Genomic DNA, 57,671 nt, shown 5'->3' with positions numbered 1-57,671 from the left:
AAATGACTAATGCAATACATTTACCCGAGGTAGAGGCCCAACTACCTGTTACCCTTATTGATCGAAATGGGCAAACATTTAGTGAGGAATATGTCGAATGGCGGCAGCCACTAAGTTTACAAGAAATTCCACAAATTGCCCAGGAAATATTCATTACCAGTGAGGATGCTGATTTTTATACGCATATTGGCTTTGATTTAAGTGCTATTATTCGTGCAGTTGTAGCCAATTCAAATAGCAACACAACCTCTCAAGGTGGTAGTACAATTACGCAGCAGCTTGTTCGGATGCGTTATTTATCCGAAGAAAAAACATATGAACGGAAATTAACAGAGCTTTTTTATGCCTATGAATTAGAAAAAGAATTTGATAAAGAAGCCATTTTAACGATGTATCTAAATGAGTCCTATTTCAGCAATCAAGTTTATGGCATTGGCGGAGCAGCCACCTATTATTTTCAAAAGCCACTCCAAGAATTATCCATCGCTGAAATAGCTTTCATTGCTGCCATCCCAAATAACCCTTCCCTTTATAATCCTTTAAAGAATTATGATCAAACTAAAGCAAGGCAGGAGCGTTTGTTAGATACCCTTGCAGCAAATGGGGCTATTACAGAGGGAGAGGCAAAAAACTATAAGGCTGATGCCATTACATTAAATGTGAAAGATAAAATTCAAAGTTATCCAATGTATAGCACTTATGTTCTTCAAGAGCTAAAATGGCTTATTGCAGAAAAAGAAGGTTATGCGGATCGACTAAGCTCTACAGATAATGAGGAAGAAAAGAAAAAAATTAAAGCACAATTAGACATTCGACTCAATACATTATTTCAAAATGGACTCATCATTCACACAGCACTTGATCCTACTAAACAGCAACATGATGAGGAAAAAATGTCAGCTATTTTAGGTACTAGCCCATGGCAAGCTGCAGGTGCAGCCATCGAAAACCAATCAAGAGAAATAGTCAGTCTGTATGCAGGAAAGAACTATGAAAAATTTGATTTCCATCGTGCATTCCAAGGAACACGTCAGCCTGGTTCAGCTTTTAAGCCTCTGGCAGTCTATGCACCATTCTTCGAAACAACATCTCATACACCTGATTCGATTGTCAATGGTGGGCGTTATTGTGTGGGCTCGTTTTGCCCACAAAACTATGGGGGCTATACGTATGGTGATGTGTCAATTCGTACTGCTTTTCGACATAGCTATAATACATCTGCACTTCGTCTCTTTCAAACCGTTGGCGTCGAGACAGCCTTTCATTACCTTAATCGCTTTCACTTCCGCTCGATTGTAGAGAAAGATTATAATTATGCTGCATCATTAGGAGGACTAACCTATGGTGTAACAGCATTAGAACTAGCAGATGCTTATACTAGCTTTATTGATGGCTCTTATGTACTTGCACATAGTATTCGAAAAGTCACAGCATTAGATGGAACAGAGCTTTATAGTTGGGATACACAGCGTGATCAAATTTGGTCTCCTAAAACAGTAAAATACATGCGTGAACTCCTTGCAGATGTTGTAGCAAACGGTACGGGTCAAGGTGTCTATAGTAATAGCAGCTACGTTGGTGCAAAAACAGGGACAACGAATGACTATCGTGACTACTGGCTTGCTGGACTCAATAATGAATATACTGCTGCTGTATGGCTAGGGTATGATAAACCTCAATCGATGCAGCAATTAGAAGAGTACAAAATTCATCACCAATTATTTAACGTGTTGCTTGAGTAGTGAAACATGCAAAAGGTAGTAGTCGCTAAGACTACTACCTTTTTAAAGTGTAAAAAAACAAAACCATCAATTAAATTTTTATTAAAGATGTAAATGGTTTTCCGTTACAGGCTATTTGCTTTCCTGTGGACGAGCGCCGAGCCGCTTCCTCCGCTCCGTACAGGGGCTCGCCTGTCTCACTATCCATGGGATTTAACGTCACAGAGGAGACCCTGGAGCGAATGAAATGAGTGAAGCGGCTCATCAACGCCCCCTGGAAAGGACGCTGGCGGAACGGAAATCAACCCCTCGCCTTTCAAACTCTCTTTTTCTGCTATTAACATCACCATTTTAATAGTATGTATTAATTTGCAAACGGCAAACTTGCCAAAATGCCATTATATAGCTTTAATACGACATAAATAACTAATGTTAAAAGAATCGTCCACATAAAAAGCTCAAAGATTAATAGACCGATTGTGCCGCCCATTGATATAAAATGACTCATTTTATAAATCAGATAAATAAAGTAGGTAAATATCGTTATGACGAAAATACCTATTAAAACATAAATAAATTGGATGGCAAATGCAGAACACATAGCACCTACAAATAAGATAATATAGCCACCTCGAGCCTGACTAACTGTGGCTCCTTCGTTGTCCTTTGAAAAGAACAGCATTCCTACTTCATGAATGGTTTCGCCTACTAGTTTAAGGGCAGAAAATAACATAAAAAAAACAATGGCAAAGACGATGAGAAGAAATACACGTAACTCAAAATCTGATAAAAACTCTCGCATTCCTGAATACACACCGATAGCTTGAAAAATCTGTAAAGATTTACCAACAGCATACATCCCAAATGTCAAACTAAACAATAAAATTGTAATTAATGGTAGATAACCATAGATATATGGGTTCTTCATAAAAAATTTTTTTCCTCTATTTTTATTGATAACTTCCTATTTATAATATAACGAAAATTCTCCAACGACCGCAAGCTAAATCCCAATAGTACATATGCATTCCCAATTAAAGTACGTTATAATTGATTTACTTACCTGCATAAAGGAGGGTTTTTTTGTTACAAGTACTTTATATTTTTATTCCAATGCTTGTTGCAATATTAGTGCCATTATTATATAAACGCATGAATAATATTCACACAGGTTGGTTTGTTCTGGCTGTACCTGTTACGCTTGCTGTTATTTATACAACATATATTGCTCAAGTTGCTAAAGGTGAAGTATTTACTGCAGAGCTACCTTGGATTCCATCGCTTGATATTTCCATCATCTCATATTTAGATGGACTTAGCTTATTATTCTCATTACTCATTACTGGAATTGGCTCGTTAGTTGTGCTTTACTCCATTTTTTACTTAGATAAACATAAAGAAAAATTACATAACTTTTATGTTTACTTACTGTTATTTATGTCAGCCATGCTGGGAGTAGTACAGTCAGATCATTTAATTACTCTCTATTTCTTCTGGGAGCTAACATCCATATCATCATTTTTACTCATCGGCTATTGGTATAATCGGGATGCCTCACGCTTCGGTGCATTAAAGTCTATGATGATTACAGTTGGCGGCGGTTTAATGATGTTAGGTGGCTTCGTTCTTCTTTATTTAATGGGAGGAACCTACTCGATTCGAGAATTGATAGTCATGGCACCAAATTTAGTAGACCAACCTTTATTCACTTGGTCACTTGTCCTATTACTCTTGGGAGCATTTACAAAATCCGCGCAATTCCCATTCTACATTTGGTTACCAGAGGCCATGGAGGCGCCAACACCAGTAAGTGCATACCTTCACTCAGCTACAATGGTCAAAGCAGGTATCTATTTAGTTGCACGATTTACGCCGATATTTGCAGCCTCTGAACTTTGGGTGTGGCTTGTAACAGGTGTAGGTATCTTAACTTTATTCTGGGGTTCCTTCTTTGCAGTGAAGCAAACTGATTTAAAAGGTATTCTAGCATTCTCTACAGTCAGTCAGCTTGGACTTATTATGTCACTACTCGGGGCAAGTGCTGTTGCTTTTCATGCAAATGGCTCAATCGATACCATAAAATTTGCTGCATTTGCTGCCATTTTCCACCTTATTAATCATGCAACATTTAAAGGCAGTCTCTTCATGATTGCAGGCATTGTGGATCATGAAACTGGAACTCGAGATATTCGTAAACTCGGTGGTTTAATGAGTATTATGCCAATTAGTTTTACTGTGGCTGCAATAGGAAGTTTATCAATGGCTGGTCTTCCACCATTTAATGGGTTCTTAAGTAAAGAAATGTTTTTAACAGCCATGCTTGCACTTCAAAAGTTTGAATTCTTCGGCTTTGAAACATGGGGAGCACTCTTCCCTATTGTTGCGTGGATTGCTAGTATTTTTACATTTATCTATAGTTTCTATTTTGTTTTCCGAACATTTAATGGGAATTACAAACCAGAGCAGTTACCTCATAAACCACATGAGGCGCCGATTGGTATGCTAATTTCTCCTATTCTTTTAGCAACTTTAGTTGTGACAATCTTCTTTATTCCAAACTTTATCGGTAATACCTTTGTAAAACCAGCCGTTCAAGCAATACAGCCATTTTTGTATGATTCACCTCAAGCTGTTGATATTCATGTATCTGCTTGGCATGGCATCACCCCAGAGTTACTGATGACCATTGGAATTATAATAGTTGGGGTATTGTTATTTGTTGCCTTACCAAAATGGCAAGGGATGTATCAACGATTCCCGCAAGCGTTAACATTAAACAATGCCTATGACAAAATCATGCAGGGATTAGATATTGGCTTAAATCGTATTTCCCGACGCTATATGACAGGTTCTATGCGTCACTATTTACTCTATATGTTTAGCGGAATAACTATTATTGTTATCGGCTCTCTATTCGTGAAAGATGCATTTAGTATTTCATTCCAAGGAGCCTCACCAATTAATTTGTATGAAATTATCTTGATCGTAGTTTTATTAATTGGTACTGCCATCACCATCTTGGCCAAATCACGTTTAACAGCCATTATTGGGCTTGGTACTGTAGGCTATACAGTAGCCTTATTCTTTGTCATTTTTAACGCACCTGATTTAGCGCTGACACAGCTCGTTATAGAAACGATTTCAGTAGCACTATTTTTATTAGCATTTTACCATTTACCTAAGCTTGGTAAACGCGAGGAGCGAATGAGGTTCCAGTTAAATCGTGCCATTGTTTCCATTGCAGTTGGTGTGATGGTAACACTTGTTGCGCTATCAGCTCATTCTCAAAAACTAATTCCCTCTATTGCTAAGTACTACGAGGAAACCGTCTATTCTTTAGCTGGTGGTGGAAATATTGTAAACGTAATTTTAGTAGACTATCGAGGTTTCGATACATTGTTTGAAATTACAGTACTCGGTATAGCTGGCATGGCCATCTTAGCTATGATTAAGTTACGTATGAATAGAAAGGAGAACACTCATGAAAACAAATGATGTGATAATACAATTTACAGCTAAAATTGTATTTTTCATTATTTTCTTCTTCTCCATTCATATTTTTTTAGCTGGTCACTATACACCTGGTGGAGGCTTTGTTGGAGGGCTGTTAACATCAAGTGCACTTGTTCTTTTAGTGTTAGCCTATGATATCAACACAGTCCGCCATATACTACCTATTAATTACACATATTTAACAGCCATTGGCTTACTATTAGCCCTTGCTACTGCGGCATACCCAATGTTTGTGGGCAAACCGTTTTTCACACATTTCTTTGATTATTTCGATTTACCGCTTCTAGGCAAACAGTCATTACACACGGCTATGCTTTTTGATAGCGGGGTCTATTTGGTTGTTGTCGGCGTTACGATGACCATTATTCAAACGATTGGAGAGGATGAATAATGGAAATAATTATGGCCTTTGTGATCGGCTTTCTTTTTATGGCAGCGGTCTATTTAATCTTATCAAAAAGTTTATTGCGCATTATTATTGGAACAGGTCTGTTAAGTCATGGTGCTCATCTACTCATCTTAACAATGGGTGGTCTTGGTGGTGAAGCTCCACCTGTCTTAAACGAAGGAGCCAAAACATTTGCTGATCCCTTACCCCAAGCACTTATTTTAACTGCAATTGTTATAAGCTTTGGGGTGACAGCATTCTTCCTTGTACTTGCCTACCGTTCCTATCAAGAGCTTAACACGGATGATATTAGCTTAATGAGAGGAAGTGATGAGGATGAATAACTTCCTACTATTACCCATTATCATCCCGTTTTTCTTCGGTATGATTTTAATGTTTGGACAAAAAAATCTAACTTATCAGCGATCATTTTCATTACTTGGGATTGGACTAGCCCTCCTCTCTGCCCTTTCACTGCTTTTAACAGTGAAAGAAGATGGTATTCAAAAGGTCACATTTGGAAATTGGCCTGTTCCTTACGGTATTACAATGGTATCTGATATGGTGTCTGCATTGCTCGTTACAACGACATTGCTTATTGCACTATTTGTTGTTTGGTATGGCTTCGGTTCTATCACGAAGGAACGCGAACGCTTCTTTTATTACCCTGGTATTATGTTTATTTTAACTGGGGTCAATGGTGCCTTTACAACAGGTGATATTTTTAACTTATTTGTGTTCTTTGAAGTATTGTTAATGGCTTCCTATTTACTCATCGTTTTAGGTGGTGAGAAGGGGCAACTGAAAGGGTCAATTAAATATATTTTAATTAATGTTATTTCTTCGGCATTATTTGTTATAACCGTGGCCTATTTATATTCTGTAGTAGGGACATTAAATATGGCTGATATTGCGGTAAAAATTGCTGAAATTAATCAACCAGGGATTATTACTGTTATTGCCGTACTATTTTTAATGGTATTTGGACTAAAAGCAGCTATTTTCCCATTATACTTTTGGCTTCCTACTTCGTATGCAGCAGCCCCGATCCCTGTCTTAACTCTATTTGGCGCTCTGCTCACAAAGGTTGGGGTCTATGCCATTACACGTACCTACACACTATTTTTTGTACATGATTTATCCTATACGCATGATTTACTAATGGCATTAGCTATTGCAACAATTGTGGCTGGTTGTATTGGAGCACTCGCTTATTTTGATGTAAAGCTCATTATTATCTATAACATTGTCATTGCAGTAGGTGTCATTTTATTTGGTGTCTCTCAAATGAATGAGGCCTCTTTAAAAGGAGCGATGTTTTATTTAATTCACGATATGCTGATTAAGGCAGCACTCTTTATGTTAATCGGCATTGTCATCTACATTACTGGTACATCTGACTTGCGTAAAATGGGTGGACTTATGAAAAAATACCCTGCACTGGGTTGGTGTTATTTAATAGCAGCTTTCGGCTTAGCTGGAATTCCACCACTTAGCGGGTTTGTTGGAAAGCTGTTAATTGTTCAGGGAGGCTTTGAGGCTGGCAGTATATGGAGCAGTATTTTCATTTTAGCATCTTCACTGCTTGTTCTACTATCCGTGATTCGTATTTTCCTCTATGCCTTTTGGGGTGAGGAAAAAGAAACACAAGGTACCGTCGACAAATCTACCTATAAAATGCTGTTTATGCCTACTGCCTTGTTAGTACTTATTACGGTCGCATATGGTGTGGGTTCTGAATGGATTACGCCATTTATGGATGATGCTGCAAAACTATTAAATGATCCATCTATCTATATAGATGCTGTGATGAAGGAGGATTAGCACTATGGCATTTCAAATGATTTTAAATTTTGTACTTGCCTTTGTCTGGATGTTCCTTTCCTCTAATTACACAGCAACTGGTTTTATCATAGGATTCATGATGGGGATACTTTTACTTATTCTCATGCGGAGGTTTTTCAAGTCCCGTCTTTATGTCTATCGATTATGGGCCCTGCTAAAATTAACGTTGTTGTTCTTTAAAGAATTAATTTTAGCAAATGTTCAAGTGTTAAAAGTAGTGTTGAAGCCTAAACTGGACATGCAACCAGCCTTTTTTGCTTATCCAACTGTTTTAACACAAGACTGGGAAATTACGTTATTATCAAGTCTTATTACTTTAACGCCAGGAACAGTTGTAGTGCATGTTTCGGATGATGCGAAAACTTTGTATGTACATGCAATTGATATTAACGATGTGGATGAAGCCATTGCTTCCATTCGAGATTCATTTGAAAAAGCGATTTTGGAGGTGAGTAAATCATGACAACATTTATTATTGCTGTAATCGTAGTGATTTGCTTATCTATGATAGCGGTCATTTATCGAATGGTAAAAGGTCCTTCCGCATCCGATCGTGTTGTAGCTTTGGATTCACTTGGTGTTTCACTCATTTCCCTAATCGGACTATTTTCGATTTTAGTGGAAACAAGCTTCTTTCTTGAAATCATTTTATTGCTAGCAATTTTATCGTTTATCGGTACGATGGCTTTCTCTAAATTCATAGAGAAAGGAGATATCATCAAACGTGACAATTCTCGCTAATAGTTTAGTTATCTTTTTCATTACTGTTGGAGTACTCTTTATTGTCGTGACAGCTATTGGACTTGTCCGCTTACCTGATTTGTATACACGTGCACATGCCGCGTCAAAAAGTGCAACACTTGGCGTCATGTGTGTACTAATTGGTGTATTCTTTCACTTTTGGCTCATTGAAGATCATTTCAACCCTCGTATTTTATTGGGGATACTCTTTCTCTTTATTACTGGTCCTGTTGGCGGACACATTATGACACGTTCTTCCTATATTGCTGGTGTTAAGCCTTGGAAAGGTACCGTACGTGATGAACTAGGTCCTGAAATTGACAGAATGAAAAAGGAACAAGGTGTAAAATAAACGTAAAAATCTGCCCGATTACTAAATCGAGCAGATTTTTTTAGTTAAATATATCCCTTGGCAGTTAAAATATTTGTCAGTTGCTCCACACATTCTTCAATGGAATGCTGTTCTGTATCCAAAATAACTTCTGGGTTAATCGGTTCTTCATATGGAGCGCTAATCCCTGTAAAATTAGCAATTTCAGCATTCCTTGCTTTTTTATACAAACCTTTAGGATCTCTTTTTTCACATGTTTCTACTGAACACTTTACAAAGACCTCTAAAAATTCACCATCCTCTACAAGTTCACGGACTACCTGACGATCTTCTCGATAAGGTGAAATAAAAGCCGTTAGCACAATTTGACCGCTCTCTATAAATAACTTTGAGACTTCACCTATTCGACGAATATTTTCTTTGCGCCCTGCCTCATCGAATCCTAAGTCACTATTTAAGCCATGACGCACATTATCACCATCTAATACGAAGGCTTGATTGCTCCTTTCAAATAATCGACGGGCAAATGCATTAGCCACTGATGATTTCCCTGAAGCAGATAAACCCGTAAACCATAAAATAAAGCTTTGATGTTTATTTTTTGAACGGCGTTCTTCTTTTGTAATGGAGGCTTCATGCCAAACAATGTTTGAACTCATTTCACTACCTCCTTACTCATGCCTTTAATTAAAATGTCTACGACTTCTTTACGACTGAATGTACTTGGTGGTACTTCTCCATTTCGTAGCATCTCACGTACCTTCGTTCCTGATAGAATGACATGGGCAGAGCTATCATGTGGACACGTCTTTGTCGTCGCCATGCCTTCACATTGCTGGCAATAAAAGCTATGCTCAAATTTCAGTGGGACAATTCCCAATTCATCTTCAGTAAACTGTTCAAAAATCTTTTGTGCATCATATGTGCCATAATAATCACCAACACCTGCATGATCTCGACCAACAATAAAATGAGTACAGCCATAATTTTTTCTAACAAGTGCATGGAAAATAGCTTCCTTTGGTCCTGCATACCGCATAGCGGCTGGAAAAATACCTAATTGTACACGACTTTCAGGATAATAGTTTTTTAATAAAACCTCATAGCTCTCCATACGTATAGCAGCTGACACATCATCTGACTTTGTTTCACCCACAAGTGGATTTAGAAATAACCCATCAATCGTTTCAAGTGCTGCCTTTTGAATATATTCATGCGCCCTATGGACTGGATTACGTGTTTGGAAGCCAACAATAGTTTTCCATCCCTTGTCAGCAAATAATTGTCGCGTTTCTATTGGATCAAATGAATAAGCAGGGAACTTTTGTGTAAGACGTTTAATTAACGTAATTTTCCCTCCAACATAAATGGCAGGACGATCAAAAAGCTTTTGAACGCCCGGATGTGCTAAATCCTCTGTTCCATAGACAAGTAAAGCCTCTTTTCGTTTATTCGGCTCATAAATATCTGCTACTTCAATAACGCCATATACTTCATCACCATAAACCAGCTTCACCTCGTCACCAGGCTGTAAAATGGACGCTTTCTCTTTTGTAACAGGTAAGGTAATCGGAATACTCCATACTACACCTGATGCTAAACGACTTTGTGCCACGACTGACTCATAGTCTACTTGTGTTAAAAAACCTTCAATTGGGCTATACCCCCCTATAGCAATTAGCTCTAAATCACTCAACGAAATTGCATCCAACTCAATTTCCTTATGAATAGTTGTGATTTTTTTTTCCGGATTAAATGCTTGCACAAGTAGTCCACCATGTGGTTGTAGACTCATAAAAATCTCCTCCTAATTCTAGTTAAATACTAAGTTTTGTAGTCAAAAGATAGTGATGATATGATTCAATTTAAATGCCTTCCCCTGCATCATAGATAGACTGCTCTTCTTCACGCATCGTACGCATCAGACTAATGACCCCTAGCGTCCCAACAATAATGCTGCCATTTAAAATAATGGCATAAAGGTCTTTTTCTAAAAATAACTGCACTAAAAAATAAGAAATGACTAATGAAAAGATGGGTGATACAACCCAAATACGTATAATTTTTTTCACAATATGCTTATGGAAGATTTGTTTTCCGTTTTTCGCCATCCCCATCCCAATGATGGATGAAGAAGTGACTTGTGTTAAAGGTACTGGAAGCCCAAAAATTGAGCTTACGCCAACAAGCAGTGCACCTGTACTTGAAATAAGAATGCCCTCTGCCTTTTGAAAGCGCACTATTTTTTTACCGTTTGTTTCAAGCACTCGTTTACCAAGTAGCAGAGCACCTATTGCGACAAATGCACCGCCAAGCACAATGCCCGTTGTCACATCCATCATTCCTGCTCCCACCAACGGCCCAACTGCATTGGCAACATTATTCATCCCCGCTGAAAATGCTTCGAAAAATCCTGCTAAAACGAGAAGAACAGTTAAAATTGGCCGATCTTTCAGCAACCCTGTGTTTTGTAACTTATATAATAACTTTCCACATACAAGAGCAATGACAAAGGCAACAAGCGGTACAATCACCCAAAATGATATAATGACAAGCAGCGAATTGACGAATAGTACTTTATAGGCAATTCCTACACCCACGACAGCACCCACTGTTACTTCACTTGTTGATAAGGGAATGCCTAAAAGATTGGCGAAAAATAACGAGCTTGTCGCAGAAATCAAGATAATGATGACAACCTTTACCGTAATATATTCCTGGGGCATAATGCCTGAGCTTATCGTTTTGACTACCTCTCCTCCGCCTAATACAGCTCCACTGTAGACGCCTATCGCGCATAAAAGCAATGCTTGCCACGCTTTTTTGATGGCACCTGCCCCATAAGCAACACCCATTGAGGCTGCTGCACCGCTTGCTCCTATGTTCATCGCAAAAAATAAACTAATAGCTATTGCAAAATATTCAAGCATGGCAGAACTCCTTTATTCATGTAACCCGCACTCGGTTTTACTAGAACCTTGCCATCTACCTGAACGTAAATCCTCCATTGTAAATGCTGGTTTCGTACAATGCTCACAGCCGATGCTTGGATAGCCTTGATCGTGTAACGGATTATATGGCAAACTGTGCTTCGAAACATAACGCCAGACATCCTTCCAAGTCCAATGAATCAATGGACAAACTTTAATCGATTTAAATTTATCGTCACGATTTAAAAAGTTTGTTTGTTGACGTGTTGGTGATTGCTCACGACGTAAACCTGATATCCAAGCCTTTTTACCTGATAAGGCTTCGTGTAAAGGTTTTATCTTACGAATATCACAGCACTTATTTGGGTTGGTTTTCCATAGTTCGTCACCATGTTGTGTAGCTTGTTGCTCAAGTGTAAGGGTTGGCTTTTTCATGACAATGTTGAGTTGTGGATATTTTTCTTTGACTTTATGAATGGTTTCATATGTTTCTTTAAAGTGTACATCTGTATCTAAAAATACAATCGTAGCGTTAGGCTTTACCTTTGAAATGAGATCAATTAAGACAATGCCCTCAATACCAAAGCTACATGCATAGACGATTTCATCTCCATATTCTTGATAGCTCCACTGTAAAACCTCTAGTGCAGCCTTATACATATCATCAACCTGAAAATCAATGATCGGTTCTTGCCAATTTTCGTAAGTTAACATCGAATCCCCCTCATAGCAAAAAAGGCGTTCTAACAAAAGACATAGGAAAAACAGGTCTTTGTTAAAACGCCTCTAGTTTGACTAGCCAGCTCTATATTTAATGATTGTTCACTAGTAGTTGTTACCTCGTACTACAATCATTCTTCTTATTACCAAATATATACTAAAGTACACCAAGCAGTCAACTAGGTTTTTTAAATATCTTTTCCATACACCCATTTTTTTTGCTCTTTGCTGCATATGATGAGTGGTATCTAAGGACACTTTTATTAATTTTCAAAATAAATAATCTTTTTTATAATTCCTTGTTGACTAATAGGAAATATATGTTTAATGTATTACTAAAGCTTTGACCTAAAAAAACGCTGATCAGAGGATCTGAAGGCCATCTACCCAATGTTGTCATGTCATTGTGGGTGATGGCTTTTTGCATTCTTAAGACAGAAAAGGGGCGGATTAACTATGAAAAAAAAGAGCTATGTTCTACAATCCTTGGCATTATTAACTATTCTAACGCTTAGTTTAACTGGCTGTGGAAGTGCTAACTCAGATGAAAAAACAAGCGGTCAGGAAGACAAGAAGTCTGTAGAGCTACTAAATGTTTCCTATGATCCAACACGGGAGCTTTACGATGAGTTTAACAAATATTTTACAAAAAAATGGAAGGATGATACTGGCCAAGACGTCACAATCAATCAATCACATGGTGGATCTGGCAAACAGGGGCGTGCAGTTATTGATGGTCTTGAAGCCGACGTTGTGACACTCGCACTCGCTTACGATATTGATGAAATTGCTCAAACTCGTGAGCTGCTGAATAAAGATTGGCAAACCGAATTTGATCTTAATTCGACTCCCTATACATCTACAATTGTTTTTTTAGTTCGCAAGGGCAATCCCAAAAACATACAAGATTGGGGTGATTTGATTCAAGATGATGTATCTGTCATAACGCCTAATCCCAAAACATCTGGAGGTGCACGGTGGAACTACTTAGCTGCTTGGGCTTATGCCGGAAAGTTATATAACAATGATGAGACAAAAATAAAAGAATTTATGAAATCACTTTACAGCAATGTAGAAGTACTTGATTCTGGCGCTCGTGGAGCTACAACAACATTCGTAGAACGTAAAATTGGAGATGTCTTAATTGCGTGGGAAAATGAAGCATACCTCTCTCTCAATGAATTAGGTAAGGATGAATTTGAAATCATCACGCCTTCTTTAAGTATTTTAGCAGAGCCACCAGTTGCAGTTGTAGACAAAATCGTAGATAAAAAAGGGACACGTGAAGTCGCTGAAGCTTACTTACAGCATTTATATAGTGATACAGGGCAAGAAATTGCAGCGAAAAATTATTATCGACCACGTAGTGAAACGATTCTAGCAAAGTATAAAGATCAATTCCCTCAGCTTGAACTTGTTTCCATCGATGATTTTGGTGGTTGGTCACAAGCACAAGCAACCCATTTTAAAGATGGTGGTACCTTTGATGAAATATACGTACCACAATAAGGAGCGTTTTGATGAGCAGTTTAATCATTCCTAAAAAATCGCGTCGAATTATTCCAGGCTTTCATTTATCTCTTGGTTATACAATGCTTTACGTAAGTTTACTAGTGTTACTACCACTTTCCATGATTTTCATTCATACCATGTCCTTAAGCTGGTCAGCATTTATAGATATCATTACAGATCCCCGTGCTGTTGCTTCCTACAAAGTGAGCTTCAGCACTGCACTGATTGCAGGCTTACTAAATGTTTTTTTCGGTACGACTATTGCATGGGTTCTCGTTCGCTATCAATTTCCCTTTAAACGAATCATTGATGGGCTTGTAGACTTACCTTTTGCATTGCCTACTGCTGTCGCTGGAATTGCTTTAACATCTCTTTATGCGCCAAATGGTTGGATTGGTCAATTTTTTGATTTTAAAATTGCCTTTACACCTCTTGGCATCATTATTGCTTTAACCTTTATCGGGCTACCCTTTGTTGTACGAACGGTCCAGCCCGTTTTACAAAATATCAGTGCTGAGGTGGAGGAAGCTTCGGCAAGCCTTGGAGCCAATCGTTTACAAACCTTCCGTAAAGTCATCTTACCAGAGCTAGTACCAGCAATTTTAACTGGCTTTTCCTTGGCCTTTGCGCGCGCTTTAGGTGAATATGGCTCGGTTGTTTTTATTGCAGGAAATATGCCGATGAAAACGGAAATTACGCCGTTAATTATTATGACAAAGCTTGAGCAATATGATTATGCGGGGGCAACTGCCATAGCTGTTGTCATGCTTGTGACATCCTTTATTTTGTTGTTCACCATTAACTTGATACAATGGCTAGCCAATCGTCGGTTTGTACATTAGGAGGTACTATATGGAACAATCAACTTTTATTCAGCAGGCTAGTACAGGAAAAAGGAAAGCAGCTACACAGACTGCTGCCTTACAGGAGCCTCGTATTATTCGCTATACGTTAATATTTATTGCCTTAGCTTTTTTAGCTTTCTTTATCGTACTACCTTTAGTATCTATTTTTATTACAGCCTTTCAAAAAGGATCCGATGTTTACTTTGCTGCGATTACACATCCAGATGCATTAGCTGCTATTAAGCTTACATTAATCGTCGTAGCCATTACTGTACCCCTCAATGCGATCTTTGGCGTAATGGCTGCCTGGGCACTTACAAAGTTTAATTTTAAGGGGAAAAATCTATTGCTTACTATGGTAGATTTACCTTTTGCAGTTTCACCTGTTATCGCAGGTTTAGTGTTTATTTTATTGTTTGGCTCACAGGGACTATTTGGTGAATGGTTGTTTGCACATGATATTAAAATTGTTTTTGCACTACCTGGCATTGTCCTTGCCACAATTTTCGTCACATTGCCCTTTGTTGCACGTGAATTAATACCGCTGATGCAAACCCAAGGTATATCTGAGGAAGAAGCGTCCATTTCATTGGGGGCAAGTGGCTTTAAAACCTTTTGGTATGTCACTTTACCCAATATTAAATGGGGACTATTCTATGGTTTGATTTTATGTAATGCACGAGCCATCGGAGAATTCGGGGCTGTGTCTGTGGTATCTGGTCATATCCGTGGCATGACAAATACGATGCCCCTTCATATTGAAATTCTCTATAATGAATATCAATTTGCAGCAGCCTTTGCAGTTGCTTCCTTAATGAGCGTAATGGCCATCTTTACATTAATTGTGAAAGACATTATTGCTTGGAAATCAAAATCTAGTTAAAAGGAGATGGTCTCAATGAGTATACAAATTCAAAACGTATCCAAAAAATATGGGTCCTTTCAGGCACTAGAGGATATATCTGTTCATATTCAGTCTGGGGAGCTAGTAGCTCTGCTTGGCCCTTCTGGATCAGGAAAAACCTCATTATTACGTGTGATTGCTGGGCTTGAAACAACGGATGTTGGCAACATTTTATTTGATGGTCAATCCATCACAGATCGTCATCCAAAGGAACGCAATGTGGGCTTTGTCTTTCAACATTATGCGCTTTTTCGCCATATGACGGTCTTTGACAATGTAGCTTATGGCCTGAAGGTACGTCCTCGAAAAAGCAGACCTTCAAAACAACAAATCAAAGATAAAGTGATGGAATTATTGCAACTTGTGAAGCTTGAAAATTTCTCAGATCGCTATCCAACACAGCTCTCAGGTGGGCAACGACAACGTGTCGCACTGGCAAGAGCGCTTGCTGTAGAGCCAAAGGTACTGTTACTAGATGAACCATTTGGAGCTCTCGATGCAAAAGTACGCAAGGAGTTACGTCGCTGGCTTCGAAAGTTACATGATGAATTTCATATTACAAGTATTTTTGTGACACATGACCAAGAGGAAGCTCTCGATGTTGCAGATCGCATTGTGGTCATGAATAATGGCAAAATCGAGCAAATTGGTAGTCCAGATGAGGTCTATACAAATCCCAAAAGTCCATTTGTCTATGACTTCTTGGGCAATGTTAATCTATTTAAAGGTCGCTTACATAATGGTAAGCTCATGCAGGGTGAAGTTGCACTTGATGTACCTGAGGCCCTAACACATTCAGAGGACAATGCGATAGGCTATGTACGTCCACATGATATTCAGATTGAGAAAACAAGTATTTCAGGTACAGTTCCTGTTAAAATCAGCCACATTCATTTGCTGGGACCTATCGTTCAAATTGAACTACGCCGTGAGGATCTTGATGAATTTTTAGAAGCGGAGTTATCAAAAGAACAATTTCATCTTCTTCAACTGAAGGTGGGCGATCAGGTATTTGTAAAGCCGAAACAATTAAAGGTATTTATTCCTGAAGATTATTCTATATAAAAAACCATGTAGCAAATTTTTCTTTGCTACATGGTTTTTATTTTTAATGAAATTCTCTTCCATCATAGACAGCTGTGACATACCCAGCACGAATGACAAAGTCTCCAAAATGTTCGCCCTCTAAACGTTCCTTTGAAAAATGCAGAAGAATTGGTCGTAGCTCTGCTAAAATTTCCTCCTCACCAATATTTTCACGATAGATTTTATTTAAGCGATTGCCTGTAAAACTTGCACCAAGGTACATATTGTATTTACCTGGCCCTTTGCCAATAAAGCCGATTTCACCCATTGCTGCACGTGAACAGCCATTTGGACAACCAGACATGCGAATAACAATTTCTGTTTCATTTAAGCCAGCCTCATCAATAATGGCATCAATTTTTGTTATAAGAGAAGGTAAATAGCGTTCTGCTTCTGCCATGGCTAAGCCACATGTCGGTAATGAGACACAGGCAATGGAATTGCGGCGTAAGGCAGAATAATGCGCACCGTCTGTTAGCTTGTATTGTTCAATAAGCGTATTTATTTGTTTCTTTTTCTGGGGTGTTACATTGCTAATCATTAGGTTTTGGTTCGGTGTTAAACGAAAATCACCCGTGTGCACCTTAGCTATTTCACGTAAGCCAGTTAACAACTGATAATTCTCAAAGTCTTTTATACGGCCATTTTGAATAAATAACGTATAATGCCAATGACCATCTGCACCTTTAATCCAGCCAAATTCATCACCTGTACGCTCAAAAGTATAAGGACGAGCCTGCTGAATTTCCCAGCCTAGACGACGCGTTAATTCTTCTTGGAACCATTCAAGTCCTCTCGCATCAATCGTGTATTTAAATCGTGCATTTTTACGGACAGAGCGATTCCCATAATCACGCTGTATCGTTATTATTTTTTCTGCTGTTTCTAGTAATTTATCTGGCGTTATAAAGCCAATTTCACGAGCAAGCTGTGGATAGGTTTCATGATCACCATGTGTCATGCCCATGCCTCCACCAACCGCTACGTTAAAACCAACAAGCTGATTGTCTTCAACGATGGCAATCAGTCCGATATCTTGTGAAAAAACATCTACATCATTACTTGGTGGAATCGCAATACCAATTTTAAATTTACGCGGCAAATATTGAGCTCCATAAATCGGTTCAATTTCTACATCCTGACTATCTACTACCTTTTCTCCATCTAACCATAATTCATGATAAGCACGTGTTCTCGGCAGTAAATGCTCACTTAGTTTTGCAGACCAATTATAAACCTCTTCATGTAATGCAGACTGGTTTGGATTGACATTACACATTACATTACGGTTCACATCTCCACATGCAGCAAGAGAATCCAATAACACCTCATTGATTTCCTGCATATATTTTTTAACATTCCATTTTAAAATGCCATGTACTTGAAATGCTTGGCGTGTTGTTAATTTTAAAGAGCCATTGCCATACTTTCTAGCCATTTCATCCATCACAAGCCATTGCGCTGGGGTAGCTGCTCCACCTGGTGTTCGTACACGTACCATAAATTGATAGGCCGGTTCCAGCTTTTGTTTCTGACGTTCATTCCGAAGATCTCGATCGTCCTGTAAGTAACTGCCATGAAATTTCATAAGGCGATTATCGTCCTCTGGGATACCAGAGCTTAATGGATTATTCATGGTACGTTCGAGTGTTCCACGTAGGTAATTACTTTCGGTTTTAATACGCTCTACATCACTTGGTTTCCCGGGCTGTGGAGGTAACACTATTTTTTCAGTCATTCTTTATCGCTCCTTTAATCCATTACACCTCAGCGTATTGGGCATACCTGAGGGTTTACTTGCTAACAAAGAGATCAACTCATTAATAAGGGAAGGTTTTCGAGAAATTTGTGTTGAACTCCATTAATAAACGTCACGTTGGTAGCGTTTTTGCTGTTTTAATTCATTCACATAGGCTTTTGCTTCCTCTGGTGTTTTCTGTCCTTGCTGCTCAATAATTTGATGAATGGTTGCATCCACATCAGATGCCATTGATTTTTCGTCACCACATACATAAATGACAGCCCCCTGCTCCAGCCACTCATAAAAACTTGCGGCATTTTCTTGCAATTTATGTTGAACATAGATTTTTTGGTCTGTATCACGTGAAAAGGCTACATGCATGTGACTTAATGTGCCAGCAGCTAGCCAACGTTGCCAATCCGTTTGATAGAGGAAATCCGTAACAAAATGCTGATCACCAAAGATGAGCCATGCTTTCCCCTCAATCCCTAACTCTTCTCGCTCCTCTAGAAAAGCTCGATATGGTGCAACACCTGTGCCTGCACCAATCATAATAATTGGCGTTTCATTATTCTCTGGCAATCTGAAATTCGTATTTTTATGAACATAGATTGGTAATGTATCACCTATTTGTATTCGTTCTGCCACACTTCCAGAGCAAACACCAAGGCGTTGTCTACCTGCTGTTTCATAGCTTACCTTGCCAATCGTTAAATGAACCTCTTCGCTATTGGCCTTTTGGCTACTAGCAATAGAATAAAGTCGAGCCGGAATTTTACGCAGTAACTCTACAAATTGCTGTGCACTCCAAGTAAATGGTGTAAATTTCTCTACTAGGTCGAGCAAGTCTCTTCCTTTTGCATAGTCCTTCCAGGCTTTTGATTCTTCAAATAGCTTAGAAAATTCTTTATGCTCTGTATAAGCAGCAATTTTTTCGAGTAACGGTTTAGATAACACCGTAATTTCTAATTTTTTCTGTAGTGCTTCTTTTATTGTTATTGTTTCATCAAAAACAGTCACTTCTGTCTCCGAATCAAATTGAAGTGCTGTCAGCAATGCATTGACTAATTGTTCATCATTCTCTGGCAGAATGCCAATGCTATCGCCAGGTTCAAAATGAAAATTAGCTCCCTCAATCGATAATTCAAGATGACGCGTCTCTTTATTGGAGCCACGACCATTTAGATTTATATTTTCAAGTACTTCAGCGTAAAATGGATTTTTTCTTGAATATGTAGATTCTTCAAGTACTTGCGCCCCTTCGGTGTGTGCTGAAGTAGACGTTGCTGAAGTTGTATGCTGAAGAAATTCCTGTTGAACCGCGGAGAACCACTGTGCAGCTGCGTCATCATAATCTACATCGCAATCTATACGAGGAACAATTCTTGTTGCACCTAATTGCGCAAATCGCTCATCGAAGTCCTTACCTGTCTTACAAAAAAATTCATAGGAGCTATCCCCTAAAGCAAGAACCGAATATTGTAGGTGTTCTAATTTAGGCGCCCGCTTGCTATGCAAAAATTCATAGAATTGTATCGCTTGATCTGGTGGATCTCCCTCTCCATGTGTACTCACAATAAGTAATAGATTGGTGATCTTTTTTAAATTACTAGCTTTAAATTTCCCTAATGATGAGACAGTTACATCCACCTGCTGCTCTTTTAAAGCTGCTGCATACTTTTCAGCTAATCCTTGACTATTGCCTGTTTGGGAACCATATAAAATTGTTATTGTTTTGGTAATCGGCTGGGCTGCTGGTGGTGCCTGTTCAACAATTGCTTCAAGAGTTGCTTGGGGAGCACTTAGGTAACCGTTTAGCCAAAATTTTTGTTCAATTGTTAATTTAGGGAGAAGCTCGTTTAATAACTTCACCTGCTCTTCATTAAATGGACTGTTTATTACTTGTAATTTCAATCTTTGCCACCTCACGAATCATCTTCATTTCATATTTTTTAATTTATCGAAGCCTTATTTTTTCCTTTTTCTCAATCTGAACCACATAGGAATTTTGAACAATCAATGTAATTGATCCGTGGTTCACAGTATTTAACATTTGGCGGACATTATCTAATGCTAGATTTACATTTTCAGTTCTTTTATCTACCATTACGAAACACCTTCCTCTTTAAAATGTAGTAATTCATCAATACGTTCCACTAATACTTTTTTCACATTGTCGTCATAGCCTAAGCTTTCACATAACATAATGTTTTGACTGTCAAAGCCTTGTAATCGCTTGGCAATACTTTGTCTTAAAATGCCTGTAAATAATAAATAAGGGACAATAAAAATTTGCTGTTGCTTCCCTTTAACTTGCAGTAACCAGTCTTCAAAGGTTGGTCCCATTCCGTATAAGAAGCATGTATCAACGGCTTTATAGTGATATTTAGTACGTAGCCTTTTGGCAATTTTGGCTAAATCCCTCTTGACGGCTGGATCACTACTCCCACGTCCTATGAGTAAAACACTTGCATTGCTGTTAGGTTGCTGTTTTTCTATTATCCTAGCTTGTAATGTGTCAATTAATCGTTCATGAATGCCAAGAGGCTCACCATATGTAAACTTTACATATGGGTATAGTTTTTGAGCTTTTGCCATTTCTTTCGGAATATCATGCTTTGCGTGTTGAGCAGCTAGTAGGAGAATAGGCATTACGGCAATCGCTGTTGCCCCTTTCCGAATACAGCTAGCAATGCCTTCTGCAATGGTTGGTGTTGCCAGCTCTAGAAAGCATATTTCCTGAATAGGTACTGTCACTTCTTGTTGTACGCCTTGAAGAAAGTTTACGGCCTGCTCTACACCTTCCTTGACACGACTGCCATGTGCAATATATAAAATAGCCTGCATAATCCCACAACCTTATCCCGTTATTTGGATTGGCTGTGCGGGGTTTTGCTCAAACCAATGAATGGTTTCTCTTAAGGTCACAACCTTCCCTACTAATATGATGCTAGGGTTATGAATATTTTCTGTACGCACAATTTCCTCAATTGTAGCTAAAGTCCCCGTAACAGTTCTTTGCTTGGTAGAAACTGTTCCCCAGTGAATAACAGCCACAGGCGTTTTTTCATCACGGCCATATTTGAGTAATTGTTGACGGATATACGGAAGATTACCAACACCCATATAAATGGCAATCGTATCAATTCCTTTTGCAAGACTTTCCCAACGGATAGCATCTTCTTTTCCATCCTGCATATGCCCAGTAACCATAGCAAAACTTGAACCTAAGTTACGATGTGTGACAGGAATACCTGCATATGCTGGAGCTGCTATACCTGACGTAATACCAGGCACAATTTCAAAGGGAATTTGATGCTTCGCTAACACATCTGCCTCCTCTGCCCCTCTACCAAAAACAAATGGGTCTCCTCCTTTTAATCTTGTGACAACATATCCTTCTTGGGCATAATCAACAAGCGTTTGGTTGATTTGCTCCTGAATCATGGCATGTTGCTGAGGCAATTTCCCGCAAAAGATTAATTTAGCGTCTTTCTTGGCATAGGCTAATAGCTCTTTATTAATGAGTCTGTCATATAAAATGACATCTGCACATTCAATGCAACGTAATCCTTTAATCGTAAGGAGGTCAACATCTCCAGGACCTGCACCAACAATATAAACTTTCCCCATTTCATCTCACTCCTTCTGTCAATTACGCCTCGTTGTCATGGCATTTCAGATTGATTAAACTTACTAATAAGGGTCCTCGATTTTCTAAACCTGACACTTTGCTTTCGGTACAAAAACCTTTACTAAATTAAGATAAAGAAAAAAGGCTAATATTATCCTTAGACACAAAAATGCCTATGAATAATAAAAGCCTCTAGTTTGCTAGTCAGCCACATATTTAATTCTTAGTAATATAATAAGAATAATAAATAATTTAGTATATTCTGTCAACACTAAATTTGATACTTCGTTAGGCACAATAAAAACCAGTTGTCGATATCAAGATCGACAACTGGCTGATCTAATTATGTGCTTACCATGGTCTACGATATCGCGGACCTGGTCGAAAATATGGACCTGGTGGATATGGTCGATAGTTTGGATAATATGGATTGTAAGGATATTGATTAAATTGAGAGCCAAGGAAACTGCCTAAAAAACCACCAAAAAACGGTGCGCCAAATGGCCAAATAAAGCCTCCAAATCCTCCGCCTGGATAACCTCCGAAATTGCGCATATGCTACCTCCCCTTTTTACTCTATCGTATGAAGGAAGATACATCTATCATATGTAGAATGCCTATTCTATCGGGATTAGTGCATAAATCACAAAAAATCAGCGAGAATAAACTCCCGCTGATTGACATGCTTTATTATTTTTCTTCCCCTAAACGTTGGACAAAATTCGCGAGTGTACGGACCATAACACCAGTACCACCCTTTGGTCCTAAATCATGTACAGCTACTGCATCAGATGTGCCTGCTATATCCAGGTGAATCCATGGTGTATCACCAACAAATTCGCCCACAAAACCGCCGCCGAAAATCATATGACCATCACGACCAGGTGAATTATTTAAATCAGCTACATCTGATTTTCGAATTCGTTTTTTATCATTTTCTGTTAAAGGCATACGCCAAACAAATTCGTCGGTCTCTTTTGCAGCTTCCATAAATGCTTCAAAAAATGCATCATCATTTGCAAGAGCACCTGTTTTATCCATACCTAGTGCAGTAATAACGCCTCCAGTTAAAGTAGCAACATCAATCAGTGATGTAGCCCCTTGCTGTTTAGCATATGTAGTTGCATCTGCCAGAACTAAACGCCCTTCAGCATCCGTATTTAATACTTCTACCGTTTTTCCGCTGTACGTCGTAATCACATCATCTGGTTTAAACGCTGTATCAGACACCATATTATCTGTAGAACCGATAACGGCTACAACATTTTTATTTGGACGTAATTCACCGATAATTTTCATCGCACCAAGTACAGCAGCGGCACCGCCCATATCACCTTTCATACCAACCATAGAGTCCTTTGGTTTTAAAGAATAGCCGCCTGTATCATACGTTACACCCTTACCAACAAGGCCAATTGGATCTTCAAAATCTTCAGTCGCTTTATATTTTAAGGTAATTAATCGTGGTTCTTCATAAGAGCCTTGGTTAACACATAATATACCACCCATACCTAGTTCCTCTAATTGTGCTTTATCTAATATCTCTACTTCAAAATCGTATTCCACAGCAAGAGATTGTGCATAGTTAGCTAAATCCGTAGCTGTTAGTAGGTTTGGAGGTAAATTAATTAAGCTACGAGCTTCATTGACAGCATCTGCATAAATCACACCTACCTCAAAGCTTGCTACCACTTCATCTAAATCCTCTGCTGTAGTCACAAGGTGAACAGCATCAATACGTTTATCTACTTCGTTTGAAGTTGTTTTATAATGTGGGACAGCATAATAGCCAAGGCCAATTCCTTCACCGGCTAAAAATGCTACATCTGCTGTTGAAATTGACTCTGTTGTAAATGATTCAAGCCAGATGGAATACTCTTTTACTTTTAAAGATCTTAATTCTTTTCCCACTAAACCAAATGCTGTGCGAATATCACCTTCCGTGAGGTTTTTACGCTCATCTAAACCTACAAATACAATGCGTTTCAGGTTGGCATGGTCTTTCACAAATGGTAATTTCGTTAGTTTCTTTAATTCAGTTGAGACGTCTCCTGCACTAATCCATGTATCAAGGGCTTCACCGTAAAAAGATGAAAAGCTTGCCCAGTCCTGCATTTGTTCACGATGTTTTGTGACTCCTACCACTAATAGTTCAGTAGAAATCGTTTCAAATGTTTTTGCTTCTTTTACAATATGCATGTAAATTCCTCCATTCCATATACTATTATAACGAAGTTTCTGAAAAGCGCGTAATATTTGCCTATATCTTCTTTTAGAAAATAATGAATGTTATAATAAAAGCAATTATTTGCGAAGGTTGTGATGAAATTGAGTTTACTCCACAATACCCCATTACTAATTGCCCTCTTTGCGGTTCTCTTTGCACAGTTTGTTAAAATCCCCATTCATTTTTTAATGACCAGACAAGTAAAATGGGGACTTTTTACCTCAACAGGTGGAATGCCTAGTTCTCACTCTGCTTCTGTCACTGGATTGGCAACCTCAATTGCCTATGAGACGGGTTTGGAATCCCCCATTTTTGCGGTAGCCGCAATGTTTTCCATTATCGTGATGTATGATGCTAGTGGTGTTCGTTACCAAGCAGGTCAGCATGCAGCCATTTTAAATCAACTGCGTAAGGATTTCCAAACATTGCTTCATGATTTAAAAAAATGGCCACAGATGGACGGACAAGAAAAAATGGAGGAATTAAAAACATTATTAGGCCATAAACGAAGTGAAGTATTTTTTGGGGCTCTAACGGGTATTTTTATCGCCATCATAGCCTACGAGTTTTTCATCTAACAGACATCAACACATCCTCTAGAGGAGGCTGTGTTTTTTTGTATAAAAAAAGTATTCTTTCTTCAATTGAAGAAAGAATACTAAGCACGTTAGAACATTCGATAGCCACTTTTACGTAAATAAATCATCACGATACCAGCCACAATAGAACCCGCAAAGCCACCTGATAAAATAGCAATATCCACAAACTGAAGTGCCTGTAATTTATCAATTAATGCTGGGAATGCAGAGCCTGGCTTAAAAATATAATCTAAGAAGCTTACTTCATCTACAATAAAGATGACAACAATTGGATACACAATTGCCATTAACCATGTCATCCGTAACAGCATATTTAACAAGAATCCGATACCAAAGAACATGACGAAAAATAACAAAATAGAAATGATTAACTGCACTAATGAAACTGGACCATCCATGTATGTATAACCTCCGTTTTCCTCTCATTAGTTTACATGATTACGACACCGCTTTCAATGAACATATCCTTGTTTTCGCTTGTTCGTCATATTTAGGAAAATCATCAATCGATCATCTATGGTTGATCTTTGAATTTAGGGGTATATGCTTCTTCCGCGGGTATTTGCTTCTCCTTCGTCGTAGATGCTTTTTTCACCAAAAAACTATTGAAGACAAATGCTTATCTTCAATAGTTTCTATGATTTTATGAAGTTGATTGAGCTACTAAAAACTTTGGTGATTTCCAAAGCTGTGCCCATTTTTTAAATGCTGTCAGCACAATTAAGAAGCCAAGCATTAGCATGATAACAGATAAAATCCCATTTAACATATTAAAGCCTGCAGCGGCTGGATTCCAGTATACATTTTTAATCATCCAATAGCCTGCAACGTTGACCGTAATGTATAAATAAGCCAATGGGATAAAGCATGTCAATGCATAGATGCGTTTATCTGCGACCTTCAATACCATCGTCACGCCACATACTAGACCAATGGCTGCCATTAGCTGATTGGATACACCAAATAATACCCAGATTGAGCTTATATCCCCTGAATACAATAAATAGCCCCACATAAAGCAGGCAAGTGCACTAGCAAAAATTGTACCTGGTACCCAATTGGTACGCTTCAGTGGTTTATAAACATTGCCACCAAAATCTTGTATTAAATAACGAGCTACCCTTGTTCCAGCATCAATGGCTGTAAGAATGAAAACCGCTTCAAACATAATGACAAATTGATAGAAGTACGAAGATAACTCTGCGAACCAAGGAATACCTGTAAAGATATCTGTCATACCAACTGCTAGCGTTACAGCACCTCCTGTTCGTCCTTCCAAGTCCATGCCGATACTTTGAGACAATGCTTGTAGATGAACGGGCTCCATTCCTAATGTAGCAAATACAGCTGGTGCTGAGTTAATCGCAAAATAGTCGGCTGGATGAAGAGCAGTAGCTGCGATTAAAGCCATCACACCTACTAGTGACTCTACTAACATAGCACCAAAGCCTACAATACGGATGTCCTCCCAACGATCAATCATCTTAGGTGTTGTTCCTGAGCCTACAAAAGCATGGAAGCCAGAAATGGCACCACAGGCAATTGTAATAGAAACAAACGGCCACACAGGACCGGCAATTACTGGTCCACCACCATGAATAAACTCTGTCAATGGTGGGAATTGAATAGCAGGATTAACAAAGAAAACGCCAATAATTAGTGCAATAAATACCCCAATCTTCATGAAACTACTTAAATAATCACGAGGTGCTAATAAAAGCCACACAGGTAATGCAGCGGCAAAAAAGGCATAGATTGGTAAGATGATAGCTAATGTATCCCGATTAAATGTTAAAAAATCACCGAATGCTGTGCCTTGAATAAGCGGTCCGATAAATACCCCAATCATTAATAAAATAAAGCCTATAGTAGATGTAACAATTAAATTGCCTGTTTTACGATAGGCAATACCCACAAGCATGGCGATTGGTATCGTAATACCTACAGCAAATGTTCCCCATGGATTGCGCTCTAAAGCACCTAACACCACCATCGAGAGACCTGCCATTGTAATCGTAATAATGAATAGCATCGCAAGGCCTGTACAGAAACCTGCGATAGGGCCTAGCTCCTCCTTCATCACTTCCGATAGGGATTTACCACCATGACGCATGGAAGCAAATAAAACAACAGCATCATGAACTGCCCCACCAATTACTGCTCCGATTAATAGCCATAGAAGTCCAGGCAAATACCCAAATTGTGCAGCTAGGATTGGTCCAACTAAAGGTCCTGCTGCTGCAATCGCTGCAAAATGATGCCCAAAGGTTACCCACTTATTCGTCGGAACATAGTCTTTACCATCTTCCAAAGCGTGGGCTGGGGTGGGCGTATCATCTTTTATTTTAAGTACCTTCTTTGTAAAGAAAATGCCATACAAACGATAGCTGATCATCAAAATACAAATAGACCCTATCACTATTGTAATCGCATTCATGCAAACACCCCTTTTACTTTTTCCACATCATAGCAAAGGAATGTCCATATTATTCGTAAAATAACTGAAATGTCAGAAATTAAAGTTGAAAGGTAGTAGTTGTCCGTTGAAATGCAACTACTTCGATAGGTCAAAAATTTTCCGTACATCCTTCATATATAGCCTACTTACTGGAATGGAATGTCTGTTATGCACAATTAAATTAAATTTAGAACTACTCCAAGGCTCTAATTCCACAATATGCTCTAAATTGACAATATACGCGCGATGGACACGTACAAAGCCTTTTAAGGTAAGTCTTTTTTCTAACGCGGCCAATGATTCAGAAGCAAAAAAACGCCCCTGCTCTGTCACAACAACCGTTTTACTATCCTCAGAGGTACAATACAAAATATCCTGTATTTTCAATAATAAAATTCGATCGTTTGCATAAACTGTTAACTTATCGAGCTTGTCCAACTGAGATGCCTTTAACTCCTCCATTGTTTTTGCTTGCGCAGCTCTTTTTTTAGCTAACAGTTTTTCCACAGCTGTTTGTACCCTTTCTGCCTCAAAGGGTTTCAATATATAATCAAATGCATTGACTTCAAATGCCTGCAAAGCATAGTCATCGTAGGCTGTAGCAAAAATAATTTCAGGTCTCTGTGCATTCAGTAATAATTGTTTAGCTAAGTCAAGTCCATTGTTCATGCCTAATTCAATATCTAGAAATATACAATCGACTTCTTCAAGCTGTGACGCTTTGCACAACTCCTCAAGATTTTCAGATTCACCACAAACATTCACTAATGCTGTTTGCTCTAATAAATATCGCAGTTCCGCGCGTGCTAAGGGTTCATCATCCACAATATATACATTCAAATTTTTCTACTCCCATCTAGTCGCCTTTAACGGCAGTTGAATCATAATTTTTGTGCCCACACCTAACGTACTTGTTATATGAAAATCCGCTTCAGAACCATAAATTTCATGGATCCTCTGATAAATATTCCAAAGAGCGGTTCCTGTCCCCTGTTCGGATTGCATTATACGCTTGCCAAGTTGTTTTACCTGCTCCTTCCTCATACCACAGCCGTTATCTTCCGTTAACAGGACCAGCTTATCATTCACACGTTGTACTTTGACATAGATTTTGCCTTCATTACGATTTTTAAAGGCATGATAAATAGCATTCTCGACAAGAGGCTGTAAGGTAAATGGAGGAATTTGCACATCAAAGAGTGTTTCATCCATGATAAATTCAACTTCGTAACGATTTGGAAACCGTGTTTGCTCAATAGATAAATAAGCTTCAACATGATCTATTTCATTTTTCAATGGAATGAGCATTTGCCGTGCGCCCTGCAAATTGCTTCTAAAAAATGTACTAAGCTTGATTAATAATGCTCTTGCCTCATCTGCATCTGTCCGAATCAAGCTTGAAATAGTATTCAGACTATTAAAGAAGAAATGTGGATGAACTTGTGCTTGTAATGCCTTGATTTCAGCATCCTTTAATAATTTTCGCTGTTGCTCAATTTCAGCATATTCAAGCTGAGAGGAAAATAGTCTACTCAAACCCTCTGCTAGCTCCTTCTTCACCCCTGTCAAAGAATCCGCTTTAGTGAAATAAAGCTTTAAGCTTCCCACTGTTCGATGCTGTACCTTCAAGGGCAAGACAATGGCAGCACTTAATGGGCAGCTAGCGTGTGGACATTGAATTTCCTTTTGAGATGTAGCCATTAAAATTTTGCCTTCCTCTAATACTCGTTTTGTCAAAGCTGTCATGATTTCTCGATGAATTAAATGATGATCCTCACCAACGCCAACATGTGCTAACACCCCATTTTTATCGGTAATAGCGACCGCATCTACTTTTATTTCTCTTTTAATAATTTCTGCAACCGTTTGGCATGATTCTTCATTCAAGCCCTTACGAAAATGCTCAATTGTTTGTTGGGCAATTGAAAAAGCTTGATGGGTTTGTAATGCCTTTGTTCGCTCCTCTTCATCAATAAACGTTTTAATAATCATGAAAAATAAAAATATCCCAAAGGCATTCATTAAAATCATCGGCATTGCAATTAATGAAACTAACTGCAAGGCCTGCTCAAATGGCTTGGCGACTACTAAAATCACCAGCATTTGAATCGTTTCTGCACAGATGCCGATAATGACTGCTTTCTTATAGGAAAAAGTTTGACGTATTTTAAAGCGTTTACTTAAACCACCTGTAATAAAGCCAGCTAGAATTGTTGAAACACCGCAGGCTATTGCTGTAAAACCACCAAGTGTAATTCGGTGAATACCTGCAATAATTCCTACACATACACCAACAAGTGGTCCACCAAAAATTCCTGCAATGGCGACACCAATTAATCTCGTATTAGCAATGGCCTCCTCCGCATTGATCGTACTATGTATCATCTGATTTAAAGGATGGATTGTCCCACTTTCAATTTTAATCCCTGTATAACTGCTGATAATACATAGGCTACTAAAGATAATAATGAGCCATATTTTCTCTTTCGTTCCTTGCTCCTGAAACAGCTTTTCTCGAAAGAGTCGCCATCTTGACATTAAAAAGGCAAACACAATGATCAGCCCAACTCGCTCTAACATAAATAAAAACAGCTCCATCAAAGGTCACCTCCTAAAAGTCATATTATTTTTTAAAGAATAAACGATAAGAGGTATAACCAAAAATATCCCCTGGATTAATCCCTTCTATCGTCTCTAATTGATGTCTTTCAAATTGATTGGAAGCCATTTCCTTTAACATCACAGAGGTTGTTTCATCTTGTGCTAGTTCCTGTGGATACAACCATTTAGCTTCTAAAATTTCTTTTTCTTGAATGGAAACCTGCTGCTGCTCATCTAGCATTCGACAATAAAAAATGGCCATATTATCACTGATGTCATCACGGATGACACCTGTTCTAAATCCAATTAAGCCTGAGACTCTACAATCGATGCCTGTTTCTTCTTTGATTTCACGAATGACCGCCTCATCTACCGTTTCTCCTGCATTAACAAAACCTGCTGGCAATGACCAACGTCCTTTCAATCCGCTATAAGCCTTTTTCACAACTAACCATTGTCCAAGCTCATTCACCGTAACTCCTGATACACCCAACCATATTTTCCCTCGATCTTTTCTCATAACCTTCACCTCTATCTACCTATTATACCTGCTCACTTTCTATGGAATGAAGCATTTATTCTGAATTTTACAGTTAATCCACAGTGAAAATGCTTCTTTCATTCAACCTCAATGAAAGAAGCTATTATACATTGCCTTGAATTTCACTAAATAAGGTCATAAAAATTTGTTGGAAGTGTCAGATGATTTTTAACATAGTTACTTACAAACGGGAAAATAAAAAGAAAGAAAAAAGCTCCTTTCATTCATCATGTTTTGCAACATCATCAATCAAAGAAGCCTATTATTGTTAGCCCATTATTCGAATGGATTTATTTACTTTTACTCACAAACCTCAGGTGTACCTTCACGCTTTGCTGTTCTGAAAGACGTACCGCAGCCACATGATGCAATGGCATTTGGATTATCGATTGTGAAGCCACCGCCCATTAGCGATTGTTTATAGTCAATTTTTGTTCCCATCAAAATCGGCGCATCTTCACGGGAAACAAGAATTGTTAAACCATGCTGAACATCTTCAAAATCATCATCTTTTTTCTCTTTATCAAAATGCATGCCATAGGATAGCCCGCTACAGCCGCCACCATTCACCACTACACGTAAAAAAGAACCTTGTTCTTCATTATGCTCCATCATTTCATTAATATGAAAGCCAGCAGCCTGTGTCACTTCTATAATTTGCTTTGTACTTGTCATCCCAATCACCTTCCTTCTTACGTATTATCATAACAATTTTGACCATTGTATGACAAACATTCAGCTTCAAGTCGATTATAAGTTATAATTCTCATATTTTTCACATTAATAGTATTTTTTATTCATGTTAATAAAAACATCATTGGTATAATAGTTACAATGAATTCTTGGCAGGGGGTAATATATATGGAGATTTCACCATATTATGAGAAAAAAATTCAATGTTTAAATTGCAAAAAAGAATTTCCAACATTAAAAGTGCGTTCAAAATTTATTAAAGTAGATCATACGGAAACAGATTTTCAACCTATTTATGCAGATGAAGTGAATGCTCTCTATTATAATGTTTTTGTATGTGAACATTGTGGCTTTTCCTTTACAGAAGACTTTACAAAATATTTTGCACCGGGTATCCAAGATGATATACGTACACAAATTACAGAAAAATGGGTGCATCATGATTTCAAGGGTGAACGTACCGTATTTCAAGCGATTCAAGCCTATAAGTTAGCGTTTCTTTGTGGCACGATTAAAAAAGAAAAAAATGTAGCGATTGCTGGACTAACTCTACGTCTTGCATGGCTTTATCGTTCCTTAAACAATAGTGGACAAGAAGAGCGCTTTATGAAATTAGCACGTGATTATTATATGGAATCTTATTCTACCGAGGACTACAGCTCTACACAAATGTCAGCTGTCCGAATTATGTATATGATTGCTGAATTATCTAGACGTATTGGAGATATTGAAAATGCGACACGCTTCTTTTCTAGAGTCATTGAAAAACAAAGTGTCGGTGGTGAGGCAAAAATTATAGATATGGCGAAAGAACAGTGGGCCATTATTCGTGAAGAAAAAGAACATGCGCGTCATAAATAGGTAAATAAAAAAGTTCTAGCTTGCAAACAGCTAGAACTTTTTAAAAAGGCTTAGAATACTTGCTCTACTTCGACGATACCTGGTACTTCTTCTAATAATGCTCGTTCAATACCAGCTTTTAATGTAATCGTAGAACTTGGGCAACTGCCACAAGCACCTAATAAACGTAATTTCACAACGCCATCCTCAACATCTACTAATTCACAGTCTCCACCGTCACGTAGTAAGAATGGACGTAATTTATCTAATACCTCTTGAACTTGGTCGTTAATTGTTGCTTCTGCCATTTATCTCGACTCCTTTCCTTATAATGATTATAATGTTAGCAACAGAAAAAATCCAATATTGAATCACAAGGAGAGAAAATACTATGCCATCAACAAAACCTATGATTGAAATTTATGGAACAGCTGTCATCTGTGCTAGTTGTGTCAATGCCCCATCTTCCAAGGATACATATGAGTGGCTACAAGCAGCCATCAATCGCAAATATCCAGATCAAGCATATGATATTCGCTATATCGATATTGAAGGTCCAATTGAGAATGAACGCGACCAAGAGTATGCGTCACGTATTCAAGACGATGAATTTTTCTACCCCCTTGTCCTCATTAACAATGAGGTAGTTGGAGAGGGCTATGTCCAACTAAAGCCTGTATTTACGGCCCTTGAAAATTTAGGGTTTGTCCCAGACGAAATGGTTTAATAAAAATAAAGGGATTATTTCAAAATGATTTTTGAAACAATCCCTTTCAGCTAATTAATCATTTTGACGTTTGTAATACCATAATAATCCTGATTTCATTAAGCGAGCGATACGCCCAGTTACTGTTGTATCAGCTAAGTATACAAAGCCTTGTTTTTTACCAAGAGCTCCCATAAAGCCTTTTAATTTAATATCTGGCATCTTCTCTGGTAAATGTTCACCTTTCCAACGCATACGAAGTACTTTCACAATTTGCTCCGCTTGTTCCTCTGCTAATTGTGCTGTTGGGGCTAAATCTGATGAAGCACAATCTCCTACAACATAGACATGTTCATCATCGAGTAAATTAAAATACTGTGTGACAAGTGGACGGTCATGTTTATCTTTCTCAACATCCATATCACGCACAATTTTGACTGGCTGGACACCTGCAGTCCAAACCACTGCATCGAGTAAAATTTCATCATCATGATTAAAAATTTTACCTGGCTCTACTCTTGTAATATTTGAATTGGCAACCACATCAACATTATGCTTAACAAACCAATCCTTTACATACTTACTTAGTTTTTCTGGAAAATCTTTCAATATACGTTGACCACGGTCAAATAGCTTGATTTTTAAATCTGAGCGACTTTCACGTAGCTCACTTGCAAGCTCAATTCCACTTAGGCCAGCCCCTATAATTCCAACTGTAGACCCAGCTGGTAACCCACAAAGTGCTTGGAATGTTGCACGTGATTTACCCATTGTTTGAATGCTGTACGTATACTCTTCCGCACCTGGTACACCATGATATTTATCTTCACAGCCAAGCCCAATGACTAAATCATCATATTCTATACGTTGTCCGTCTTCAAGAATGACTACTTTTTCCGCACGATTAATTTCAACGACTTCTCCATATACGGCTGTTAAACGTTCATGCTCTGGGAAGCTTACACGAATTTCTTTATCTGTTGCTGTCCCTGCCGCCAATGCATAAAACTCTGTTTTTAAACTATGGAAAGGGGCTCTATCTACTATAACTACCTCTCTGTCTAATGGTAGGCTGTTTAATAGACGAAGCATGACACGCATATTGCCGTAGCCGCCACCTAAAAGTACTAATTTTCCCATAATAGTCTCCTTTTATATCTCTTTTAATAATTGTTCACAAAGTATCCACAAACGAGTATAACCGATTGTGAGAAGTTTCACAATATCAGAATGAAATTTTGTGAAAGATTTCACAAAATAAACGAGAACCTGTTCATTTCTATTGATTTTTAAGCCATTAATAACAAATTCCCTTTATCTTTTATTAAAAAACGTTTCTTTTCTCTTAAACATAAATAATTGACGAAAATCGTAAAACCGAGTAGCATTACTTTGGTGAGGTGACATGGATGAATCCAATGGTTGAATTTTGTATAAGTAATTTAGCAAATGGCTCTCAAGCAACTTATGAAGTACTCGAACGCGATCCAAACATCGACGTTTTGGAATATGGCTGCCTCAGTTATTGTACAAAGTGCTCAGAATCCTTTTATGCAATAGTAAACGGTGAATTAGTAGAAGCAGATTCTCCTGATGAATTAACGAAAGCCATTTATCAATTTATTGAAGAAAATCCTTTATGGTAGTTTTCTAAAATACCTATATGAATAAATTTGAACAAATAAAAAGGATGTTATGCTGAAAATTAGCATAAACATCCTTTTATTACTTTAGTACGTCCACTACATATGTAGGTTGGCATTCTTTTTCGAGGACAGTCTTTGTAGGCGTCACCCCAGTATTCACATGAATGGTGTCACAGCCAAATCGAATGCCACACATAATGTCCGTATCATAATTATCACCGATCATTACCATGTCTTCTTTCGCAATTCCATGTTCGGTCGCAATTACTTCCAGCATGGCTGGCGATGGCTTACCAATATAGATTGGTTCAACATCTGCAACTTCTCCTACCAAGCGTGCAAAAGAACCATTGCCTGGTAAGAACCCGTATTCTGTTGGGAATTTAATATCTTGATTCGTGGCAATAAAGGTCGCTCCTTGCTGAACAAAAACCGTGGCCCTAGCAAGTGCCATATAATCAAGCGTACGATCAATCCCCATAACAAATACATCGGGCTCATCCTCAACAGGCACAATATTTTCATTGAGTAGTGCCTGACGAATACCATCTGTACCCATCATCGCTACTTTTTTGCTTGGAAAATGTAGGGCCACATACTTTGCTGTGACCAATGCACTTGAATAAATATGCTCTAATGGCGCGTTCACGCCAATAGACAGTAAAGCTTCTTGCAGTTGTTCTCGCGTCTTCGAAGAATTATTCGTTACATAGAATGGCTCAATTCCTGCTTGCTGTAAACGATGAATAAAAGCTACCGCAGAAGGAATACCTTCCTTCCCACGGTAGACAGTACCATCTAAATCAAAGCAATAGGCCTTATATTGTTTCATTGATGATCCTCTGGCAAAAATGCTGAAACAGGTCCTAATTCATTTGTTAAATAATTATGAACTGCTGGCGAGAACTGCTTTAAAGCCATTAGATTGGCTGTTAGTACATGGATAACCTCTTGGATATCTACCTCTATAAACTCACGCACTAGCATTTTACGTAAGCCAACAACTGCTTTGTATGGTGCTTCCAAATCAGCAGCTACAACTTTTTCATCGACTAAAATATCAATAATATCCTCGTAGCTTCCTGGATCGCGCATAATGAAACCGTCAATCATTAAATTTCCTACATCCATCATTGACTCCATAATGTTGTGTCCAATTCGCTCGATAGCTAATTTCTTTATATCATTCTGAAGCCAGTTATCCTCTGTCTCCAAAATAGTTAATAGCCCATCTAAGTACTGTAAATTTTTTGTGATTTTATTACGATCTACAAAATACACAAGGAAAGCCCCCATTCAAATCTTTAAAAGTTGATAGTCTTTTCTCTTCTATAGTACCATAACTATAGGATTGGAAGGAGATTAAAAGATGGAACGTTTTTTTTTATATGATGATGTAGAAGATACGAAAACAAGATTTGTTAGTTTTGCTGGACAAAAGCTACGTTATGATTTAGCAATATTACAATCTGGCCGCTTCTTTGGAAAAGTGCTTGTCATGGATATCCAGTTCGGTCGCTTTGCTATTATTGGTCCTGATGATGTAGAAGAGCCTGGGTACTTAGAACATGTGTACAATCGCACAGAGGAAGAAACAATCGAATTACGGGAATACTTGCGTGAATTATTGAACTAACACCCATTTTATTGGGTGTTTTTTTATATAACATAAAAAAATTTCGCTAGCCATGGGCGATTGCGAAATCTTTTTACGTATTGTTATTTATTTAAAGTGGATGGATTATCTTTATTATGGGGCTTGTCTTTATTTTCATTATCATTTTGCTTTTTCGCTTGCTGATTTTGACCAATCACAGCTAAATCGTCTACACTAATATCAAAACCATACCCATATTCCTCTCGATCTAATGGCTTTTTATTGCGTTTTTCTTTTGCCAACATCATCACCTCCATTCATAAATTATCCCTTTTTTAATGATTTATACGCCCTTTTTCTCAATACGTTTAAGCTGTGACATCCTTAATAATCCACTGGGCAGCGCTTATTAAATCTGGAAAGACAGCATCTGCTAAGGGATCTTGTTCCCCTAGGAAAACACCCTTTGTTCCTGCCCGTTTTCCTGCCATAATATCCGTATCTGTATCGCCTACCATATAGGATTTTGATAAATCAATGTTATATTTCTTTCCTAAATCCACAATTAATTTGCTATTGGGCTTGCGGCAGGCACAACCTGACTTAGGTTTGTGCGGACAATAAACGACTTCATGGATCACTGCCCCTTTTTTCTTTAGCTCCTTCACCATATGTTCATGTATTTTCTGTAAGCCACTTTCCTTCATAAAGCCTAAACCAACCCCACCTTGATTTGTCACGACAAACACATAATCAAAATGCTTATTTAGCTTTCTGATTGCCTCAGGCACTTGCGGTAAAAAGTACAAATCCTTAGGCTTATTCACAAACTTCACACGATTGGTCAGTACTTCATTGATAACACCATCACGATCTAAAAATACGGCTCTTTTCATTTGCAACACACCTTCGATAAGCTGTTTTGTGCTTTAGTTTTCCCCAATTACACAAAAGCTAATAATCATGAAAAAAAAACCTGATGCCTATCACATCAGGTTTTTGTATAAGAGTTTATTCTGCTAAAGGTTCATGGTCTGTTGGCTTTGTTACTTCACTCATATCCACTACTTCTTGCTGTTTCATAACTTTCCCCAATTTACGTAATACGAAATAAGCACAGCCAAAATTACAGTATTCGTATAGATAATCTTGAAGCGTACTTATTTTTGTATCAAAAGTGGATTTTTGATTTTTATCATCAAAAAACCCCTTTAAACGTAACTGGTTATAGCCCCAATCACCTACAATATAATCGTATCTGGCTAAGATATCTGAGTATCTTTCCTGAAAAACTTCCTCCTGAAAGGCCTCGCGATAATCTTCTATTAGTTCATATTCTAATCCTTCAACTATGATCAAAGTGACACCACCCTTTTCGTTCAGCCTTGACGTTTACACTTCCGCTTGTAATTGACGTTCTTTCGTTGCAGCATTTACTTGTTCGTCTGCATGATAACTACTACGTACAAGTGGGCCAGCCTCACAATGCTTAAAGCCTTTCTCCATGGCAATCTTACGCAGTTTACCAAATTCTATTGGTGAATAGTATTTTTTAACTGGTAAATGCTTTTTCGTTGGCTGTAAATATTGACCGATCGTCATAATATCTACATTATTTGCACGTAAATCGTCCATGACTTCTAAAATTTCTTCATGTGTTTCGCCTAATCCAATCATTAGTGATGATTTCGTTGGAATTTCAGGCTGCATCTCTTTAGCTAAACGCAGGAACTCTAAAGAGCGTTCGTATTTTGCACGAGCGCGCACTCTTGGTGTTAAACGGCGTACTGTTTCAATATTATGATTTAAAATATCTGGTTTTGCATCCATTAACATTTGAAGGTTCTCCTTCATCCCGCCTAAATCTGATGGCAATACCTCAACAGATGTGAAAGGACTTTTACGACGAATTGCACGTACTGTTTCTGCTAAAACTTGCGCTCCGCCATCCTTTAAATCGTCACGTGCGACCATTGTAATAACAACGTGCTTTAAATTCATAATGGCTACTGAATCTGCAACGCGCTCTGGTTCTGCCAAATCTAGTTCATTTGGTAAACCTGTTTTCACTGCACAGAAACGACAAGCACGTGTACAAACGGAACCAAGAATCATCATGGTAGCAGTACGTCTCTCTCCCCAGCATTCATGGATGTTTGGACAACGAGCTTCTTCACATACTGTATGCAGATTTTTCTCACGCATCAGCTTTTTAAGCCCTTTATATTCATCATTCGTGTTTAGTTTTATTTTTAGCCAATCTGGTTTTCTTACATGTTCTTCTTTACTTGTAGGTTTACAAGATGTCATACGAATATCGCCCCTATCAAAAATATACATTTTTTAATATTAACTATCTTCACTGTTGTCAATGTAACATATTAAAGGCACTCCAACAACTATCACAACAAACATTTCTATTTATAAGGGACAGGTATTTCTATGGACGGTTGTGGCGCGTCACTACTATTGGTATAAATGTTTGGAACAGGTCCCCTTGTTAGGCCCATCGCTACAGGTATATCCTGTGCAACGGTAGAAGATTTACTAGCGAAAGGAACAATAATCTGAACATTTACCTCTAAATGAATACCTACCTCCACATAAGCACTATTGATTCCAAATTCTTGAATAGAGGATGTCACATTACTATGAACATTCCCAATCACATGGAAGCGAATCGGGATCTTTGGCCCCAAATTTCCAAGCAAGGGAATATTGGCTGCTTGACCAAGCGGTACAAAAAAGACAATGCCATCACCATCTTGGATCCTGTTAATATCATATTCAACATTATCTAATTCAGGTAAATGCGATAGCTCTCCCTGTTCAGCTTGCTCCAAATACATTTTAACAAGCTCTAATGTCTCTGCTCGAACACGATTAATGATTTCTGTATTAAACTTAGTCGTCATCATTTCAGACGTACCTGGAGGAATATCTTCAATGATATCATTTACATCTAATACATTAGAGGTACGTGAATTAATGGCTTTACTCACAACATATGAGGCAATCTTCGTAGTTTGCACTTCCGCATATTGCAAATAGGTTGGCATGAGCCGTTCATTTAAATAATAAATAAATAATATAAGGCAAACAACCATACTAACAATTAAAATCGTTAATTTATTAAGACGCATTCCCCTTCTACCATATGAGCGTAATTTCATTCTTTTTCGAGGGAAAAACAAAAAAATCTCCTCCTGTTCCATAACGTATGAACAGGAGGAGTAATTTATTCTACTTTTGCGGGAACCACATAATCCGTCTCAACATTTTCAATTGTTACATCAGGATAATCCACTAAATTAACTTCATATGTAGCTGCCAGCAATTGATCTTGTTCTTCAAAAATACGAATCCATGGTAATGCCGCATCCAACGTGTTTTGTCTAGATACAATCCCACGGCGTCCATCTGATAATTTTAAAATAACACCATTTGGATAATGAACGACAGCTCTTTTTAAAGCTTTTACAATTCGAGCATCATAAAGAGTGCCCGAGCCAGCTTCAACAATAGCTAGTCCTTGTGAAGGGAGCATCTTCTCCCGGTATACACGATTCGTTGTCACCGCATCAAAAACATCTGCAACACCAATTATCTTGGCAAATGGATGAATTTCAAAGTCAACAAGTCCTCTTGGATAGCCACTTCCATCAATACGTTCATGGTGTTGGAAAGCACAGTGCGCCACAAGCAGAGAGATTGAATGTAAATTCCGTAATAAATCAAAACCATAACGAGCATGCATCTTCATCATTTCAAACTCATCATTCGTTAAACGTCCTGGCTTTGTTAAAATATCTTTCGGTACCATTAGTTTACCGACATCGTGTAATAATGCACCTATCCCGATCAAACGTAAATCCTCAGCAGAGTAGCCAAGTTCTTTGGCAATGGCAATAGAATACAATGTCACTTGGAAAGAGTGTTGATATAAATATTCATCAAATAAATAAGCATCTGTTAAAATGGTTAGAATTTCATTATTTCCAGTAACTGCAGAAAGTAATTCATCTACGATCGAAACAATTGTCTTTGATTGCTGATCTAATATATAAGAAGCATTTACTGGATTCAAACCATCAATGGACTGGAACGAATCCTTTATAGTTTTGATGACTTTATTTCGCATAGCAGGTGGAACGGTCTCTTCTACTTCTATTCCCTCAGAAATCTCATCGTCAATATATAAATAATGTGTATTTAACTGTTGAAGTCTTTGAATAATACGGTCATTAATGACAACATCTTTCTTTAAAAGCGGATGACCTGCCTCATTCCAAATGGTTCTTCCTAATACCATTCCTTCTTTTAATACATCGATTGAAATTAATCGCATGACTTCTTCCCCATTCCATTCTTTAAACTCTCTCTATTGTTTAAAGAATCTTTGACCATAATCTATCATAATGTTTCGTAAAAATTCAGGTAAAATATATTGTTTTTTTGCATATTTAAAACTTGGATAAAAATAACCAAATGTAAACAGATCCAATGTGACCAGTTTATAAATGTGATTTTGATCTGCTAGCTTACCATTAATTAATAATTGCCGATTTTCATTCATGGAAAATCCATATGTCAATATTTTTCCAAAAATGACGCCTCTAAACCCTAGTCCTTTTAGTTCGATATAGGGCCATTCTTCATTTTTGGATTGCATATAAATTTCTTTCATTTCAGCGACGGATAATTCAATTGTACATAAATTAATTGGATGTGGAAAAATTCGGTGCAAATCTAAGGCAGTCACTATTCCCTTAGGAAGACCATCTAAAAATATCCCTGCATTGAATAATGCACAGTCCGCTCCGCTTTTTTCCAAAATTGCATGTGCAAATAAATCAGATAGCTGTGAATAATGGAACCATTCCTTGTTGTAGGCTTTCTTTGTTGTAAAAACTGGAGTATCCAATATTCTGTTACCTTCATCCTCCAAAAACTGTACCACTTTCTGTTCATTTTTAACAATTGGCAAATCCTTATTATGAATTAAAGTATCCTTTTTTTCAACAATTTTCCTCAATTTTTTATCATATTCTATGATAAGATGTCCAGTATATTGGCCAAACTTACCTCCACCTGTCAGTAAAACCCCATTAATCACTTTGCCCTCTGGTAGGACATGATGGGTATGAGAGCCGAATATAACATCAATTTCTGGACACTCATCCGCTAAGAGCTCATCCTCTGTAATGCCTAAATGGGATAAGCATACAACAATGTCTACTTCTTCACGTAGTTGATGCGCTAAACGTAGCAGTGTACTTCTAGCGTCGTCCATATGCCAATTTAATTCTTCATAATATACTTCAAACATGGCCGTGGCTGCAATGACGCCAATCTTCGTACCCATTGCTGTTGTTAAGATTACATAAGGCTTCATCCATGCTGGCTTCTTCCCGTGGGAGGCATATACATTTGCAACCACAACATCAAAATTAGCATTGTCATATAAGTGGAAGAGCTCTTCATGGGATAATGTAATACCTTCATTGTTGCCGATTGTCACCACATCGTAACCCGCCTCATTTAGCAATCGCACATTACCTTTCCCAACTGTTGCTTCTGTATAAATGTTGGAACGATCTAAATGATCTCCAACATCAAACAAATAGCTTGTTTCCCCGATATTCCCTAATTTATTGCGCATTTCTTTCACATAGCTTTGCATTCGTGGCCAATACTTAAAATGACTATGCAAATCATTTGTGTGAAAAATATGGATCTTTTCAAGCATTAAAGCCACCTCACTTCAAATTAAGCTAATATGCCTTCTATAATAGATCGAATTCCTAGTAATAATAGAATAATCCTTAAAGCTAGTACAAGTGTATCGGATTTAATCCTCTTATTTAACGCAGCACCCAGCTTTGCTCCAACATAAGCACCAGGAATAACTGGAATAGTATAAAGCCAGGGTACATGACCGAAATAAACATGGCTTGCAGAATTAACAATGGACGTTAAAAATACCATAAACATCGATGTTGCCACCGCGACATGTGGGGGGAATAAGAATAAAATAATCATTACTGGCACGATCATGGAGCCGCCACCTATTCCAAATAAACCAGAAGCAAAGCCAATACCAAATGTTAATGTAATAGCAAACCAAATGGGATAGCCATATACATAGGTTTTTCCCTCAGAGTCAGTAAACTCTTGCTGCATACCATTTTTTACAAACCATTTTACAGGCTTCAGTTTGTCTCTCACAAGCAAAATAATCGATAAAATAATAAGTAAAATACCGAAATATAAATTAAAGGATGGTAAATCTAATCCTTTATTGACCCATGCGCCAAGGATTGTTCCTGGAATACTTCCAATAAAGAATATAAAACCACTTTTATAATCCACCGTTTTAGATTTCATATAGCTTAGCGTGGAGGCAAGTCCCGTGAAAATCATCATCACCACTGATAAACCGACTACTTTTTGTGGTGTAATATCTGGGATCATTCCTAAATTTAAGCCGATGTATAATGTTGCTGGTACTAATACTACACCACCACCTAGCCCAACTAATGAGCCAATTAGACCAGCAAGCAAGGCAATGATGACTAATAAAATAAACTCCATTATAGTTCCCCTTCAAACATGTTTAATTGTTTAGGTGCCAACCCGACATCGTTAATATTCAACATACCTTGTAGCTCCTTTGCGTTTTTCGCTGCATGATTACCAGAATTATTATTAAATAAAACGAAGAGTTCATTGACCTCTGGTTCAAGCTTTTTCATGCTATCCCCAAGTTGCTGTAATTCTTCTTTATTATAATCATATAAGAAGCGAACTTTACGCCAATTTTCTGCATTTCCTGTGTTCCGCCATCCATGTATATTGCGACCATGGAGACGAATCAACGCTTTATTTGCAGTCACTACAGGGTAGAAAGGAACAGATCCTACACCAGCCTGTGGTTCATCACAAATCGTATGGATAAATTGATGTTCTCGTAAGAAATCTATCGTCTGCTTGACAACATTTTCTGCATACCATGTTTGATTTCGAAATTCAATCGCTACTTCAAAATCCTTTAGCTGCTGTCGGATATACAATAAATATTGCACATTTTTTCCTTGGCAATCAAACCATGGTGGAAATTGTACTAATACCATGGCTAGCTTTCCGTAACGTTTAAATTCATTGGCACATTCAATAAATGCATTGAACATATCATTTTTTGATTCAAAGGGAATCTCTCCACGTAAATGACCCGTCATGCCTTGGTAAGCTTTCACAACAAAACGGAAGTTTTCAGGTGTATCCTCACACCATTTCCGAACATGCTCTTTGGCTGGTATGGCATAAAAAGAAGTATCTACTTCAACCGTTAAAAAATGACCTGTGTAATCAAATAATTTATCCTTTGAAGTAGTCACTCCACTATAAAGTGAAGGGTGATCGCCCCAACCAGTTAATCCTACTACAATCATGTGACATCCTCCTCTATGTACATAATCATAGCACACAGTATGTCACTACAAATAAACATCATGTAAAAAATATACCTTCTTTTATCACTTAATTATGCCAAAGAAAAAGCATGAGTCCATATTCCATTGAACTCATGCTACTATAACAGGCGACGTTTATTTCACAAGATTTTGCCGAATAGCCTCTAAAAACTTAATTCGGCTATATGCAGGGCCACCTTCCATTAGTGGATCTAGTACATTAACAAATACTCGGTCATTTTTAAATGCAGTAATATTTTGGGTGATTGGATTCTCTTTAAAGTCTTCTAAAGCATTCGGCGCGTCCGCATTTTCATCTGTTGAAAACTGCACAAATAAATAATCAGGATTCATATCTGCAAGTTGCTCCACAGAAATGGCTTCTTGAGATTTAGCTTTAGCAACTTCATTAGGTACTGCTAAACCAAGCTCGCCATAAAGAACTGCATTTAAAAATACTTCTTTTGGATAAACATACGCTTGTCCCCCACGAATACGAATAGCCGCTACTTTTTGATCTTGTAGTTTTTCAGTTAGCGTGGACTTAGCAGCTTCAATATCAGCTTTATATGTAGATAAGATCTTCTCAGCATCTGCTTGCTTACCAGTTAGTTCTGCTAGTAAATTCAAATTAAATTCCCAGTTCGTCGAAATATGTGAAACTAAAATTGTAGGTGCAATTTTCTCTAATTTACTTTGTACCTCTTCTGGGAACTTTGTGGACCCTAAAATGACATCTGGATTTAATTCTAATATTTTTTCAAAGTTTGGTTTAATCTTCTCACCAATAGATTCTGCTTTGTCTGTTACAGAAGCATAGAGCTCAGGGAACTTGCCACCAATAGCAATAGCTCCAACTGGGTGAACATCCAGCACCACCATATCCTCCATTGCTTCCATAGCTCCTGTTACAACAATTCTTTCCACTTTTTCTGGCACTTCATAGCTTTCACCAAGATATTCAATCGTTCTTGTGCCATTTTCATTTGTTGATTCTTCTTTTGTCTGTGTCACTTCTTCTTCTTTTGGTGTATCAGTGGAAGATTCCTCTTCTACTGCCTTCTTCTCTCCACATGCGGCGAGAATGAGCATAAATAATGCTATGAAACTAATAAAAAAAAACTTCTTTTTCATTTACCTATTCTCCTTTGAATGATGATTGTTATGAGGATAAACTATCTCATCTTGCTTATTGAAGTACTGCACATCTTCTAGATTTACCATCCCCCTTTTCAATTGATATTGATTCTCATTATCATTTTAGTATGTAATCTTAAATAAATCCAGTACTATTTCGATATATTATAATTATCCACTTTCTTTCACGACGTAAAAACACAAAAAACCCCTAGTCACAATTTATGTTATGACTAGGGGTGGCTAATAAATTAACCGATAGAACCTTCCATCTCGAATTTAATCAGACGGTTCATTTCTACTGCGTATTCCATTGGTAGTTCTTTTGTGAATGGCTCGATGAAGCCCATTACGATCATTTCTGTTGCTTCTTCTTCGGAAATTCCGCGAGACATTAAATAGAATAATTGTTCTTCAGATACTTTTGAAACTTTTGCTTCGTGCTCTAAAGATACATTATCATTAAAGATCTCGTTATAAGGAATTGTATCAGAAGTCGATTGATTATCCATAATCAGCGTATCACATTCGATGTTAGCACGTGCACCACTTGCTTTAGGACCGAAACGAACTTGTCCCATATACGTTACCTTACCACCTTGTTTAGCAATCGATTTAGAAACGATTGTTGAAGATGTGTTTGGTGCCATATGGATCATTTTAGCGCCAGCATGTTGGTGTTGTCCTTTACCTGCTAATGCAATCGATAATGTCATACCACGAGCACCTTCACCTTTTAGGATACATGCTGGGTATTTCATTGTTAATTTAGAACCGATGTTACCATCAATCCATTCCATTGTACCGTTTTCTTCTACAACTGTACGTTTCGTTACAAGATTGTAAACATTGTTCGCCCAGTTTTGAATTGTTGTATAACGGCAATAGGCATCTTTACGAACAACAATTTCTACAACTGCTGAGTGTAAAGAGTTTGTTGTGTAAACAGGAGCTGTACAACCTTCAACATAGTGTACGTGAGCGCCTTCATCTACAATAATAAGTGTACGTTCGAATTGACCCATATTTTCTGAGTTAATACGGAAGTAAGCTTGTAACGGTGTTTCTACTTTAACACCTGGTGGCACATAAATAAACGATCCACCTGACCATACTGCTGAGTTTAAAGCAGCAAATTTATTGTCTGTGTAAGGAATCACTTTGCCCCAATATTGTTTGAAAATATCTTCGTTTTCACGTAGAGCAGAGTCAGTATCTTTGAACACAATACCAAGATCTTCAAGGTCTTTTTTCATGTTGTGATAAACTACCTCAGACTCATATTGTGCAGATACACCTGCAAGATATTTTTGTTCAGCTTCTGGGATACCTAATTTATCAAAAGTTGCTTTGATTTCATCAGGTACTTCATCCCATGATTTTTGAGTAGCTTCTGATGGTTTTACATAGTACGTAATTTCATCAAAATCTAAATCTCCAAGATCGCCACCCCATTGTGGCATCGGTTTTGTATAAAATGTTTCAAGAGCTTTTAAACGGTATTCTAGCATCCATTCTGGCTCTTGTTTCATATTTGAAATTTCACGGACGATTTCTTCAGTTAAACCGCGTTTTGAACGGAAAATTGATACGTCCTTGTCATGGAAACCGTATTTGTAATCGCCGATATCAGGCATTTTTTTAGCCATCGTTTCTCCTCCGTTCATTGAGATGTATTTTTCTAGGTAATCATCCCTTGCTTTGAGTGAAGGCATAGTAGCTTTCACTCAAGAACAAGGAAGTAAGATTTATTTCACACCTTTTTCCATTGCTTTCCAAGCCAATGTTGCACACTTAATTCGTGCTGGGAATTGTGAAACACCTTGCAGTGCCTCAACATCCTCAAGGTCATATTTATCGCTGTACTCCTCACCCATCATCATTTTAGAAAAAATATCAGAAAGCTCAATAGCTTCCTCTACTTTTTTTCCTTTGATGAGCTGTGTCATCATTGATGCAGAGGACATAGAAATAGAACAGCCTTCACCATCAAATTTTGCATCCTCTACAACACCGTTTGTCACTTTCAATGTTAAGTGAATACGGTCGCCACAAGTCGGATTATTCATATCGATCGTTACAGCATTCTCATCTAAAGATCCTTTATTACGAGGATTCTTATAGTGATCCATAATGACTGAACGATATAGTTGATCTAAATTATTAAAAGACATCGCCAAAATACTCCTTCGCAGAACGTAACCCTGCAACTAAACGGTCAATATCCTCCTCTGTATTGTACAGATAGAAGCTTGCTCGTGCTGTCGCTACTTGCTGAAGACATTTCATTAGTGGCTGTGCACAATGATGTCCTGCACGAACAGCAATACCATTCATGTCAAGCACCGTTGCCACATCATGTGGATGTACATCATCTAGATTAAATGTTACTAATCCACAACGCTTCATAGGGTCACGTGGGCCAAAAATTTTCAAACCGTCAATTGTTTCTAGTTGATCCATTGCGTAGCCTGCAAGCTTATGCTCATGCTCTAGAATGTTATCTAACCCGATATCAGTTAAGAAATCAATAGCGGCTCCTAAACCTATTGCACCTGCAATAATAGGCGTTCCACCTTCAAATTTCCACGGTAATTCCTTCCACGTTGACTCATAAAGCCCAACAAAATCAATCATTTCGCCACCAAACTCAATTGGCTCCATCTTTTCAAGGTGTTCCTTTTTACCATATAGTACACCTATTCCAGTTGGTCCGCACATTTTATGCCCTGAGAAACCTAAGAAATCTACATCCAAATCTTGCACATCAATTTTCATATGTGGCGCAGCTTGTGCACCATCGGCTACCATGACAGCACCATTAGCATGTGCAATTTGAGCAATTTCTTTAATTGGATTTATTGTTCCAAGTACGTTTGATGCCATAGACACCGAAACAATTTTTGTTTTAGGTGTGACTGTCGCACGTACTTTCTCTAGGCTAAGAGTGCCGTCTGCTTCAAGCTCAATGTATTTTAAAGTTGCATTTTTTTCTTTGGCTAATTGTTGCCAAGGAATAATATTGGAATGATGCTCCATATGAGTAATGACAATTTCATCACCCTCAACAACATTTGCACGACCATAACTTGTCGCAACTGTATTTAAAGCGGTTGTTGTACCACGCGTAAAAATAATTTCCTGTGTTGATTGCGCATTAATAAACTTACGAACCTTTTCACGAGCACCTTCATATTTATCTGTTGCACGGTTTCCTAGTGTATGCACGCCACGGTGAACATTGGAATTATCAAATTCATAATAAGCTTTAATCGCTTCAATCACTTGAACAGGCTTCTGAGACGTCGCTGCACTATCAAGATATACAAGTCTATGACCATTTACATCCTGATTTAAAATTGGGAAATAGCTTTTAATGTCTTTATTCATCATTAGCGAACTTTCCTTTCAATAACCTCCGTCAGTTGCTTTTGAACGCCTTCAATTGGTAATTGCGTAACAACTGGCGCAAGGAATCCATGGATAACAAGGCGCTCTGCTTCTGCTTTCGAGATACCACGGCTCATTAAATAATAAAGCTGTAATGGATCTACTCGACCAACAGATGCTGCGTGTCCTGCTGTTACATCATCTTCGTCAATTAATAAAATTGGGTTTGCATCCCCACGAGCTTTTTCTGACAGCATTAATACACGTGATTCTTGTTGTGCATCGGCTTTTGTCGCACCATGCTCGATATAGCCAATACCGTTAAAGATTGACTGAGCTGCATCTTTCATTACACCATGCTTTAAGATATGCCCGTTTGAGTTTTTACCCCAGTGACGAACCTCAGTAGTGAAGTTAAGTTTTTGTTCTCCACGACCAACTACGACTGTTTTTGTATCTGCATGAGAACCGTCACCAATCAAATGCGTAATGTTTTCAGAGATTGTATCAGAATCATTCATTAGACCAAGAGCCCAGTCAACTTTTGCGTCACGCGCTAAACGTGCACGACGATTAACATACGTCGTAAATCCTTTTGCAAGGACATCTACTGCACCATATGTCACCTGTGCATTATCTTGAACAACGACTTCCGCAATAATATTCGCTTGCCCTTTTGCCTCTTCAACTGTTGAAACATAAGTTTCCACATATGTTACTGCTGAATTCGCTTCTGCTACTACTAAAACATGGTTATATAATGAAGCTTCCGCATTGTCATTAAGGAAAACAACTTGAAGTGGTTGCTCAATGATCACGTTTTTTGGTACGTATACAAACACCCCACCATTAACAAGTGCTGTATGAAGTGCTGTTAACTTATGCTCATCTACTTTAACAGCTTCTGTCATAAAGTATTTTTGTACAAGTTCGCCATGTTCACGAACTGCTGTGAAAATATCAGTAAAAATAACACCTTTATCAGCAAGTTCTTGTGATGCCTTAATATATGCTGGTGTATTATTACGTTGAATATATAGGTTTTCTTGTGCTTCAAGGTCAATTAAACCTTTTGCTTCTTCAGGTAGAGCATCCAATGAAGGGAATGCCTCACTATGAACTGCCAACACTGGGAAGTTCATGAAATCCCATTTTGTAATATTCGTTCTATCTGGTTTTGGCAAATCTAAACCAGCTACTTTGTCTAGTGCTGCCGCGCGAAGTTCTGTAAACCAAGTAGGTTCACCATTTGCTTCTGAGAACGAGCGCACGTCCTGTACTGTTACAGGCAAGTTAAGTTCCACTGTCATGCTAGTTCGTCCTCCTTCTTATGCTTCTTGTTCTTCTGTTTCTTCTTCGATTCCTAATTCTTTTTTAATCCAGTCATAACCTTCTGCTTCTAAGCGTTGTGAAAGCTCTGCACCACCTGATTTTACAACACGTCCTTGCATCATTACGTGTACATGGTCTGGTGTAATGTAGTTTAATAGGCGTTGATAGTGTGTAATCATTAAGCAGCCAAAGCCTTCACCGCGCATTGCGTTGATGCCTTTTGAGACAACTTTCAATGCATCGATATCAAGACCAGAGTCAATTTCATCTAAGATTGCAAATGTTGGTTTGATCATCATTAATTGAAGAATCTCATTACGTTTTTTCTCCCCGCCAGAGAAACCTTCATTTAAATAACGTTGAGCCATATCTTCGTTCATTTCAAGGAATTCCATGTTTTTATCTAATTCGCGGATAAATTTCATTAATGAAATTTCATCGCCTTCTTCACGACGCGCGTTAATTGCTGAACGTAAGAAATCAGCATTTGTAACACCAGCAATTTCAGATGGATATTGCATTGCTAGGAATAAACCAGCTTGAGCACGCTCGTCTACTTCCATTTCAAGCACATCTTCGCCATCTAACTCAACAGTACCTGAAGTTACTTCATATTTTGGATGACCCATAATAGCAGAAGCTAGTGTTGATTTACCAGTTCCGTTTGGTCCCATAATTGCGTGAATTTCGTTTGTATTAATTGTAAGATTTACGCCTTTTAAAATCTCTTTTCCGTCGATAGCAACGTGAAGATCTTTAATAACTAAAGTTGACATGAAAATACCTCCATAGTGTTCAGTGAATGGGTCAACCATTCCTTAATTATCATCATTCTAATCTTAACTGAAAATCGTTCTCTATGCAAACCATTTCAATTACTTTCCCATTCCTTAAATAAAATCTTTAAAAATAAAGACTTTGTAAGCATTTTCAGATTATTACTACTTCACCTAAACAATGAGAATAGACTTTCTTCATTTTCAATAAAATCTCCCTAATTGAGAATTGATTTCATCTAGCTACATAGTGAAAACCTCGAGAAAAGTGCTAATTGTAGCGGTTTTGTGACAAATTAGCATAAACAACATATCTATACTATAACCTATTTCAGTAAAATGGAATCAATTTAAGTTCATATTGGAAGAAAGAAATTTTGCTATAAAAATTGATGGATTGTATCCTCAAAAGAAAGTAATTTTAGGTAAATGAAAAGACAGAAACGTAGATTGTATACAACATTTCTGCCATTTCTCCATTAATTTAGACGATATGCCCATAAATATCCTTTAGATACAGTAAAAATGCATCTAACAGCTTATAATTTTTATTTTGACATAAACAGTCATTTTTCATCTTAAATAATATATAATTAAGGTATAATCAATCTTATTTTTAGATTAATAGAGGTGAAATGTTAGTGGAGTTACGTCAATTACGCTATTTTGTAGAGGTTGCTGAACGTGAGCATATTTCAGAGGCTGCTGAGCATCTTCATGTAGCCCAATCTGCCATTAGTCGGCAAATCGCAAATCTTGAGGATGAGTTAGGCACTCCGTTATTTGAACGAGTGGGACGAAATGTCAAATTAACACCAATAGGGAAGACATTTCTTGAGCATACCATTACGGCATTAAAGGCCATCGATTTTGCAGCAAAGCAAGTAGAAGAGTATCTTGATCCTGCAAAGGGCTCAATTAAAATCGGCTTTCCAACAAGTTTAGCTAGCTATGTTCTGCCAACCGTTATTTCAGCCTTTAAACGCGAATATCCTGATTTACAATTTCAACTCCGTCAAGGGTCTTATCGATTTTTGATTGATGCAGTTAAAAATCGGGAGTTGAACCTCGCCTTTTTGGGACCCCTGCCCCCGAAGGACGAATCCATTCAATCAACCATTCTGTTTACTGAAAATATTGCCGCACTCCTACCAGCCAATCATCCATTAGCTAAAAGAGAAAGCATACAGCTTGCAGAGTTGAAAAATGATTTATTCGTATTATTTCCAGATGGTTACATTTTGCATAAGGTAGCGATGGATGCTTGTAGAGCTGCAGGCTTTTTACCAAATGTCATTTCAGAGGGAGAAGATTTGGATGCACTAAAGGGCTTAGTCGCCGCTGGCATAGGTGTTAGTCTATTACCAGAAAGTTCTCTTTATGATTCAGCAGCTCGCTTTACCATTAAGGTTCCTATTGAATCTCCTACAATCCCTAGAACTGTTGGTATTATTTCACCCGTAAATCGAGAAATTGCACCATCAGAAATCATTTTCTTAGACTTTGTGAAAAACTTTTTTTCTCGCCTTTCACAATTCCAATAAAAAAATCGCCTTTTGGGCGATTTTTTTATTATTCTGTTGATTGCTCGGCAATCCATTCTATTGTTTTCTCTCCTAAGCCTCCTGCACGCCATAATACAACGTCATGATAGCTTTTCTTTTGAACGTAAGTAACCCATTTTTCTAGCGTTTCTTGATCAGCATACCAAACTTCATGGCTGACATTATTGTCATCTACATATGAAAAATAAACGGCTCCACTTGCTTGATCACGCTGCTTAGCTGCTTTTCTATCGGCTAGTAATTGTTCGGCCTCAAGCTCTGTTAAAGCGACTATTTTGCCCTGAGCTACCCAATCAAAACCTCCAGTGGCAAACGCGATAGCTAAATCTTGATTAGACTTCTTCATTTTTTTTACTAAATCATCTAGAAAAGAAAAAGTAGCTTTAGCACCTGGCCCACTGTGGTAACCATGAACATTATAGGCCATTACTGTATAGTGAGGTCCATCTGGCAATTTCACATCAAATGGAAAGCGTGGTTCGAGTACAACATGCAATGTAACATCCTTTTTGGAAAGCTCTTGGTAAAGCTCTTCTAAAAATAGGATATAGTTTTGAAGGTCATCTTTAGCCACCTTTTCATAATCAATCTCAATGCCATTTACTTGATATTGTTCCACAATCCGCAAAATGTTTCCAATATGCTTTTGCCTTGCTGAGGAATCCTGCAATAATCTATGCAAAAGCGTGCTATCCTTTTGAACAGATGGAGCATTCTCTGTTACATAATCATTGATGAGTGTTAGGATCACATGATGGGAATCATTAAATTGCTGCTTGGTCTTTTGCAACATATCTACGGCATTTTCTGTTAACAATAGTTCATCATTGCTATTAAAATATGCGCCAAAAACACGTATATCTTGTAATCCAAGTTGAGAATTTTCTACATCTTTCATGGCGGATTTATTTTGCCATTCTGGTAACCAAATAGATAATCGGAGCTTCTCCTTATCGTTAAATTCTTCTTTTGCTTTAGCTGGCTGTTCTTTACTATTACTACAAGCTGTAATAAATAGTAGCGCAATACAAATAAATAACATAATGTTCTTCACTTGACTCTAATTTCACCCCGATTTAGAAGGTCTCGATAAAGAAATCAACGACATGATTAAATAACTCAGTGGATTTATACTTAACCTTCTCGAAATTCGTATATTGGTTCGTAAAAATAGTTTGATTGTTTTTATCTGTAATCAAAATATCTTCAATTAATGTATCGTAAATATCATCTGCATACTGTTCGTGTGAAGTGTTCTTATTACTGTACAACGCACCAAATCCAATCTGTGCCCCTTGTAATTTCGGATTTATTTGAACGGTCTCGGATAATACATTATCTACATCTATTTCTATTTTATCCTTATTTATAGCAATGTTAAATACTCTTTTTTCCGTTAAGTTTCTTGGGTACTCTTCTTCATCTATACGTGACCCTTTTTGCGTATCATGATAAGTGTAAACTGTTGCTTTATTAAATGCGTATTCTTCTTCATTCCACTTAATTTCATTTAATGGAAAGCGTTCTTTTTCAACAATTCCCCCGCCTGGTAATTTTTCATTTATTACAATCTCATTATCGACTAGTACAATTCGTAAATAACTATTTGTTTTTTCATCGTAATTTACATAGAAAGCTTGTTGGCCAACCACATTCCCTTTAAACGCAAAATTCACATTATATTGATCTGGCAGTTCCTCCTTTAAAAGAATTCTGCCTTCACTTGATGGTGCTGAAGTTAAGGTAATCTCATTATTTTCATATTCTGCCGCACCATTTATCACTTTCCAGTGTTGTGCTACTTCCTGATCTCCTATCTTAAATTGTATGTTTTGCCTACTGGCCTGTCTGATCTTCATCATCACATGATTAGTTGACCAATATGGTGATACTTGTAATCTGCTTAAATTATAAATATCTGCCTCTTTATCATTGTAGGCTCCTAATTCTAGATTAAAATGCATACGAAACTTATCTTTAATTTCTTTGTTATTCACACTTTCCACGAGAGGATCCATATTGTTATAAAGTGAGTTTGCATGCATAATTGCGTAGGCTTTAGGGACTTCCCCCAACTCTTCATGATAGATATCCTGCATTAAATTGTAGTCCTTCTTAATACGAGCCTCCATCTCTTGTCGAGTTTCACTTGGTATCATATATTGATTACGAATAAAATCCATTAAATAATGATTATAGTATTCTATTGTTGTTTTATTAGGTACGTTATTTTCATCTATGACGCCTAAGGACTGTCCTTTATCATTAAAAATATTAATATAGGTTAACCTATATCCATTGGAGCCCATTTCCCAATAACCGCTTTTTTCCATCAGTTTTAAATCTTTGGGCTTTAAAAATTTATTATCGGTTGTATCCATTTTATTGGCATACGTAAACATCGTCGCCTTATAATTTAATTTTTCCATAATATTTTGAGCAAAAATACTAGAATCTGTACGTCCATCTTCAAATGATAGATACAAAGCTTTTTCTGGCAATGGTTTATCATGCTGATAGAAGTCTAAAATATCCTTTTGAGTAATGGTTTGATACCCTTGTTTTTCTAACAAAGTTAATTGTTCTTCTAAATTCTTTTTAGACACATATTTAGGTGATTCATTTCTACTGACACCAAAATAGGAAAGGGCAATAAAACCCTCTTTATTATTTAATGGAACTGTTTCAGCTCCCCTTTTCTCTGTTAGAAAAACAGCTTTAATTAAAATGACAGCTAACAATACTACTATTATTAATTGAGCGATCGAACGGATGATTTTCCGACGATTTTTTTTAGCTGGCTGAAGCTCTACACTTTTTCCGTTCATTCCTTCTCACCCTTTTTTCTAATTTTCACCATCGAAAATCGGGATTTTCGTAATTTTTGCTTTTCCATTTTCTTTTCCTTCGCTAGAACATCCTGAGGTGTTTCCCTTGTCCCCCATGTAGATTTCCAAAAAGTCACCCAAGCAACTGGCATCTGCCATAGCAAAATAAATTCATAATAAAGGACAAAGATAAAACCAAATCCCCATAGTTTACTTTTTCTAAAGAATAGATGAGCCAAACTCATAAGCATGGCCATTAATAGTAAACCTATTAAAAACGTTGTAGGAAAAATACCATACATGACTGGTACATAAATTAAGTTATAAACAACGACAATTGGTGCTGCAATAGGAACAATTAAACCAATAATGAAGAAAAGGAACATAAACGGTTCTTTTTTCCACATAAATAAAAATGCACGCAAAGATTCTCGAAGCCAAGAACGTTTCCATCTCATTTGCTGGGACAGAAAAACTTTTGTGTCAGATGGAACAATTGTCGAACAAATGGCATTGTCCTGATAGCCTGTTCGATGTGTTTTTAAAATATAGTTCGTCATACTACGGTCATCACCAAAAGTTGCTGGCTGACCAAGAAATTTTTGATTAAGCCATGCTGTTTCATTTTTTAAAATTAGCTCTTTCCGGTAACAGGCTAGTGGTCCTGATAAGCAAGTAACCGTATCAAACCATGCTTCAGCTGCTTTCATAATACGGAAGGCAATATAATAACGAACCGTCTGTAATTTAGTTAGCGCATTAGTAAATTTATTTTCAACCTCTGTTCGGCCAGCCACACCGCCCATTTTGGGATCTTGAAAAGGTTGCACTAAATTACGGATTGCATGTGGCTCTAAAAAACTATCGGAATCCACAAAAACAACTAAATCATGCTTCGCTTGATGAACACCCGCAACTAACGCTTCCCGTTTCCCACCGTTTTGTGGAAGCTTATAAAACTTTAATCGATCATTCGTCTTAAATCGTTCACCCTCTTGATGAATAAGGTTAATCATGTCGTATGCCTTTTCCTCTGTACGATCTGTTGAACAATCATCTACAACGATTACTTCTAATTTATCTACTGGGTAATATTGATTGATACAACTAGAAATCGTGCGATGAATCCACTCTTCCTCATTAAAGACTGGAATAATAATGGAGACACCTGGTTCAAACTTTGGATTGATCGGTACATTTTTATAGAAAATACCAAATAAATATCTACTTAACAGAAATGTTGCTGCAATAATACTATAAAGATATAAAAATTTATTAAACCTAAAGTAAATCACGCTTTCTGCTCTCATTAACATGACAATAATCGATACGACCAATAAAAATAAACTAGCCATAAAAATAGAAATGCCCCAACGTTTTTTTGTCATATATTCGTTTAAAGGCTGTAAAAATTCACAGGCAGCATAATAACGTAGTTCTCCATCCACTTCTTTCGTAAAATAACGGACAACCTTAGCCTTTAACTTCACTTTGGCTTCATAGCCCTCAGGCATTGCACCACCCGGTATGTTGAAATTCATTGTTAAAATTTCATTTATTAAAAATTCATGAGGTTGATTAGAGTAAACGAGGATACCCGTTACCGAAATATCCTCTGCAAAAAGTTTTTCTGCGTTCACTTGGCGTTTTGCCCTTTTAATATGAACCTCAAAATGAGTTTCGTAGCGTAAACTTAATTGTTGAAGTCGATAGATTTCATTCACATCTGTCGGATCAATTTCCTCTTTCTGATAGGAGGCGCCACGACGATTCACAAGGCTCCTTACATTTTCGGGATCGGGAATATTTGAAAGAATCCGACGGTCAGAGCGTGGTATCGTTAAGATCTCTTTTTTTGTTTTCATTGTTCATTCACATCCCTATTTGAATCTTCTTCAATCCAAGTAGACATTTTGCTAAAGCTATAACCATCTTCTAGAAGTTTTTCAATAATGAGTGGAAGTGCTTCTACCGTATTTGTTCCATCTAGGATATGCATGACAATGACCTTGCCGGGCCCAACCCTAGAAATCACCCGTTCGTAAATGTCTTGTGCTGAGTAATCTAAATTCCAATCAAAAGAAGCGATATCATACATAGCAATCGTTTTAATTCCCGCAGCAGTAATGATCTTGGCCGTTCGCTCATCCATTATTCCTTGGGCTGGTCGGAAATATAGAAGCGGGGGCTCTTGTAAAGCATAGGTTAATGCCTGATGTGCCTTCACTAAATCATCTTGTAATTCTTCGGGTGTCATTTTTGTAACATCTAAATGGTAATAGGAGTGGCTCGCTACCTCATGACCTTCCTCTACAATCATCTTCGCTAATTGTGGATTCTTCTCCACACCACTTCCTATTAGGAAAAAGGTACTTTTGATATTATATTTACGTAAAACATCCAACACTTCTTTTACTCGTTTTTCATGTGCCCAATCATCAAAAGTAATAGCTATTTCCTTTTTTGTTGTCTCTTTTCGATAATATAAATTCGGCTTGGCTTGCTCATAATTTACATTTGGACTGACAGCATCATATCCTGAAATTTCTTCCACGGACTTTGTTAAATAACGTTTATCTAATAGATCACTTAAGGTAGTAATGGTATACTCGCGTTCTTTAGCTAATTGAGCTAATAATGGTATAGCATCAATAATGGCAGGATTAATGTATGTGTTGAGATGAATAATAGAGCCCCTATCAATATATTTACTGATATAATTAATCAGCTCCTGAGCACTTTGCATTTTTCTATCAAGTGGGTTAATAGATAATCCAATAACGGCTTTCATATCAAGCGCCTTAGCTGCTAAGCGCATATTATCGGTAACATCGCCTGAACGACTACGAACAAATTTTGGTGTATAGCCTAAATGCTCTTCAAAAATTTGATTGGTTAACATGATTTCTTCATACGTTTGGTCATAATCCAAAGACGTTACATCTGGAAATGTCAATGTACCGTTTTGCACCTCATGTCCCCTTTTTAAGATATCTTTCACAAGCTCTGGCTCTTGAGCAACACGCATTCCCTCTAGAAAAAAGGTAGCCTTCATATTCGATTCATCTAGTTTCGTTAATAGCAATTTCATTGTGTCGTTATCTGCTAAGCCATTAAATGTTAACGATACTTTTGGTACCACAATATTGGCATGACTAATTAATTCACTTTTAGTACCATCAGATTTTTTGACCTCTATAGAAGAATCAACTGGATGAATCGTTTCTTGTGTCGCTGACTGACAGCCTGCTAAGAACAGCATGATGAGCAGACCACATAGTTTTAGTAGTTTCATTTCCTATGAATTCCCCCTTATAGTTTGTAATAATTTTTATTTTCGAACAAAAAATGG

General features: G+C 37.6%; 60 protein-coding genes (2 of these 60 cut by a window edge). 18 read left to right on the top strand and 42 right to left on the bottom strand.

From position 1 onward, the window contains the following. Positions 1-1,742: the 3' portion of a transglycosylase domain-containing protein gene (locus VK91_RS16930; RefSeq protein ID WP_048394461.1), read on the top strand. The gene continues 109 nt to the left of window position 1, outside the view; the window shows 1,742 of its 1,851 coding nt (coding positions 110-1,851); its start codon lies off the left edge, out of view; its stop codon occupies positions 1,740-1,742. Positions 1,743-2,085: 343 nt separating this feature from the next. Here VK91_RS16930 and VK91_RS16925 read toward each other — a convergent pair whose 3' ends face one another. Further along, a complete protein-coding gene (locus VK91_RS16925) occupies positions 2,086-2,649 on the bottom strand; it encodes a DUF5366 family protein (RefSeq protein ID WP_048394459.1) in 564 nt (187 codons plus the stop codon). A gap of 155 nt (positions 2,650-2,804) precedes the next feature. Here VK91_RS16925 and VK91_RS16920 point away from each other — a divergent pair, with 155 nt between their 5' ends. Genes VK91_RS16920 through mnhG form a run of 7 tightly spaced genes read left to right on the top strand, consistent with a single transcriptional unit; the run spans position 2,805 to position 8,560 of the window. Continuing rightward, complete coding sequence (locus tag VK91_RS16920; RefSeq protein WP_082148168.1) at positions 2,805-5,216, top strand: Na+/H+ antiporter subunit A; 2,412 nt, start codon at positions 2,805-2,807, stop codon at positions 5,214-5,216. Then, positions 5,203-5,625, top strand: a complete 423-nt coding sequence (locus VK91_RS16915; protein WP_004228380.1) for a Na(+)/H(+) antiporter subunit B — start codon at positions 5,203-5,205, stop codon at positions 5,623-5,625. Before VK91_RS16920 ends, VK91_RS16915 begins: the two co-directional genes overlap by 14 nt. Further along, on the top strand, positions 5,625-5,966 hold the full coding sequence (locus VK91_RS16910; protein ID WP_004228379.1) for a Na(+)/H(+) antiporter subunit C: 342 nt from the start codon (positions 5,625-5,627) through the stop codon (positions 5,964-5,966). Before VK91_RS16915 ends, VK91_RS16910 begins: the two co-directional genes overlap by 1 nt. After that, positions 5,959-7,446 carry a Na+/H+ antiporter subunit D gene (locus VK91_RS16905; protein ID WP_048394457.1) on the top strand — a complete coding sequence of 496 codons (1,488 nt, stop codon included), beginning with the start codon at positions 5,959-5,961 and terminating at the stop codon, positions 7,444-7,446. The genes VK91_RS16910 and VK91_RS16905 overlap by 8 nt, the downstream gene beginning before the upstream one ends. 4 nt (positions 7,447-7,450) lie before the next feature. Further along, a complete protein-coding gene (locus VK91_RS16900; RefSeq protein WP_048394455.1) occupies positions 7,451-7,930 on the top strand; it encodes a Na+/H+ antiporter subunit E in 480 nt (159 codons plus the stop codon). Beyond that, on the top strand, positions 7,927-8,208 hold the full coding sequence (locus VK91_RS16895) for a Na(+)/H(+) antiporter subunit F1 (RefSeq protein ID WP_004228375.1): 282 nt from the start codon (positions 7,927-7,929) through the stop codon (positions 8,206-8,208). The genes VK91_RS16900 and VK91_RS16895 overlap by 4 nt, the downstream gene beginning before the upstream one ends. Then, complete coding sequence (gene mnhG / locus VK91_RS16890; RefSeq protein ID WP_004228373.1) at positions 8,192-8,560, top strand: monovalent cation/H(+) antiporter subunit G; 369 nt, start codon at positions 8,192-8,194, stop codon at positions 8,558-8,560. Before VK91_RS16895 ends, mnhG begins: the two co-directional genes overlap by 17 nt. A 44-nt stretch (positions 8,561-8,604) precedes the next feature. Here the strand turns inward: mnhG and cysC are convergent, their stop codons facing one another. From cysC to VK91_RS16870, 4 genes are all read right to left on the bottom strand, one after another. Continuing rightward, complete coding sequence (gene cysC, locus VK91_RS16885; RefSeq protein WP_048394453.1) at positions 8,605-9,198, bottom strand: adenylyl-sulfate kinase; 594 nt, start codon at positions 9,196-9,198, stop codon at positions 8,605-8,607. Then, a complete protein-coding gene (sat, locus tag VK91_RS16880; protein ID WP_048394451.1) occupies positions 9,195-10,334 on the bottom strand; it encodes a sulfate adenylyltransferase in 1,140 nt (379 codons plus the stop codon). The genes cysC and sat overlap by 4 nt, the downstream gene beginning before the upstream one ends. Before the next feature lie 70 nt (positions 10,335-10,404). Beyond that, positions 10,405-11,469 (bottom strand): inorganic phosphate transporter, encoded by a 1,065-nt coding sequence (locus VK91_RS16875; protein WP_048394449.1) that lies wholly within the window; start codon positions 11,467-11,469, stop codon positions 10,405-10,407. Between the two features lie 12 nt (positions 11,470-11,481). Then, positions 11,482-12,183 (bottom strand): phosphoadenylyl-sulfate reductase, encoded by a 702-nt coding sequence (locus tag VK91_RS16870; RefSeq protein ID WP_048394447.1) that lies wholly within the window; start codon positions 12,181-12,183, stop codon positions 11,482-11,484. A gap of 462 nt (positions 12,184-12,645) precedes the next feature. On the opposite strand from VK91_RS16870, the gene VK91_RS16865 reads away from it, so the two are divergent. Genes VK91_RS16865 through VK91_RS16850 form a run of 4 tightly spaced genes read left to right on the top strand, consistent with a single transcriptional unit; the run spans position 12,646 to position 16,515 of the window. After that, a complete protein-coding gene (locus VK91_RS16865; RefSeq protein WP_048394446.1) occupies positions 12,646-13,698 on the top strand; it encodes a sulfate ABC transporter substrate-binding protein in 1,053 nt (350 codons plus the stop codon). Positions 13,699-13,709: 11 nt separating this feature from the next. Next, on the top strand, positions 13,710-14,543 hold the full coding sequence (gene cysT, locus VK91_RS16860; protein ID WP_048394444.1) for a sulfate ABC transporter permease subunit CysT: 834 nt from the start codon (positions 13,710-13,712) through the stop codon (positions 14,541-14,543). 10 nt (positions 14,544-14,553) lie between these two features. Further along, entirely contained in the window at positions 14,554-15,429 is an 876-nt protein-coding gene (cysW, locus tag VK91_RS16855) for a sulfate ABC transporter permease subunit CysW (RefSeq protein WP_048394442.1), read from the top strand. Positions 15,430-15,444: 15 nt separating this feature from the next. Then, positions 15,445-16,515, top strand: a complete 1,071-nt coding sequence (locus tag VK91_RS16850) for a sulfate/molybdate ABC transporter ATP-binding protein (RefSeq protein ID WP_048394440.1) — start codon at positions 15,445-15,447, stop codon at positions 16,513-16,515. Positions 16,516-16,558: 43 nt separating this feature from the next. On the opposite strand, the gene cysI is transcribed toward VK91_RS16850, so the two are convergent. From cysI to VK91_RS16820, 7 genes are all read right to left on the bottom strand, one after another. After that, positions 16,559-18,274, bottom strand: a complete 1,716-nt coding sequence (cysI, locus tag VK91_RS16845; RefSeq protein WP_048394438.1) for an assimilatory sulfite reductase (NADPH) hemoprotein subunit — start codon at positions 18,272-18,274, stop codon at positions 16,559-16,561. 123 nt (positions 18,275-18,397) lie between these two features. Continuing rightward, entirely contained in the window at positions 18,398-20,191 is a 1,794-nt protein-coding gene (locus VK91_RS16840; protein ID WP_048394436.1) for an assimilatory sulfite reductase (NADPH) flavoprotein subunit, read from the bottom strand. Between the two features lie 43 nt (positions 20,192-20,234). Next, a complete protein-coding gene (locus tag VK91_RS22570) occupies positions 20,235-20,384 on the bottom strand; it encodes a YezD family protein (protein ID WP_004228347.1) in 150 nt (49 codons plus the stop codon). Then, the gene (locus tag VK91_RS16835) at positions 20,384-21,124 is read right to left on the bottom strand and encodes a sirohydrochlorin chelatase (RefSeq protein WP_048394434.1); all 741 of its coding nucleotides are present in this window, start codon (positions 21,122-21,124) and stop codon (positions 20,384-20,386) included. Before VK91_RS16835 ends, VK91_RS22570 begins: the two co-directional genes overlap by 1 nt. A gap of 12 nt (positions 21,125-21,136) precedes the next feature. Further along, positions 21,137-21,910 carry a uroporphyrinogen-III C-methyltransferase gene (cobA, locus tag VK91_RS16830; RefSeq protein WP_048394432.1) on the bottom strand — a complete coding sequence of 258 codons (774 nt, stop codon included), beginning with the start codon at positions 21,908-21,910 and terminating at the stop codon, positions 21,137-21,139. A 352-nt stretch (positions 21,911-22,262) separates the two neighbouring features. Beyond that, complete coding sequence (locus tag VK91_RS16825; RefSeq protein WP_016991509.1) at positions 22,263-22,466, bottom strand: hypothetical protein; 204 nt, start codon at positions 22,464-22,466, stop codon at positions 22,263-22,265. 135 nt (positions 22,467-22,601) lie between these two features. Further along, positions 22,602-24,110: a leucyl aminopeptidase gene (locus VK91_RS16820; protein ID WP_048394430.1), complete on the bottom strand. Its 1,509-nt coding sequence runs from the start codon at positions 24,108-24,110 to the stop codon at positions 22,602-22,604. A 123-nt stretch (positions 24,111-24,233) separates the two neighbouring features. Between VK91_RS16820 and VK91_RS16815 the strand changes: the two genes are divergently transcribed. Then, positions 24,234-24,716, top strand: coding sequence for a divergent PAP2 family protein (locus VK91_RS16815; RefSeq protein ID WP_048394429.1), 483 nt, complete (start codon positions 24,234-24,236; stop codon positions 24,714-24,716). An 89-nt stretch (positions 24,717-24,805) separates the two neighbouring features. Here the strand turns inward: VK91_RS16815 and VK91_RS16810 are convergent, their stop codons facing one another. From VK91_RS16810 to VK91_RS16785, 6 genes are all read right to left on the bottom strand, one after another. Then, on the bottom strand, positions 24,806-25,135 hold the full coding sequence (locus VK91_RS16810) for a YuiB family protein (RefSeq protein ID WP_004228336.1): 330 nt from the start codon (positions 25,133-25,135) through the stop codon (positions 24,806-24,808). Between the two features lie 245 nt (positions 25,136-25,380). Next, entirely contained in the window at positions 25,381-27,174 is a 1,794-nt protein-coding gene (locus tag VK91_RS16805; protein WP_048394427.1) for a carbon starvation protein A, read from the bottom strand. Positions 27,175-27,291: 117 nt separating this feature from the next. After that, positions 27,292-28,035: a LytTR family DNA-binding domain-containing protein gene (locus VK91_RS16800; protein ID WP_048394425.1), complete on the bottom strand. Its 744-nt coding sequence runs from the start codon at positions 28,033-28,035 to the stop codon at positions 27,292-27,294. 6 nt (positions 28,036-28,041) lie between these two features. Then, positions 28,042-29,793, bottom strand: coding sequence for a sensor histidine kinase (locus VK91_RS16795; RefSeq protein ID WP_048394424.1), 1,752 nt, complete (start codon positions 29,791-29,793; stop codon positions 28,042-28,044). 25 nt (positions 29,794-29,818) lie between these two features. Beyond that, on the bottom strand, positions 29,819-30,316 hold the full coding sequence (locus VK91_RS16790; RefSeq protein ID WP_048394423.1) for an NUDIX domain-containing protein: 498 nt from the start codon (positions 30,314-30,316) through the stop codon (positions 29,819-29,821). A 321-nt stretch (positions 30,317-30,637) separates the two neighbouring features. Beyond that, positions 30,638-31,012 carry an iron-sulfur cluster assembly accessory protein gene (locus tag VK91_RS16785; protein ID WP_048394421.1) on the bottom strand — a complete coding sequence of 125 codons (375 nt, stop codon included), beginning with the start codon at positions 31,010-31,012 and terminating at the stop codon, positions 30,638-30,640. Positions 31,013-31,198: 186 nt separating this feature from the next. On the opposite strand from VK91_RS16785, the gene VK91_RS16780 reads away from it, so the two are divergent. Then, entirely contained in the window at positions 31,199-31,891 is a 693-nt protein-coding gene (locus VK91_RS16780; RefSeq protein WP_048394419.1) for a DUF2225 domain-containing protein, read from the top strand. Positions 31,892-31,941: 50 nt separating this feature from the next. Here the strand turns inward: VK91_RS16780 and VK91_RS16775 are convergent, their stop codons facing one another. Next, complete coding sequence (locus VK91_RS16775) at positions 31,942-32,178, bottom strand: NifU family protein (protein ID WP_004228295.1); 237 nt, start codon at positions 32,176-32,178, stop codon at positions 31,942-31,944. Positions 32,179-32,261: 83 nt separating this feature from the next. On the opposite strand from VK91_RS16775, the gene VK91_RS16770 reads away from it, so the two are divergent. Continuing rightward, complete coding sequence (locus tag VK91_RS16770) at positions 32,262-32,597, top strand: YuzD family protein (RefSeq protein ID WP_048394418.1); 336 nt, start codon at positions 32,262-32,264, stop codon at positions 32,595-32,597. Positions 32,598-32,651: 54 nt separating this feature from the next. Here the strand turns inward: VK91_RS16770 and VK91_RS16765 are convergent, their stop codons facing one another. Next, positions 32,652-33,716: an NAD(P)/FAD-dependent oxidoreductase gene (locus tag VK91_RS16765; RefSeq protein ID WP_004228288.1), complete on the bottom strand. Its 1,065-nt coding sequence runs from the start codon at positions 33,714-33,716 to the stop codon at positions 32,652-32,654. Between the two features lie 269 nt (positions 33,717-33,985). Here VK91_RS16765 and VK91_RS16760 point away from each other — a divergent pair, with 269 nt between their 5' ends. Continuing rightward, positions 33,986-34,222 (top strand): YuzB family protein, encoded by a 237-nt coding sequence (locus VK91_RS16760; RefSeq protein ID WP_004228286.1) that lies wholly within the window; start codon positions 33,986-33,988, stop codon positions 34,220-34,222. 79 nt (positions 34,223-34,301) lie between these two features. Here the strand turns inward: VK91_RS16760 and VK91_RS16755 are convergent, their stop codons facing one another. Beyond that, complete coding sequence (locus VK91_RS16755) at positions 34,302-35,054, bottom strand: TIGR01457 family HAD-type hydrolase (RefSeq protein ID WP_048394415.1); 753 nt, start codon at positions 35,052-35,054, stop codon at positions 34,302-34,304. After that, positions 35,051-35,503 (bottom strand): DUF86 domain-containing protein, encoded by a 453-nt coding sequence (locus VK91_RS16750; protein ID WP_048394413.1) that lies wholly within the window; start codon positions 35,501-35,503, stop codon positions 35,051-35,053. Before VK91_RS16750 ends, VK91_RS16755 begins: the two co-directional genes overlap by 4 nt. 88 nt (positions 35,504-35,591) lie before the next feature. On the opposite strand from VK91_RS16750, the gene VK91_RS16745 reads away from it, so the two are divergent. Beyond that, positions 35,592-35,858, top strand: a complete 267-nt coding sequence (locus tag VK91_RS16745) for a DUF3055 domain-containing protein (protein WP_009371988.1) — start codon at positions 35,592-35,594, stop codon at positions 35,856-35,858. An 83-nt stretch (positions 35,859-35,941) separates the two neighbouring features. Here VK91_RS16745 and VK91_RS16740 read toward each other — a convergent pair whose 3' ends face one another. The 15 genes from VK91_RS16740 to sufC all read right to left on the bottom strand — a co-directional run bounded on the left by VK91_RS16740 (position 35,942) and on the right by sufC (position 49,926). Continuing rightward, positions 35,942-36,136 carry a hypothetical protein gene (locus VK91_RS16740; RefSeq protein ID WP_175400780.1) on the bottom strand — a complete coding sequence of 65 codons (195 nt, stop codon included), beginning with the start codon at positions 36,134-36,136 and terminating at the stop codon, positions 35,942-35,944. Positions 36,137-36,187: 51 nt separating this feature from the next. Beyond that, the gene (locus VK91_RS16735) at positions 36,188-36,715 is read right to left on the bottom strand and encodes an HAD-IIIA family hydrolase (protein WP_048394410.1); all 528 of its coding nucleotides are present in this window, start codon (positions 36,713-36,715) and stop codon (positions 36,188-36,190) included. A gap of 115 nt (positions 36,716-36,830) precedes the next feature. Next, entirely contained in the window at positions 36,831-37,178 is a 348-nt protein-coding gene (locus VK91_RS16730; RefSeq protein ID WP_048394408.1) for a YutD family protein, read from the bottom strand. A gap of 33 nt (positions 37,179-37,211) precedes the next feature. Continuing rightward, positions 37,212-38,129 carry a lipoyl synthase gene (lipA, locus tag VK91_RS16725; RefSeq protein ID WP_004228269.1) on the bottom strand — a complete coding sequence of 306 codons (918 nt, stop codon included), beginning with the start codon at positions 38,127-38,129 and terminating at the stop codon, positions 37,212-37,214. A gap of 107 nt (positions 38,130-38,236) precedes the next feature. Beyond that, a complete protein-coding gene (gene yunB, locus VK91_RS16720; RefSeq protein WP_048394406.1) occupies positions 38,237-39,034 on the bottom strand; it encodes a sporulation protein YunB in 798 nt (265 codons plus the stop codon). 23 nt (positions 39,035-39,057) lie between these two features. After that, positions 39,058-40,167: an HD-GYP domain-containing protein gene (locus VK91_RS16715; protein WP_048394405.1), complete on the bottom strand. Its 1,110-nt coding sequence runs from the start codon at positions 40,165-40,167 to the stop codon at positions 39,058-39,060. A gap of 33 nt (positions 40,168-40,200) precedes the next feature. Next, positions 40,201-41,568, bottom strand: a complete 1,368-nt coding sequence (locus VK91_RS16710; RefSeq protein WP_048394403.1) for a bifunctional UDP-sugar hydrolase/5'-nucleotidase — start codon at positions 41,566-41,568, stop codon at positions 40,201-40,203. Between the two features lie 20 nt (positions 41,569-41,588). Continuing rightward, complete coding sequence (locus tag VK91_RS16705) at positions 41,589-42,413, bottom strand: sulfite exporter TauE/SafE family protein (RefSeq protein ID WP_048394401.1); 825 nt, start codon at positions 42,411-42,413, stop codon at positions 41,589-41,591. Next, positions 42,413-43,270 (bottom strand): DUF72 domain-containing protein, encoded by an 858-nt coding sequence (locus VK91_RS16700; RefSeq protein WP_048394399.1) that lies wholly within the window; start codon positions 43,268-43,270, stop codon positions 42,413-42,415. Before VK91_RS16700 ends, VK91_RS16705 begins: the two co-directional genes overlap by 1 nt. Positions 43,271-43,426: 156 nt before the next feature. Further along, a complete protein-coding gene (locus VK91_RS16695; RefSeq protein WP_048394398.1) occupies positions 43,427-44,425 on the bottom strand; it encodes an ABC transporter substrate-binding protein in 999 nt (332 codons plus the stop codon). A gap of 254 nt (positions 44,426-44,679) precedes the next feature. Beyond that, on the bottom strand, positions 44,680-46,077 hold the full coding sequence (gene sufB / locus VK91_RS16690; protein WP_016993620.1) for a Fe-S cluster assembly protein SufB: 1,398 nt from the start codon (positions 46,075-46,077) through the stop codon (positions 44,680-44,682). Between the two features lie 99 nt (positions 46,078-46,176). Continuing rightward, a complete protein-coding gene (gene sufU, locus VK91_RS16685; RefSeq protein ID WP_048394397.1) occupies positions 46,177-46,602 on the bottom strand; it encodes a Fe-S cluster assembly sulfur transfer protein SufU in 426 nt (141 codons plus the stop codon). Then, positions 46,592-47,821: a cysteine desulfurase gene (locus VK91_RS16680; RefSeq protein WP_048394396.1), complete on the bottom strand. Its 1,230-nt coding sequence runs from the start codon at positions 47,819-47,821 to the stop codon at positions 46,592-46,594. The genes sufU and VK91_RS16680 overlap by 11 nt, the downstream gene beginning before the upstream one ends. After that, complete coding sequence (gene sufD, locus VK91_RS16675; protein WP_048394394.1) at positions 47,821-49,128, bottom strand: Fe-S cluster assembly protein SufD; 1,308 nt, start codon at positions 49,126-49,128, stop codon at positions 47,821-47,823. The genes VK91_RS16680 and sufD overlap by 1 nt, the downstream gene beginning before the upstream one ends. Positions 49,129-49,146: 18 nt before the next feature. Further along, positions 49,147-49,926: a Fe-S cluster assembly ATPase SufC gene (gene sufC, locus VK91_RS16670; protein WP_048394392.1), complete on the bottom strand. Its 780-nt coding sequence runs from the start codon at positions 49,924-49,926 to the stop codon at positions 49,147-49,149. Positions 49,927-50,567: 641 nt separating this feature from the next. Here sufC and VK91_RS16665 point away from each other — a divergent pair. Beyond that, positions 50,568-51,470, top strand: coding sequence for a LysR family transcriptional regulator (locus tag VK91_RS16665; protein ID WP_048394390.1), 903 nt, complete (start codon positions 50,568-50,570; stop codon positions 51,468-51,470). 28 nt (positions 51,471-51,498) lie between these two features. Here VK91_RS16665 and VK91_RS16660 read toward each other — a convergent pair whose 3' ends face one another. The 5 genes in view from VK91_RS16660 to VK91_RS16640 are tightly spaced (at most 22 nt apart) and all read right to left on the bottom strand, a layout consistent with a single transcriptional unit that may run on beyond the window. Beyond that, positions 51,499-52,545 (bottom strand): glycosyl hydrolase family 18 protein, encoded by a 1,047-nt coding sequence (locus tag VK91_RS16660; protein WP_048394388.1) that lies wholly within the window; start codon positions 52,543-52,545, stop codon positions 51,499-51,501. Between the two features lie 22 nt (positions 52,546-52,567). Next, positions 52,568-54,319, bottom strand: coding sequence for a polysaccharide deacetylase family protein (locus VK91_RS16655; RefSeq protein ID WP_048394385.1), 1,752 nt, complete (start codon positions 54,317-54,319; stop codon positions 52,568-52,570). Further along, entirely contained in the window at positions 54,316-56,184 is a 1,869-nt protein-coding gene (locus tag VK91_RS16650) for a glycosyltransferase (protein WP_048394383.1), read from the bottom strand. Before VK91_RS16650 ends, VK91_RS16655 begins: the two co-directional genes overlap by 4 nt. After that, positions 56,181-57,614, bottom strand: coding sequence for a polysaccharide deacetylase family protein (locus tag VK91_RS16645; protein WP_231595700.1), 1,434 nt, complete (start codon positions 57,612-57,614; stop codon positions 56,181-56,183). Before VK91_RS16645 ends, VK91_RS16650 begins: the two co-directional genes overlap by 4 nt. A gap of 17 nt (positions 57,615-57,631) precedes the next feature. Continuing rightward, positions 57,632-57,671, bottom strand: the 3' portion of a protein-coding gene (locus VK91_RS16640) for a nucleotide sugar dehydrogenase (protein ID WP_048394381.1). Its footprint extends 1,286 nt past the window's final position; 40 of the gene's 1,326 nt are visible here — the last part of the coding sequence; the start codon falls outside the window, past its right edge — the gene reads right to left on this strand; it ends in the stop codon at positions 57,632-57,634.

Source organism: Lysinibacillus sp. LK3, from assembly GCF_001043675.1.
GTDB lineage: Bacteria > Bacillota > Bacilli > Bacillales_A > Planococcaceae > Lysinibacillus > Lysinibacillus capsici.
Note: the sequence above shows the minus strand (reverse complement) of the source record. Positions and strands in the feature narration are given on the sequence as shown.

What these genes read in the sequence shown, in the direction of transcription:
- VK91_RS16925 (WP_048394459.1), bottom strand. Translation starts at nt 2,649, where the DNA reads ATGAAGAACCCATATATCTATGGTTATCTACCATTAATTACAATTTTA.
- VK91_RS16915 (WP_004228380.1), top strand. Translation starts at nt 5,203, where the DNA reads ATGAAAACAAATGATGTGATAATACAATTTACAGCTAAAATTGTATTT.
- VK91_RS16910 (WP_004228379.1), top strand. Translation starts at nt 5,625, where the DNA reads ATGGAAATAATTATGGCCTTTGTGATCGGCTTTCTTTTTATGGCAGCG.
- VK91_RS16905 (WP_048394457.1), top strand. Translation starts at nt 5,959, where the DNA reads ATGAATAACTTCCTACTATTACCCATTATCATCCCGTTTTTCTTCGGT.
- VK91_RS16900 (WP_048394455.1), top strand. Translation starts at nt 7,451, where the DNA reads ATGGCATTTCAAATGATTTTAAATTTTGTACTTGCCTTTGTCTGGATG.
- VK91_RS16895 (WP_004228375.1), top strand. Translation starts at nt 7,927, where the DNA reads ATGACAACATTTATTATTGCTGTAATCGTAGTGATTTGCTTATCTATG.
- cysC (WP_048394453.1), bottom strand. Translation starts at nt 9,198, where the DNA reads ATGAGTTCAAACATTGTTTGGCATGAAGCCTCCATTACAAAAGAAGAA.
- sat (WP_048394451.1), bottom strand. Translation starts at nt 10,334, where the DNA reads ATGAGTCTACAACCACATGGTGGACTACTTGTGCAAGCATTTAATCCG.
- VK91_RS16875 (WP_048394449.1), bottom strand. Translation starts at nt 11,469, where the DNA reads ATGCTTGAATATTTTGCAATAGCTATTAGTTTATTTTTTGCGATGAAC.
- VK91_RS16870 (WP_048394447.1), bottom strand. Translation starts at nt 12,183, where the DNA reads ATGTTAACTTACGAAAATTGGCAAGAACCGATCATTGATTTTCAGGTT.
- VK91_RS16865 (WP_048394446.1), top strand. Translation starts at nt 12,646, where the DNA reads ATGAAAAAAAAGAGCTATGTTCTACAATCCTTGGCATTATTAACTATT.
- cysT (WP_048394444.1), top strand. Translation starts at nt 13,710, where the DNA reads ATGAGCAGTTTAATCATTCCTAAAAAATCGCGTCGAATTATTCCAGGC.
- cysW (WP_048394442.1), top strand. Translation starts at nt 14,554, where the DNA reads ATGGAACAATCAACTTTTATTCAGCAGGCTAGTACAGGAAAAAGGAAA.
- VK91_RS16850 (WP_048394440.1), top strand. Translation starts at nt 15,445, where the DNA reads ATGAGTATACAAATTCAAAACGTATCCAAAAAATATGGGTCCTTTCAG.
- cysI (WP_048394438.1), bottom strand. Translation starts at nt 18,274, where the DNA reads ATGACTGAAAAAATAGTGTTACCTCCACAGCCCGGGAAACCAAGTGAT.
- VK91_RS22570 (WP_004228347.1), bottom strand. Translation starts at nt 20,384, where the DNA reads ATGGTAGATAAAAGAACTGAAAATGTAAATCTAGCATTAGATAATGTC.
- VK91_RS16835 (WP_048394434.1), bottom strand. Translation starts at nt 21,124, where the DNA reads ATGCAGGCTATTTTATATATTGCACATGGCAGTCGTGTCAAGGAAGGT.
- cobA (WP_048394432.1), bottom strand. Translation starts at nt 21,910, where the DNA reads ATGGGGAAAGTTTATATTGTTGGTGCAGGTCCTGGAGATGTTGACCTC.
- VK91_RS16825 (WP_016991509.1), bottom strand. Translation starts at nt 22,466, where the DNA reads ATGCGCAATTTCGGAGGTTATCCAGGCGGAGGATTTGGAGGCTTTATT.
- VK91_RS16820 (WP_048394430.1), bottom strand. Translation starts at nt 24,110, where the DNA reads ATGCATATTGTAAAAGAAGCAAAAACATTTGAAACGATTTCTACTGAA.
- VK91_RS16815 (WP_048394429.1), top strand. Translation starts at nt 24,234, where the DNA reads ATGAAATTGAGTTTACTCCACAATACCCCATTACTAATTGCCCTCTTT.
- VK91_RS16810 (WP_004228336.1), bottom strand. Translation starts at nt 25,135, where the DNA reads ATGGATGGTCCAGTTTCATTAGTGCAGTTAATCATTTCTATTTTGTTA.
- VK91_RS16805 (WP_048394427.1), bottom strand. Translation starts at nt 27,174, where the DNA reads ATGAATGCGATTACAATAGTGATAGGGTCTATTTGTATTTTGATGATC.
- VK91_RS16795 (WP_048394424.1), bottom strand. Translation starts at nt 29,793, where the DNA reads ATGGAGCTGTTTTTATTTATGTTAGAGCGAGTTGGGCTGATCATTGTG.
- VK91_RS16790 (WP_048394423.1), bottom strand. Translation starts at nt 30,316, where the DNA reads ATGAGAAAAGATCGAGGGAAAATATGGTTGGGTGTATCAGGAGTTACG.
- VK91_RS16785 (WP_048394421.1), bottom strand. Translation starts at nt 31,012, where the DNA reads ATGACAAGTACAAAGCAAATTATAGAAGTGACACAGGCTGCTGGCTTT.
- VK91_RS16780 (WP_048394419.1), top strand. Translation starts at nt 31,199, where the DNA reads ATGGAGATTTCACCATATTATGAGAAAAAAATTCAATGTTTAAATTGC.
- VK91_RS16775 (WP_004228295.1), bottom strand. Translation starts at nt 32,178, where the DNA reads ATGGCAGAAGCAACAATTAACGACCAAGTTCAAGAGGTATTAGATAAA.
- VK91_RS16770 (WP_048394418.1), top strand. Translation starts at nt 32,262, where the DNA reads ATGCCATCAACAAAACCTATGATTGAAATTTATGGAACAGCTGTCATC.
- VK91_RS16765 (WP_004228288.1), bottom strand. Translation starts at nt 33,716, where the DNA reads ATGGGAAAATTAGTACTTTTAGGTGGCGGCTACGGCAATATGCGTGTC.
- VK91_RS16760 (WP_004228286.1), top strand. Translation starts at nt 33,986, where the DNA reads ATGAATCCAATGGTTGAATTTTGTATAAGTAATTTAGCAAATGGCTCT.
- VK91_RS16755 (WP_048394415.1), bottom strand. Translation starts at nt 35,054, where the DNA reads ATGAAACAATATAAGGCCTATTGCTTTGATTTAGATGGTACTGTCTAC.
- VK91_RS16745 (WP_009371988.1), top strand. Translation starts at nt 35,592, where the DNA reads ATGGAACGTTTTTTTTTATATGATGATGTAGAAGATACGAAAACAAGA.
- VK91_RS16740 (WP_175400780.1), bottom strand. Translation starts at nt 36,136, where the DNA reads ATGGAGGTGATGATGTTGGCAAAAGAAAAACGCAATAAAAAGCCATTA.
- VK91_RS16735 (WP_048394410.1), bottom strand. Translation starts at nt 36,715, where the DNA reads ATGAAAAGAGCCGTATTTTTAGATCGTGATGGTGTTATCAATGAAGTA.
- lipA (WP_004228269.1), bottom strand. Translation starts at nt 38,129, where the DNA reads ATGACATCTTGTAAACCTACAAGTAAAGAAGAACATGTAAGAAAACCA.
- yunB (WP_048394406.1), bottom strand. Translation starts at nt 39,034, where the DNA reads ATGGAACAGGAGGAGATTTTTTTGTTTTTCCCTCGAAAAAGAATGAAA.
- VK91_RS16715 (WP_048394405.1), bottom strand. Translation starts at nt 40,167, where the DNA reads ATGCGATTAATTTCAATCGATGTATTAAAAGAAGGAATGGTATTAGGA.
- VK91_RS16710 (WP_048394403.1), bottom strand. Translation starts at nt 41,568, where the DNA reads ATGCTTGAAAAGATCCATATTTTTCACACAAATGATTTGCATAGTCAT.
- VK91_RS16705 (WP_048394401.1), bottom strand. Translation starts at nt 42,413, where the DNA reads ATGGAGTTTATTTTATTAGTCATCATTGCCTTGCTTGCTGGTCTAATT.
- VK91_RS16700 (WP_048394399.1), bottom strand. Translation starts at nt 43,270, where the DNA reads ATGATTGTAGTAGGATTAACTGGTTGGGGCGATCACCCTTCACTTTAT.
- VK91_RS16695 (WP_048394398.1), bottom strand. Translation starts at nt 44,425, where the DNA reads ATGAAAAAGAAGTTTTTTTTTATTAGTTTCATAGCATTATTTATGCTC.
- sufB (WP_016993620.1), bottom strand. Translation starts at nt 46,077, where the DNA reads ATGGCTAAAAAAATGCCTGATATCGGCGATTACAAATACGGTTTCCAT.
- sufU (WP_048394397.1), bottom strand. Translation starts at nt 46,602, where the DNA reads ATGTCTTTTAATAATTTAGATCAACTATATCGTTCAGTCATTATGGAT.
- VK91_RS16680 (WP_048394396.1), bottom strand. Translation starts at nt 47,821, where the DNA reads ATGATGAATAAAGACATTAAAAGCTATTTCCCAATTTTAAATCAGGAT.
- sufD (WP_048394394.1), bottom strand. Translation starts at nt 49,128, where the DNA reads ATGACAGTGGAACTTAACTTGCCTGTAACAGTACAGGACGTGCGCTCG.
- sufC (WP_048394392.1), bottom strand. Translation starts at nt 49,926, where the DNA reads ATGTCAACTTTAGTTATTAAAGATCTTCACGTTGCTATCGACGGAAAA.
- VK91_RS16655 (WP_048394385.1), bottom strand. Translation starts at nt 54,319, where the DNA reads ATGAACGGAAAAAGTGTAGAGCTTCAGCCAGCTAAAAAAAATCGTCGG.
- VK91_RS16650 (WP_048394383.1), bottom strand. Translation starts at nt 56,184, where the DNA reads ATGAAAACAAAAAAAGAGATCTTAACGATACCACGCTCTGACCGTCGG.
- VK91_RS16645 (WP_231595700.1), bottom strand. Translation starts at nt 57,614, where the DNA reads ATGAAACTACTAAAACTATGTGGTCTGCTCATCATGCTGTTCTTAGCA.